Origin of the sequence: Haloquadratum walsbyi C23, from assembly GCF_000237865.1 — an archaeon.
Taxonomy (GTDB): domain Archaea; phylum Halobacteriota; class Halobacteria; order Halobacteriales; family Haloferacaceae; genus Haloquadratum; species Haloquadratum walsbyi.
The window spans coordinates 1,496,565-1,554,235 of sequence record NC_017459.1 but is presented as its reverse complement, the minus strand read 5'-3'; the positions used below and the strand labels follow the sequence as shown (position 1 = coordinate 1,554,235).

Below are 57,671 nucleotides of genomic sequence, written 5' to 3'. Positions count from 1 at the left end.
AAGATCGGGAGTGCATTCGCATCATTGTCTTCGAGTGCTCGCACTTGTGCATCAATGTATTGAGTGTTCTCATGCGTCCAATGAGATTCATAAAACCAGATTGCGACTGTGGGACGATCTGGATCAAATGTCGATCGAAGTTCATCATAGCTCGCTCCTGGATGATCAGGGTGATATACTCCTTCCGTGGGAAGCGTCACTGGGTCATCATATGGGTATGTATCAGATCCGAATGTCTCAGCCAGATATCGGAGTAGATTCGTGATATTGCTTGTTCCACCGCGGTCAAGATACTCATATGCCTGATCGCGGGTGGTGGCATCAACAGACGTGTCCTCCATTGCATATGCATCACCAGTTGATTTGACAATGAGTGGAACCCCTGCTTCCGCAAGCTTGTCAACAGCCTGTTCATACCCTGGAAGACTCTCTTCGCCGCCATGAAGCCAGAATATCGTTGCTATTGCGTCAGTATCGGTGTTTGTCACCTCTGAAAGAAACGCCTTCGTGTCGGTTGGGTCGTCAAGATCGCTTGCTGACCGAACGACAAGAGAAATATCATCAGCAAGACCAGCAGCAGCGCGCTGAACTGATCCGAGTTCGTTCTCAGTCGCCGTATAAAGACCGATTGTAGGCATAATGTTGTTAAACCTCTATTGTATTAGTGCAAAAAAGGTTGATATGGCGAACAGTAAAAAAACTTCGACGCCAGTCGCATTCGCCGACATTGTCGGACAGGATGAATTAAAGAATGCGCTCATATCGGTTGTCGTCAACGATTCACTTGATGGATTACTCATTCAGGGTGAGAAAGGAACAGCAAAATCAACAGCTGTGCGGGCACTACAGACGATATTACCCGAACAGCGTGTCGTTGCTGAGTGTTCATATGGATGTCCACCTGATGCGCCGTCGATGCAGTGTGCGGACTGTCAAGAGCGAATGAACCCATCCGTCGAGCTCCGTCCAGTTCCACTCATAACACTTCCACTCGGGGCAACTCGGGAGCGAGTTGTCGGGAGTCTCTCGGTTGAGGCTGCGCTTGAGGGTGAGTCTGAATTCGATCCAGGGTTACTTGCAGCTGCCAATCGTGGCTTATTGTATGTTGATGAGGTAAATCTTCTTGATGATCATCTTGTAGATATAATACTTGATGCTGCTGCAAGCGGTGAGAATCGGGTTGAACGTGATGGAGTCAGCGTTACTCATCCGGCTTCATTTACCCTTATCGGGACGATGAATCCCGAAGAGGGTGACCTCCGACCACAGTTGAAGGATCGATTCGCGTTACAAGCAACTGTCAGCGGACTTGAAGAGATTCCCGACCGGGTCGATGTAATCGAGCAGGTACTTGAGGATGATCAAGACGCTGATGATTCAACAGATCAAACTAACATACATCTATCTAATAGTTCTACAGAGACAAACAGTCACACCGCTGTTCATGAGCGAATCGTTCGTGCTCGCGAGTTGCTTCCATCAGTTACGCTTCCATCGTCGTTCACAACCGATATTGCAGAGCTCTGTCGTGACGCTGGTGTTGACGGTCATCGCGCTGATATCGCAACAGCTCGCGCTGCAATCACGTTTGCTGCACTTGCAGGACGGACGACAGTCATCGAGGGGGATGTCCGCCGAGCAGCTGAGCTTGCACTTCCACATCGACTACAGTCAACACCATTTGAAGATGCACCGGATCCAGAGGATGTTCTCGATGAACACTTCGACGACGAAGGAGATGGCACCGATAATACGGCAGATGATGCGGATGCAGATACACAAAAGAGTGATGATGACGATGGTGACGGTACTGACGGAAATAATTCTCAAGTTGATCGCTCACAATCAGAGCAGTCATCAAATGATGACAGCAACAGGAGTACTGAGCAGGGTGCAAATAATGATGACGCGAATATTCCTGAACATCGTGAGGATAGAGCAGATATCGATGAAACACAAGATGGGTCCAATAGACCGCCACCACAATCAGGTGATTCGGGATCGGATGAGAGCACATCTGCGGATAATGATGACATAGATGATGATGAATCCCATCCTAATGGTGAATCTGGGGATAATCAAAATGGTGGTGATAGTGATGATGAATCCGATACTGAACAGATAACGCCACGAGTTCCTGGACAGCCATCTACTGAGACGGCAGTAGATCCGGATCAATCGGTGACACGAGCTCCTGATATCAATATTGATTCGCAAAATGAACGACAGAATCAATCAAATGATGCGTCGAATGGTGGGTCGCAGTCGGGAAAAATGGATACAACAAACCGTGGTGCCCGTGTTCGGACCGAACGAGCAGCACCAACAGATTCTGATGTTGATGCTGGTGCCTCGATTCGAGCGGCTGCCTCACGGGGAGCAGATCAAGTAACGTCTCGGGACCTTCGACAGTCGGTTCGTGCAGGCGAAACATCAGCACTAGTGATTTTTGCTGTTGATGCGAGTGCTTCAATGCGTAAGCCGATGCGGACAGCAAAAGGCGTCGCAATTGAACTGCTGAAGGATGCATATCAACAACGTGATGAAGTAGCACTCGTTGCATTTGCAGGCGATAATGCTGACGTCATGCTTCCACCAACAGATAATGTAAGCTTAGCCGCACGCCATCTCAAAGAGTTGCCGACCGGTGATCAAACACCACTCACCGCGGGAATCGAGACAACAACAGAAGTGCTCTCACGTGCAGACCCTGATACCGGGATTGTCGTACTTGTCACTGATGGTCGTGCGAACGCTGTTGGAGAGCGACCGACAGCTGCAGTTCGTTCAGCCGCGAGGACTCTCGCAGCACATAATCCACACGTCGTTGTCGTTGATGCCGGGTCACGCTCGAGAGCCACAGTCACTGATACGATTGTTTCGGTAACGAATGGTGAGCGGATTCCACTGTCGGCACTAACAGCTGAACGCGTTGATGCAGCGGTTTCTACTGCACAGAGCAATAGATAATATACAGACGGAATAAATCGCATTGCTTGGGGATTGAACAGAACGCAATTCACGCGGTTCAACTGTATAGGAAGTAAATTATACGATGAGTATATCTGAGATAACTTATCATCTATTTATCGATAGAGTCATACTATCTATATTTTATTATTTTTGAGACTCGATTTTCGATTTTCGATTTTTGATTAATTTATTTCTCACGCGTTGAACACATAATATTCTCAGAGATCTATCTTATGCATAAAATTGATCACAAAATGGCGAATATAGACTTCGGAAAATTGGCTGATTATGACTATTCGTTATACGATGTTGGATTATATGTTATCTTTGTTCGCATATATACCCAATATAATACTACCCATATCAGAGTTACCAAAACATACAACCTACTCGCACCATTATATTGATCTGTCGATGAACGCAATTGCAATCGCTGAGGAAGCCGCAGAGTTGGAAGAAGAAGCTAAAGAGTCTGTTGAATCGATCCGAACAGACTCATTTAGTCTTGAGGTAATGCGATTTGAACCGGGCGATGAAGATCCAATGCATGCGCACGCTGAAGAAGAAATCTATCATGTCGACTCTGGTGCTGGAAAGATCAACGTCGAGGGGGATATTACCCCCGTCTCCTCAGGCGATGTGATTCATCTTGAACCAGGCACTGATCATCAGTTCCTCGAGTTTGAAGATGAATTAGTCATGTCTGTCCTATACGCGCCTGCGAAAGGAGCAAATCAATAACGCAATAGCAATCTATCAGCGCTCAGACGACACACGTCGATATACCAGAATATTACATTCGCTCACTATATTAGTATCATAATATTACCCAACGGGTGAAATCCTGGATTCATTCATATGAGGATGTCACGATCAATAATATCAGCATCTGCAGATCCACAGAGCAATTGAAATAAAATAGATCTCTAAGATAATTTCGACATATATACGTTAATTTCGGACTGTAAAGCGATTATTTGTTTCTTCCTCACGACACATCCGACTCGTTTTGTAATGATTGTTGAATGACTCAACGGTATCACCACAGGACGGACATTCGCCGGCAATTTTCTGTCGAAGTATCGATAATCCAATATCCAACTCACGTGATTCGGCGCTAATGATGTTTTTGCTCATATAGACCGTTGTACCATTGATACCCTGTCTATGCCCGCCCCCATCGATAGTTGCCATCATATCAAACGGAATGAAGAGTGATTCTGCCCTCCTAGTATCGATCATCATCCCACTCTTTTCAGCAGTCGTGATTTCGAGTGGTTGTTTGAGTGACTCCGCTTCGGTTGTATGCACAGTAATGTGTAATCACGAAACGTCAATAATGGATGGAGAGTGAGCAACGTATATCTCTGCAATATATTCAAATCGATTAGTTATCTCCTGAAATAGCGATTCAAGCACAATTCGCTCAGATTCTCGTACCATATTGATATCAAAGTCACAGATGGATTCAATCTTGACATCCTCCTCCGCGTTCACGCGGAGGAATCCCGAGCGTTGGGAGTGTCAGGTTTAACACTCCCACCGAACAACCAGCCAGTGAGAATCTGAAGGGTTGTTCGCGGTCTGAGGCGGGGGCGGGTGGGACTGCTGGCGGTGCCAAGCCGCCGGTACTCCTATTTTCGACCATGTACGGCGTCCAAGCGTTGTTTTTGCCGCAGGGACGCCGGCAGGTGTTAGCAAACTCGGAGTTACTTTCTGTGGTGTTTTCAAGCAGTCGGGCACAGCATCTGCATCTGTATCGGTTCATTAGAGGAACCGACCGTTCACCAGACTGGTTCCGATGATTGTCTGATTGCTTGGGGCGGACAGGCCGCCATCGTCGGACTGGCGGGAATCGCTCTGTTTCCAACCGATTCCTCTATTATTGTGTGATTGCCTGTCATTTAAATATGTGTATTTTGAAATTTGAATTGGGCGACGACAGTAGGATTTTGGAGGGCGTGACGGCGCGTATCCACGGCCTGAAGGCGGGTATTGCGCCTGCTCAGCATATAAAACTATCCACCGATTAGAATTGAGAATGTTGTCTTTTGATTGGAGTGGCTGCTTGACTCCGGCTATTGATTATCAAACTCGATACGCACAACAGGATGGATTCGATTTGGGTATGTATGAATGATGCCACATTGGATAGTCTATTTGTTAACGTGTGTACAAAAAGATACACCACAAGTGAACTGAAATGGAAGTTCATATGTTTACTCGGAAAAAATACTAATGTACATATTATATGGAGTCGCCTCAGAGTTATTACCAGCGCCTGAAATTTAGATGTCTGAAATAATACCATTGCTTGGATGTGTAAGTCCTACTGTACAGTCGACTCTTCTCAAAAAACAATGGGCGAATTTGTGCAGATCAAGATTATCAAACCGCGCACTGAGGTCGGTACACTGGCATCAATTGATAGATACCAACACCAGCAGGGCAAGTGGCATTATGTCGACACGAGATACATATAATAACATAACCCGAGGCGATGGCTGAACAGCGACGTTCGCTTTCGTTTTCTCGATGGTGGCTCATCGCAGGTGGTGCTCTTGCTATGGGAATGGCAGGAACCTTTCAGTTTGTTTGGTCATCTATTCGCGGACCACTTGGGACACAAATTGGCACAACAGAGGCAACACTGGGAACACTATTTACATTGGTGATTGCAGTTCAGACAGTTGTTCAATTCCCCGCAGGATGGGTCCGAGACCGGTATGGTCCGCGGATTCCGACACTTGCAGGGGCACTTCTTATGACAGGCGGGTATGTTGGACTCTCAATTGCTTCATCACCGGTTACTGCTGGTCTTGCAGTCGTTGCGGGTGGGGGTGGTGCTGGAGCAATATACACAGTTGCAGTGAATACACCGGTAAAATGGTTTGATGAGTATCGTGGTCTTGCAACCGGTATTATTACGATGTCATACGCAGTTTTGAGTTTTGGGCTCATCCCGCTCACACGAGGGAGCATTCTTGGGACTTTCCAGCGAACATTGCTCTTTTTCGCGGTTCTCGCCGCTCTTACTTGTCTGCTTGCCGCCATTATTCTCCGTGATCCTCAAATCGATACTACTCCGGGTGGAACAGCCGAAAAGACGGATCCAGTGACGGAGACAAAAGAATATGCTTGGACTGATGTGATTCAGACCTGGCAGTTTTGGATTCTCTATGGTGCTTTTGTAATTGTCAATGGCGTTGGTCTCATGCTCATTGGAAAGCTCATTGCATTCAGTGATGCAATGGAATTATCAGCTGGGGTTGCGACCGCTGCTGCATCGATTATTGCTATTGCGGATGGCTCCGGAGTCCTCATTGTGGGAGGGCTCTCAGATCGACTTGGGTCAATCCGGACAGTTGGAAGTTCTTTATTACTCAGCGCGATTGGGATTGCCGGCGCTGTCGTTAGTGGTTCGAGTGGTATCGCCCCAGTTTTTATTATTTGTGTCGCAGTCGCTGGATTCTTTAGAAGCCCAGTGTTTGCTATTTTTCCGACACTAATTGGGGAATACTATGGGCGCAAGTACTCATCAGAGAATTACGCCACCCTCTATACCGCTAAGCTCTGGGGAAGCCTGTTTGCCGGTTCTGTTGCAAGCATTCTTATCACGAGAGTTGGTTGGTCCATCTCATTTTTGATAGGTGCCATACTGATGGGATTAGCTGGACTCTCTGTGTTTACAATCCGACCGGTCAGTAATCTCAAACAATCTTGAATCCTCATGATAGAGTATCGAAACTGAACCGTCTCGAGGTCACATCTAAGCTCCGAGGCACTCTGGCTACTCTCTCTGTAGACATTACCGATAATAGACATATTACTGACCGTTTGCTATATAATTCAGTTTGGGTGGTATGTGTGCTCCAATGTAATACCAATGTGAAGTACCTCGGAGGGTCATATTCGATTCCTGAGATATTCGTATTGATATTCTGTCAATATGATGCAACTCACAGTTATCATGACCCTGATTACTTCTCACGCATCTGGCTTCGGATAACCCATCTCTTTTAATTCCTCTATGATTTCCTGCCGCTCAGATGGTGTCATCCCTGTCCAGATTGCGATTTGATCAAGTGTCCGACCGCAATTACTACATACCTCTTTTGATTCATCGATATTACATACTCCAATACATGGACTATTCATTTTTCCACTGTCTACCCCTCTGATATCTTCCTTCATTGAATCAGGAATCATATCCGCTTTTCTCACGGAGTAATCTCAACACTTGTTTGTCGTTCGTTACTACTGTCAGGATGCATACCATGGCTAGTATAATTATTTGATGTGTTCTTTTTCACTTCGTGTCCCAGATTGTATCTGAGCATTCTCCGCTCACTCTTTCTCAGCCTCGCCGATTTTGACTCCCCGTTACCAATTTATATTTGTGCTAATCAAATCCTTCAGATGATCTAGATCAACAGTAAAGAGGGTACCGGCATCCCGAATTATAGGATAAATCCAACGTATGTTTCATGATCACCCTGAATCATATTAATGTGGTCTTGTAATTGTATTAGTGTTTTTTACCAAATTAATTAGTGCCTAGAAAAACATAGTTTGGCTTGGTTGCGAGGGTATCTTTCCGGATTAACCGAGATGTAGCATATATACTCTGGATGAGTCAATCTCGGGCTCTTCTGAAAGGTCGGGATTATCGGTTAATTATCCCATACCCTCCAACCGTTTCTTATATAGCACAAACATATAAAATCCGGTGATTTTACTCTTCTCAGGGTAGCAACACTATTTTTTCGATATGAAACACCGTGTAATTATTCTGTTATCCATTGTCTCTGGGGGACAAGCGGTCGGATGTATGCTCAGTCATACCGGTCAAAAAACACCTAGTCTCTCACGCGGTGAGTGATTGTGGTACAGTAACGAACTCGGGAATATCCGCTGATCAGATTACTCTCGGTGTGACATTCTTATCGATATTTCACGCCGCGTTTGCGTTTCTATCCACCCCGAAGCCACAAGTCGATACTCCTGAGTGTAGCAGTTCAAGAGTTTGTGCAAGAAATCGGTAATAAATAGCTGATCAGGGTGGGTATTTCATTGATCATCGCGGTGGGCGGCGGTCTGCGCGGTATTGAGTCGTGATATCTCAGTCTGCGGCGACTGCACAGTTATTCGGTCCAATTTCAAGTTCAAACGCCTCTTGATCATTGATTTGCTCGCGACCCAGATTGATTCTGATAATACGCTCGTCGTTAGCCGGACGCGGTCCAAGATCTGAAACAGCCCGCTCGACGAAGGTGTCCGAATCGGAGGTAAATGGCCACAACTGCTCGCGGAGGTCACCGAGTCGGGCGGTGTAGCTCCCATCAGATGATTGCGGTGCGCCATCGTGGTAATGCCCCGGTGCGATGACGGTATCATCAGGTAGGTCAGCGAACCGCTCTGTTACCGTCCGATGAAGATCATATGCAAACGCTTGGGCGTTGTTGTCTGCCTCAAGATCGGGGCGTGCAACACCATCGAGGAATAGCGTATCGCCACAGACGAGATATCCGTCGATGGCGAGTGAGATACCACCTGTAGTGTGCCCTGGTGAGGCAAGCACATCAATCGCTGTGTCGCCAATAGTGAACGCGGTGCCGGGAGCTAGCGACTCCACATCAAAGGTCACCCCCCGATCGATAGCTTTCGATGACATATAGGGGGTCGCACCCCTGGCTGTAACCGTACGAAGACCACTGATATGATCAGCGTGAACATGCGTGTCGACGACCGCAACGAGTTCTGCACCCATTTCTTTGGCGTCCGCTCCGTAGCGGTCGGCGAACGCACGCAATGGATCAATCACGAGCGCTGATTCGCCTGTGACGAACAGATAGGCGAGACAACCCGAGGACGGCCGACGATATTGCTTGAGGATTCCACTCTCAGTTGCACAGTTTGTCGTACAGTAAACCTGTCCCCATCCCTCCATCCCACCAGCAAGATTGACCGCATCGATACCTGTCTCGCGAAGCATTGTGGCTACCTCATCGCTTGCCTCACCGCGTGCACAGACAGCGACTACCGGTTCAGTAGCGTCCGCAGGAAGCAGAGATGCAGGGTCACCGCTCGCTCCCGCAGCTAAGAATTTCATGTATGGGACCTCGACTCGTGTCGCCGAGGCGGCCTCGATGCGCCAGTTATCGATTTCTGAGCGATTGCGAATGTCAAGCAGCGTGATCGATTCATCATGATCAAGACGAGTTGCGAGCGTGTCCGGTGACAGCAATGTATCCATACACTGGAACGAATCGGCTCGGTCATAAGCGCACGGTCTAGTAGTACTGCTTTGACCAACTCTCAGATTATCATAATATCCAATCTATAGCGAAGTAAGTGTAGCATCATAGCCTTCACGCGGTGCAGATACACTGCAATTTGGAACGATACTCTCCCTTTTCATCTCACTGGTAGGGTGCTCTCAACTTGAATTTATGCTCATGTCGGATCCATAGATGCGCGAAATCAATCACAAACTGACGGATAGAACTATACACGCGGTCGGCACATGTCTACTATGGACGGAATGAGTGTGCTTGAGGCGACCCGCAAGGAGTGTGAGACAGAAATTGATCGACTCGGCTCTGAAAAATCACTCATTGCGAGCACAGATGCTCAGCTTAACCGGAATCGAGTGCTCGCTGAGGCAGCTATTGCCGAGATGCACGCACATAATACATTAATACTATGGGCAGATGATGAGGATGATCCGACTGCAGCACAAATATTTCGTGAGGTTGCCGCAACAGAGATTGACCACTATGAGCGGGTGATTGCGCTAGCTGATAGTGCCCCTGATGACCCAAACCAAAGCCCCAATTCGCTTCATAAACACCTCCGCAATCTCGAGGAAACGCCAGTTCGCATCGGTGCAGGACTCTTGGGTCGACCGCTTGTTAGCTTACGATCACTGCTGCAGGTCATCAACTTCTTTATTAACGAGGGCAACACTGCAGCTGCCGACCTCTTCCGCGATCTTCGAAGTGAGACTAATGCAACGCTTGAACGCGGGGTTGAGTTACTTGATGCGGTTTGTGAGTCTAATGACGAGTATGAGCAGGCACGTGATGCTGCTGTTATGACAGTTAACGTTGTCTATGAGGTATATACCACTGATCTTGAGGCGCTTGGCATCGATCCAAAACCAATCTGTTGAGTCAGTGATGTCATCCAAATTTTCAAATGAGGATCATAAGCGGAATAGAACGGAGAATAAAAAACAGGCTGTAGGGTGCAGCCCCATCATTTGAAATTCTTATATTATTTTATTAATTTTAAAATATCTATCGAACTCGTGACTACTAATCCAACTCCAAGGGGAATGCCGGTCGCTAGCGATAGATCGATTGGTATGTCCGTTAGTGAATAGACAATAATGTATATTAATCCAGAAACATGAAGTATATATAATATCTTATTCTGCGAAACTGCTTGCTCTGCCTGGGTTATGCTGTCTATTACTTTACCGTCGGTAGGTATATCTAATTTTTTATTCGAATGTATTTCTCGTTCGGCTTGTATACCTCGTTTAATTAGACATTCGGTCATATCAGTTATTGTGTTGTCCCTCTCATCAGCTATTTCCTGAATCTTCTTTTTCGTTTCATCTGATACTTCTACGGAAAATTCTTCTTCGTTCATTATATGATATGTTATACTACGTGCTAACTTATACCAAGTGGAGGAGAATACCTGCGTGTTTAATTGTCCCCAGAAATCTGTGATTTCTTGTGTGAACGAGGCTAATCTCGATAACGTAGGATGAATCCGACAACGTGGAATCAATTCACCTTCGACCGATTACTTTGAGTTTCTAAATAAAAAACAGCGCGAGTTCCCCGCCCTACCGAGGTCGGGGGTGAACCGCGTCACTCCGGCGCATGTTCCGTCTCTTCGATATACTCTTTAATCACCTCCTCCGACACTGCACCTGTCGTTCCCACGCACTACCCAACCGTCAGAACCGGTCACCGCAGAAATACGACTCCCGAATCTCGCGATACCGCTCCAATAACTGCTTACTACAGTACGACTTGAACTGCTGGGCGAAGTCGGCTTGACTGTGTTCTGCGTGGTTTGAAATGCTCAAAACATTATCTGATCATAAGCTTAGGTCGAAGCGGACTCCAAACGACCTTCGAAGCCAGTCCACCCGTCATTCAATAAGACAGTATCCGATACCCGGCGCGGTGAACGCGAATCATTGAGGGGTTCGTTACTATGCTTGCGGGTCAAGCGTCAAACGTGTTTGATACTTATGTCTCCTACAGCGCTGTATTGCCTCTGTACTTGTTTTTTCGGTCGCTTCTTGAGAAAAAGTCCTTAGCGCCTCAATTCAAATAGAATCATGGAATCATGGTTGCGATCTTGAATCTCCCACCACGGAAGTACAAAGAGAAAGCTCGCGCCTCAGGGAGAATGAATCCGACGATTGACGACGTAACCCACGGAGTTTGGAATCCTCAATATTATTTGAGCTTCGACCGTATTGTGTAACAATGATCTTTCCCACACCGGCACGACGGTTTCACCACCTACTGGTCTTCGACCAGCGACCGTGATGGATACTAAGATCAAAACCAAAACCAAAACCAAAACCAAAATTAGCCCGCCGCGTCCCTGTAATGAAGACGTGCGGTATCCAGTCGGCTGAATACCCAACCATGGAGGGATGTAGTATTCCCGTCGGAGCGTCTAGCGTGTCTGGATGGGAAAGCACCGTTGATAGGGCTGCACCCGTTTCAATACATGTCCTCGGTGATAATTGGATAGCCCCCATTGAACAGGTCACGCGAAAGCGTAATTGAATCCGGAGGAAACACGAAACCTCAAGCTCCCCTTTGGAGAACCCTCGCGCTTTCGTGCGGGCAGGATATTAATTGGACTTCATTTTCTGTGAATACGAAACGCAACCAGACGTGACTGTAGGGAACATCCAGTAGATTCGAACCGTCTGGGACGGTGACCACTGATGATTTTATTTTGTCTGCGGCAGATAGATTCTTATTAAACGGTGCATTGACAACAAGGTCGGCACATCGCCATCGATACTTTGAGTAAAATTCGCAAAAACGAGAACAGCGGCTCATGGAACCGGAGCAAGTGTGGTGATAAGAAACTCCACGGATGGGAGTTCGCTCGGATACAGCACCGCGAAAATGATATTCTCATAGTGTGGTCGGAAGCGTGACGCAAGTCGTGTGGTGAATATTCGTGGACGGATAACTCAATATCCTCCAAGCGAGAATATGGGTAACGGTCGTTTGGCACGGCTAGTGGCCTGCCTGTTTGTTCAAATCTCTGGACCATTCTGCCCGAAAGAACAGATGAGTGATGAGTGATGAGTTGTGAATCTTGACATCACAACGTCGGATATCCTCGCCTACGGCGGGAGGAATGTCAGTAACCCAGATCGCAGAATAATGTCACAAATGAATGAATATAGGCTAAGCTGTTCAACTGATTCATGGAGAGTTTGAATACAGATTTTGATTCGATTAAACACAGCTTATCTAGGTATAGAAATATTATTTAGCAGTTAGTAGAAGATTCACATGTGCCTCGTCTTGTGATCCGATACCCGACACAAATGTTACATTGGTCTGTGGAACCATCCGAAATAATAGCTGATATCGAGGTAACAGACGCCGTATGTAATACAGGAGATATAACAATTCACTAATGAGTCAAGAGCAAATTACCATTGAGTCGGATAAGTCGGGACCACTGGATACATTTCGACAGTTCTTTGCACTACAGCGAGATGTGCTAGTGCTTTCGTTATCGATGTTTGCATTCAGTCTTGGGTTTCAGATGACCAATCGATTCCTCCCCGAGTATATTATTGCACTCGGGGCGTCGGGATTTGTGGTCGGTCTGTTTGGAACTGTTGGTAACATCATATCAGCGGTGTTTCCGTATCCTGGCGGCGCGATTTCGGACCGCATTGGATCTCGATATGCACTAACTCTATTCGGATTAGTTTCGACATTTGGCTTTGGTGTTTGGCTAGTTGCACCGAATCTCGGCGTGATTACCGTTGCCGATATCACAATTCAGCCCTGGATCTGGATTTTCGTTGGTCTATTGCTCGCACAGGGCTGGAAGTCGTTTGGTCTCGGCGCGACATTCGCAGTTGTCAAGCAATCGACGGATCCCTCACGACTGGCTACTGGATTCGCGAGCACTGAAACATTTCGTCGGACTGCATTCCTCATCGGCCCGGTGCTTGCGGCCGTGCTCATTGGTTTCCATCCAGCCTTCTCGGTGAGTTTCCGATACGTTCTTTCGGTAGCGATTCTCTTTGGGATTGTTGGAACTGTCGCCCAGCATATTCTGTACGACGCTAGTGAGGACTCCATGGGTGACTCATTCAATGGAATCAAGCAGATTAGACGCGATCTACGTGAGATGCCCGACCCGCTTCGTCCACTCCTTGTGGGTGATACACTTGTCCGATTCGCGAATGGGATGGTGTATGTATTTTTTGTATTGGTAATTACGCAGTTCTACGAGGTCGGGTTTAATCCGACAGCTTCGCTGGCGGGTTTCTCATACGGAGTCAGTCTCTCGCCTGAAGCGTTCTTTGGGTATCTACTTGGCGTTGAGATGTTGATTGCGCTCATCGCGATGGCTCCAGCCGCAAAAATCGCCGAACGTGTTGGACTTAAGCCAATCGTTGCACTTGGATTTGCGGTGTATGCGCTTTTTCCTATTGTGCTTATCGGTGGACCGGAGCTCCTTGCCCCGGTGATGCCACTCTCATGGGCGATGATCCTCATCTTTGCGTTCTCTGGGCTTCGTTTCGCCGGCTTGCCATCACATAAGGCACTAATTGTCGGTCCCGCCAAGAAGGGTGCCGGAGGACGCGTGACTGGCACATACTATTTACTGCGTAACACGGTCGTCATTCCAAGTGCTGCACTCGGTGGCTATCTTTGGGAGTTCGTGAGCCCAGAAGTCGCATTCACCATTGCAGCAGTAATCGGCGTTGTTGGGACTAGCTACTTTCTTGTCTTTGGCAGAGAGTTTGAAGCATACCTTTGAAGAGATTTTCTTAGCGTCATGATGTCATGATTACATTCGACTGAGTGCTAATATTGATACGAAGAAGGCACTTAGCGGGATACAGAGCTACTTCACTGAAATGAATAACATCGAAATCACTGATATTTCATCGAGTTGTAGATCATATGAACCACTTGAGAGTCCCATTGTCGAAACAAGCACGCAAGCAGCCGGACATGTCGGTGATGAGCAGGTCTACCGGCGAAGCGCGACCGGTGATGGCAAGATTAAGCTGCTTCGATATAATGCGATTCCAATGATTAAGCTTGGCTTCGACACCCAGACAGCGCACAGAACTGATGAGTGTACAACGACTGAAAATTTGACTTGCAATGTTATCAGTTGCGGCACGCTTCCGGTTCCACATGAGCAACTCATGAGTGTCGATAAATGATCGTAGCACTTGAGGGACCGATAGTCGCAGCAATGGCGCTTGTTATGCTTGTTGCCGGAACGACAAATGGACTTGCTGGCTTTGGGTTTGCCCTTGTCGGGACGATGGCACTCGCAACGGTAATCGATCCAGCAACGGCAGTTGTCTTCATGATTATCCCGATTCTTGCTGTAAATCTCTCGCTGGTCCGTGAACTCTCCCGAGATGAGCTTCAAAATTGTAGTCGACGGTTTAGTCCACTCATTGCTGCAGCACTAGTCGGAACAGTTGTTGGGATGGCAGTCCTCGATAGCATCCCGACCGCTCCATTGCGCGTTGGTCTCGGGGCTCTGACACTTGGATTCGTTGTGACCGCTCAACAGCGTATTCCTCTTCCAAAATGGTCAATGGGTGGGAGCAGAAATATTACTCATACGCGAATTGGAATGGTTGGTGTGGGTGGGGTTTCCGGACTGCTGTTTGGCGGAACGAATGTTGGTGTGCAACTCATTGCGTATCTTCGAAGTTTTGAGCTTTCTCATGGACTCTTTGTTGGTGTCGTTGCACTCGTATTCCTGGGATTGAACGGGATTCGTATTGGTGTGGCGAGTCTCCTTGGACTATATCCGAATCAAGCGCTTCTACTCGTGTCCATTGCCGCTGCCGTCCCAGCCGCGATTGGAGTCACTATCGGGAAGCGTCTCCGAGTTACTGCTAGTGAGCGTTCTCGCAGACTTGTCGTCTTAGGACTTCTCACCGTGATCGGATTTCGTCTGGTCAGCGGTGGATTGGAACTAATATAAATGCCGATATCAATACAATAGCTGTTAGTATGTGTTTACTCCCAGAACGATTTCGCCACTCTCTAGTAAATTGCTCTTGACTCTGCGATAGAGCAATGCAGACGACAAGGTGTTTTCTGAGGGACGGTCTCCCTTAATGACCGCGACGCGATTTGCAAATTAATTCTCAATTCTGGAGGTAACCGGTCTCTATTCGTTATTCTCAGGGAGCGTGGTACGGTGAATTTGTGGTTTATACGTGAGCGGTGAAAATTACCGTATCAAGATTTCTCCCGGCTGGTTTTGGAGCCCGGTAACTCAGAAAAAGAAGATTCCTGTAGAGTAATAGTGATCCGAAAACGCTGTTAAATCGCTGTGCACTTGGTGCACAGCTGTCTTAGTCTGTTATTTTCTTGCTACGTCTTAGTTTTCAAAAGTTCTCTAAGCCATTACCGGAGACCGTCCTGTGTCGTCTGCACTGGTTGAGGTGTATTGTGATGGTCACTGATAAGAAGGTGGAGCAACTGCTTGAGCGGATCACTCATCTCGAAAATCGCATTGATGAACTTGAGCAGGAGAATAAAGAGCTCAAGCAAGCAAATCAGCAACTCCGGAAAGAGAACAAGCGTCTCAGAGCCAAGCTTCGGTGGTACGAGGGACCACATACACCACCGAGCAAAGACCAATCGGACCAGGAGGAGTCGTCCTCGTCCGGTGTGGACGAGGACGACGAACAACCACGTACTGACGGTGGCACCCCTGGTCGAAAGTCCGGACATGATCCGGAATGGCGCGACGCTCCTGACCCTGATCGAGAAATCGAGGTTACCTGTGACTGCTGTCCAGACTGTGGTGAAGTGTTCGACGAGTCGGCGGGCGTCAGCCCCCGACTCGTCGAGGAACTCCCGGATCCACAGCCGCCAGAGGTCACACAGTACAACCGCCACCACTACGAGTGTCACTCTTGTGGTGCCGAAACTGTCGCCTCACATCCCGACTGCCCCGATGAGGGGCAGTTCGGGGTGAATGTCATTGCACAGGCGGCGCTCTCTCGGTACGATCACCGCCTTCCCTACCGGAAGATCGGCGATCGCTTCGAACAACTCCACGGACTGGAACTGTCAGGCGCGTCCGCATGGCACTCGACCGAGCGCGCTGCGCGCGCCGGTCGCTGTGAATACGAACAGATTCGCCGTCAGATCCAGCAAGCCGGCGTTGTCCACGTTGACGAGACTGGAATCAAACGCGACGGCGAACAGGCATGGATCTGGACGTTCACCACCGAGGAACACACGCTGTACGCAGTCAGAGAGAGTCGAGGAAGTGATGTTCCCGCGGAAGTCCTCGGCGAGGACTTCGCGGGAACGGTCGTCTGTGATGGGTGGACGGCGTATCCGGCTTTCAGCAGCAACCTCCAGCGGTGTTGGGCGCATATTTTACGGGAGGCTGAAGATGCCGCCGACAAACAGGTGGAAGGCGAACCAATCTACCGTGCCCTCAAGCAGCTGTACGTCGCTCTCCAGACCCGGCTGGAGAGCGACTTGACAGTCCGTGAGCGAGCAGAACTCCAACTTGTGGCGCGGAGAGAGCTTGAATCGCTGATAGAACGGTCAGTCCCTGACGGACCAGTGGCAACACTACTCGGGAAGATCGAAGGGGGTCTCGACCACTGGCTCACCTTCATTGGTGAGCCAGCGGTCTCTCCAACGAATAATTCAGCTGAAAACGCCCTCCGTGAGCCCGTAGTTCTCCGGAAAATCATCGGAACTCTCCGCAATGACCGCGGGATGTTCGTTCACGAAACGTTGCTGTCCCTGCTGGCGCCATGTCGCCAGCAGGGACGCAATCCTTATGGCGAATTCAAGCGGGTCTCCCAAGATAATGAGATGATTCCACGGGCTCAAACCGTGCCGGCAGTTGAATCATCGGGGTAAAGACATACAGCTGTTAAATATAAGAAGTGGTGTTCTCATCCTGCTCAAGTTGCATGAGTGCATATTGAGTGAGTAGAAAACATGAGGTGGTAACATGAGTCTGTATTAGCGTATAAATCACCGAGATAGACTCTCATGAACTCACCTCGGGGCAGTCGGCGTAAACAACCTGTGCATCAACTATAGCACCTGAATATTAACCACCGTTTGCAACGAGTTTCTCTGCTACATAATTTATTTTTTTTGTCAGTTTGTTATCTCGGGTCAATCCAAACGTTGTAAAGTGAAAAGTCGTCAAATACATATAACATATTAAGAAATATTTGAGTATCAGATATCGATTTTTAGTCGATACGAGCCGGTGATAGTATAATGAGAGTACAGCTGTGATAATATGTACATAAGCTAATATCAATTAAAAATGTCTTTTTGATGTCCGCTGATAGTTTAGACGTATTTATCACTTTATGCTAGTATTCATTTTTATATACATGAATCATGCCATAACTTAGTGAATCGCCTCACAGAATTAATCGCCAAAGTTGGAAAACTCACTTATGATTCCTTACGACGGATACCAGACGCGCAGACGATTTCGATGATCCGAGACGGTCGTTGTGGGCAAGCGCTGACGCTCAACGGTCCTCATCACGCATTATATTGACGAGACCTCTGGGACATGCAAGCGCATAGAGTCGCCGGTCGTCCCCATACGTCGATATAATGACAGTTGGTGCCCCTGGACGGATTAGATCATATATACTCGAGTTAATAGCGATATTTTCGATTGTCTTCCGTTGGACTGTCCACTGTGGCGTCTCAAGCAGGGTATCGTAAGCGACGATCTGATGCGGGTACACCTGATACTCCAAATGCCCACGCTCTACGTCAACCCCGATGACCCGACCACCAGCGACCAAGGCGGTCGCAGCGCTGAGTGTCACGACCCCAGCCTGGGTACTGACGAACAACCCAATGACCCCCGCGAAAAGTGGGAGGATGGCATACGGTGGCGCTATCAGAATCAACGGAGTCAATCCCGGCGCTCTGATGAGGAGACTTCGACGGTCTGTTTCGAACACTGCAATCGGGTCGCCGTCTGGCACCTGCCGTTCAACTGATTCATCTGCCCAGTCGGCGGGACTCAGGCTACTACCTAACCCGAATCCGAGTGCACCTCGAGAGAGATCGACAAGGAGTTTGACTGTGGTCGCAACAATCAATATTCCCACCGGCGCAGTCTGCCCAATCGCGTCGAGCGCGTAGAGCCCACCAATCCCGAGGACAAATACACCAAGCACATAGCTTCCGGACATTGCTGACCGAACGGACCAATCGGCGTACTGTGTGGTCCAAAAATACTCGCCAATCCCGATGACATGGCTGGCGATTACACCGAACACTGCGAGCGCAAGACTCCCGACGGGGATTCCCCCAGAACTGGACTCGACAGCAACAACTACAATGGAACCAGCGATTGGCCAGAAAATAAGCATCGCAAAGAGTCCGCTGAGGACAACGTGGATATTGCGGGGATAGACCGGTGGAAATGGTCCAAACGAGACACCACCGCGTTTTTCATCCCACGACTGCCCAGGGAGAGATGTGAGTGCAGTATCCTCTGGTTGACGCTGTGCAAATAAGCCTTGAACTGCTCCTCGGACCGTAACGACGGCTGCCTCTACCCAATAGACAAATAATAATGCACCAACTGACCACTCAAGTACGACAACGCCGACAAAAACGACGAAATTGGCTAAGATAGCCTTCGCAACGCGTGTCGGAGCATCAGATTGAATCACACGCACATATCTCCATTCAGTCTCCAGGTTGAACTTCGCAGGAAAGTGATTTTCATGAGATGATATATCAGTTATCTGATAGTGACATCGTCGTCACGGTCTGAGGTTTCGAATTGTATCGACCGATGACCTGCTGCTAGCAGAACAATCAGCAGTCTTCTATCTCCTCGAATTTGCATCAATAATATAGCTGTGATAATCAAGAGCCATAGTATTGCTTTCGTATATAGTGCGTGAATTGCTCAGCCAGGCGTTGTATTGAAACAGGACTGCCATGTTTGAAACTATCACGAATACCGGTGATGACAACCCGGTCTATGCAAGTTCTTCGTATGGTTGGACAACGACGAAGCCATCAGAGCTGTCAAAGTCCATCTGTAACCGCTCACCCGACTCTTGACCAACCATATCAGATAGATTCTTATTCACCTCAATAGATGGGTCGGTGCCACCCCAGGCGACCGTCGCGCTTGGGTCGGTCGAAACGGGGCGATCTAACACAATTGGATCACCATGAGTGGTGATTGCGATATATCCGGGACCCTGGAGATATACATTGGTGAGACCACCAGCGAGTGAGCCTGCAAGGCTATCGATTGTGTCAATTTTGAAGGATACATCATTCTCGAATGCAAGAACATCTTCACCATTAACGGTGATTGCCTCATCAGCATCGAGTTTCAGCAATTGAACCTTTTTTTGCTGATCGGCAAGGTATAGCTGTCCATCTCCCTCAACCGTCATCACCGGTGTGCCCTCGCCGCTCGCAGCTTCCTTAAGAAATCCCGTGATCCCACCTTCAGCTGAGGACTGACCAGTGAATGAAAGGTTCCCCTTGTAAGCGACCATCGAGCCAGCTTTTGCCATGACAGTCCCAGTAATATCAATATCAAGCGTATACGAGTTCTCAAGTTCAAACATTTCGGCAGTCTCAGTTGAGCTATGCTCAGTAGTGAACTGATCAATATCCATACTTTGTATGAAACATGACTACAACATCAATGTGACTGCAGTCTTTCTGATGCTGCAACAAATGGCGAGTGAATAACGACGAGTCGGTATATTGAGAATGCTTGAAAATACATGTATACAATACCTGATGTGAAGTAGCGGTGATTTATACAGTTTCGAGGCGGAAACCACAGCCTTAGCCGTGTGGGAGGAAGCCGCCAACTGTGAATCAACTACAATACTGTAGCAGGTTGACTCCCTAATGTCAATAAATAAGTGTAAATAATATGTATTATACAGTAGAGGAATGTGCTGAGCGGGATCGGCGAGCCCGACTGAAATCCTCGGTATCTACAGTTTCAGGATCTCTTTGGAACAATTGTAGTGGAGTTGATTACCGGCGTTCTGTAACCCCTACAGCCGGTATCACTGTCTGAATCGCTTCTCGCCTCGATTTTTTTAGTTCAAAATACCTCTGAGAGCGTCTGAAACGTCCGGTTACGACTCCACGAACTCATGGGTAAGAGACAGCCCTTTAGCAGTGGGTACCTGACATGGGTATTTACTGGGTGAAAGAATCAGTCTATGTGCTTTGCCTGCTCGGTTGGAATAATCGTTGCGAACTCATCGCTGAGGTGTGCCAGAGCAGTGCGATGGACGACAGGCGCATCAAAATGTTCACTATTCAGTGTTCGGTCGAACGTTGCTGTTGCATCTGCAACGATATAGATCTCAAACCCACGGTTTTCAGCCATTCTAGCCGTTGTTGAAACACAATGGTCGGTCGTCAAGCCACAAATGACAAGCGTTTCATAATTCTGTTCATGCAGCCACTGCTGTAACCCGGTATCGATGAATGCACCATTAACTCGTTTAATGAATTCTGGTTCGTCTCCCGTCGGAGAAAGAGCAGCCTTGTAATCGAACCCTGGTTGACCCTTTTGAAGCGGGGAATCTGATTCAGTCGAGTTATGTCGAATGTGGACAATCGGACGATCACGTTCCCGCCAGAATGAGAGCAATCGTGCAGCGTTTGCTTCGGCGTCAGGATTATTGCGAGTTCCCCATTCGGAATGATCAAATCCTTGTTGAAAATCAACCAGTAATAACACTGGGGGTGTGGATAACATTGACTATGCCGGTGGACTCAGGAGATTTTCGTCATCTAACAGCCGGTTCGATTTCGGATACTCACGTGTAATGTTGATTGGGCACTCATCGGGTGCCTGCTTGTCGTCTGACGAGAACATATATTGAGGCCATTCTCGGTCCTCTTCGACTCCCCAGTCACCAAGATCCGCGTGCGGACAGACACCGTCATAATCCTCTAAGCGGTCTTGGATAGTTTCTCTGGCGCGTTCTCCCATATCAGTGTCAGCTGTTACTCCAAGATTCTCAAATAGTGCTCGTGGTTGGAATGTAATCTCAAGACCAATTGGGCAGTAGCGGCTTTTCCGAGTATCATAAAATGGTGCTCGACAGGTTGGGAACATCGGTTCACCGCCAAAGGAGAACTCCCAGTGTGGATCGTCTGGATCAGTCGGGATATCTTTGGGCCACGGTTTGGTATCATGCACATGCAGGAATTGGAGAATATGCCACAATGCCTCGTGATACTCGCCCTCTGAGAGTTCCTGATTAGGAGGCCTAAAAAATACAACCAGGGATGCACGGTCACTGTAGTCTTGGTATATTTCAAGATATGAAAGAAGCGTTCGACCCAGATTCAGTAGTGCATTCTTTTCAGTCATTGAAGAGACTGCAGTGTACAGCGGATCACCGTTAGCAACAGATTCAGCGCCGAAAAAACAGGGAAACGGCGCGTCATTGCGCTCGCCAAGCAGCCCATCGCGGAAGGTGTTCCAGTGGGCAGTAACCCAGTCAGGAGCGGCTCCCGACTCGACGCGTTCCTCAACAGTTGCTTGATCCTGAAGATTCCCAACGATACAGTTCGTCATGATAATATATATTTACTCAATATACTCGCCTATTTATATAGGTCGCGGACTCAATCTTGATTTCATGATCGCGTTCAACCGCAGCAAGGATCTCAAACTCAATCAATGTCAGCTCACTGCCTTTTTGCTCGGTAAACGTTCCCTCTTGCTGGAAATACCTTATCAAACTCTATATCCATCGTTGCAACGTGGTGCATCCGCTCCGTACGCTATGTCTCCGACAGTTTATCCGCTAAGATTTCTTGACGTGCAACTTCAATCCTGACCGCTAATTCTCTGACGTGCTCAGCACGACGCTAAAGACTCTCCTCAATCAATCGCGATTGCATCTCCTCAGGTGAAAGAGGTCCAGCAAACTCAAGATTGGTATAGAGATCTTCAGCAGCCTCAATCTGTCCCACATGAGGAAACGTCCCGCTCATATTAAATGGATTGGCTGGCGGTTCGATACTTTCGACGCCAAGTTCTACCGATGGTCGAGTGGGAGTGTCCGACTAAACCACGGGAAGCCTCGGGGCTTGACTCCGAGGCGGTTCACGAGGCGAAAGAGGAGCATTCTGTCAATATGAGTTATTTGCCCCTTGTACTGATCACGTTCATACTGAACCGTGCGATGAGGTCAAACCTACCACTATGTGCGCAACTTATCAGGTTCTTGATTATATAAAGAGGTTATTTCGTTGAGGTCCCTTTCAAAATTCAACCGCCGTCGTGTTCCAACTCAGGATCCGTGACTCGAAGTTTACCATCGACTTCGTAGAGCCATCCTGAATTCAATAATTGCTCAATTGCGTACTCTGCATCGGATAACTCATCGGTAAATTCTCTGTGAGCAATGAGTTCCCTACCGGCGCGATCGCGAGCGAGTTCCTCACTATCAGCGTCTGCAATCTCAACCGACAGGATCTGATATCCTTGTTCAACCCAGTCGGGCAACGACCGTGGCTCATTAGACCACATGCTTTCTCACTCTTTAGTCACCAATATACAACTATCTGTCTGCATTCAGTGTTAATCTTCCGCAATATGTCTGACGTATGTCTGATAATATCGTGTCTCACTCTTTGCTGTTTGATACCTCCGGTAAGGGGGCAGCTCCAGATATTTATGTGTTGGTGATCAGCTGTTGGCAATATAGCCAATGTTATTTGAACTGAGACATACACTGGCACGTGAACGCGTGCTGACACGTCAATGACCCGGACGTTCTGCCTCTCAGCAACGACATATGGGTAAATATCTCCATTTCAGGAACAGATGGAACTACGGTTATATGACAGTCACAAAATACACACAGGTCGCTGACACGTAGCGAGCGGAATCCCACCTCCTGAAGCGGTGGGAGGAGGTCAAACATGATTGACATTCTCCTCGGCGTAAACGCGGAGGAATCGTGAGCGTGAGCGTGAATGGTGGAGATTTCAGGTTTCCAGCCTCACCGAACTCCAGTGCGGTGAGAATCCGTGTGGGGTTCACGGACTGTGGCGAGGAGGGTGGGACTGCTGGGAGTGCCACATCTCAGCCCTCGGTACTCCCATTCTCCATCGTGTTCGGATTCCCGGAGTCGGTTGTGCCGGAGAATCCGGCAGACTTCTGTGGACTCGGAGTTAATTTCTGTGCTATGTTCAAGCAGTCGGGCACTGCATTTGCATCTGCGTCGATTCAGTATCAGAACCGACCGTTCACTTGACTGGTTCGGATTATTGTCTCATTGCTTGGGGCGGACAGGCCGCCATCGGCGGACTGGAGGGAATCGCTCGGTTCCCAGCCTGATTCCTACCGATATGTGGAACTGCCTGTCAGTTTAAGTTGCGGATTGTCAAGTCTCAGAGTGGCTTTCGTAGCATAGACTGACTCCGAGTTGTCGGATTAATCCTGCGGCTGTAGCGATTCAACAAACTTCTGGGTGAACTGATTCACTCATTCGATGCGAGAGAACTATTCTGACTGATGCATGTCTACTCAAGTATCTACTTCTTCTGTGAACTACTAAACCGGCAGGTATTCTCCTTGATTCTGTATGATAACGAACAAAGATTCCGCAGTATCCCAATCGGTCACACTGAATAAAGTACATAAAATCGCCACCAATTGTCATTAGTCGTCAGCGACGATAGATTTTGGATTCGTACCGACCCGACGGTCTAAGAAGTCCGCAAGTGCTTGAAATGTCCGGAGTTTCTGGTCTTGGTCTGAGGAAGCGTGACCCTCTTCACCCAATTCTTTATACTCATAGTCATCGGTTTCTTCGAGGTCACGGTCCTCAAGAGCCTCTTTGAAAATGCGAGCCTGTGAGATGGGGACGCGTCGGTCATTAACGCCGTGGATGAGGAAAATCGGAGCATCAAGGTTCGAAACATAGTTTACCGGAGACCGCTCTTCATAGATTTCAGGATTCTCCGTGGGCGTACCGAGGTATTTCTCCATCAGTTCGGTCCGGAAGTGCGGCATGGTGGTTTCGAACATATCCTCAAGATCTGTCAGTCCAATCCAAGCAATTCCAGCCTCATATAGATCTGGATACTGGACCATCTGCCAGTACGCGGAATACCCGCCGTAGGAGCCTCCAAAGACGACAACTTGGTCATCATTAAGCCAGTCATGCTCATCGAGAACGTGTTCAGTGATGGTGACGATATCGCCTTGCTCTGCACCACCCCAATCGTCGTACAGTTCTTCGACAAACTCTCGACCCCGACCAGTCGAGCCACGGTAATTTACCTGCAAAACAGAGAACCCAAGCGAGACTAACACCTGGCTATAAAGATTAAATCGCTTGGTGTCGCGTGCTCGCGGACCGCCGTGAGGGTTAATAATGAGTGGCGACGGACGCTGTCCCGAGTCGAATAATAGTGCGCCAATCTCAAACTCCTCATAGGGATCGTGCTCAACTGCCGCTTGATCAGTCTCAGGGACACCATCAGATTCGACAGTAATGTAGTCTGCATCAGCGAAGTCATCTGTACTGAAGGGACCATACTCCGCTTCGACCAGTGTCTTGTGCTCGTGTGTCTCAATATTATAGATCAGTAATTCCGGACGCTGGGTTGGAGTAGTGTGGGTCAGAAGAACTCGATTTTTATCCACAATCGCCTCCGTACCGAAACTTGCAACACCACCAGGGAGATCAAACTCGGTTGCCTCGCCGGTCTCACTATCGTAAATAATTGGGACAGATTCAGCTTCTCGGCTTCGATAGCCGAGGACACGTTTGCCGTCTGGCAGAAACGCCTTTGGACTCTCTTCAAATTCATCATTTTCAAACCACGTTAGTTCCTCAGAATTGACATCATAAACACCAAGTCGACCGAGATCTGTCGAGTTGTCTGAAATAAGAAGACGCTCTCCGTCTGGTCCCCAATCAGCAGGCGAGGCTTCTGCACCAGTATCTCCAATACCAAGATTTTGCGTCGTCGCCCCGTCTGTATCGGCAATGTAGATATCCTGATTATCGAAGTTGTCGCTTTCATTTGTCGCGTAAGCGATTTGATCACATTCCGGTGAAAGAATAGCACCGGCGGCGGCTCGTTCGTACTCGGTTATTTTTGCCGTCTCGCCGGATGAGAGATCATGATTATACAGATTCATCTGACCGTCGCGGCTGGAGCCAATAATCAGTGTATCGCCGTCCTCACCAATATCATTGATAGCGACCTGTCCGTCCATTTCGACAACAGCCTCAGCCTTGCCATCCTGAGAAATCCGGTAGATATCGTTTTGCTCGTTACCGTTATTATCGAGGTGAAAAAAGACGCTGTCTCCGTCGGCAGCCCAATTGATGGGCCATCGGGCATTCCGGGGAACATCACTCTCACTCCACTGAGTTACCTCACCACTCTCGACATTGAGGATGTGCAACTCGTTGCGTCCAGTGATATCATAATAGAACGCGACCTGATCCCCGTCTGGGGAGACCGTTGGGTGGGCGAGCGTCGGCAGTGTTGCAAGCTCCTCAAGCAATTCTTCTGTATCTTCAACATGACTCATATACTATATAACCCGGTCTCGATTGGGATAAAACTCTCTGGAGGACTCATCTGATAGTCAAGAGGACTTCGCCTGACCGATAATCGACGACTCGATCTGTGATGTGCTGAAATGCTTAATCGGTCATATCCTCGAAGATGCTGCGCTGAATACAGATCTTCAACACAGCAGCCAGCGCTACAAGCGTTATAATAGTCGGTTCTCGTCTCAAACGAGTAGATACGAGCAACAGCACGCTGTAGTGATCGTTTGGCTGGATTACTGACACTCTATCATGTAATAAACTCTGAAGTTTGTCACTCGCATGAGTAACTGCAGGTGTCGGTAAAGATGTTTGATACAGAGAAACAACCCGAGACATGGTTGATCGATATGGACGGCGTGTTGATACGTGACGATACTGCTCTTCCAGGATCCGAGGATTTTATTCATCAACTCAGAGAGCAAAAACGTCAGTTCCTTGTGCTAACTAACAACGCAATTTACACACGACGCGATTTAGCTGCTCATCTCTCAGAAGTTGGAATTAATATCCCAGAAGACCGGATTTGGACCTCAGCTGTGGCTACAGCACAATTTGTCTCGAATCAAATGCCGGACGCTTCAGCGTACGTAATTGGCGAGGCTGGGTTGAAAACGGCGCTTCACGACGTGGGCTACACGCTTACCAGTACTAACCCAGATTTTGTCGTTCTTGGAGAGAGTCGGACATATTCATTTCAGAACATCACCGAGGCTGTCCGGCTGATCAACCAGGGTGCGCGATTCATCGTGACAAACCCAGACGCGACGGCTCCTTCGGCTGAGGGTCCGCTTCCAGCCACTGGCTCCGTTGCCGCCCTCATCACGGAGGCCACTGGCAAGAACCCATACTTCGTTGGGAAACCCAATCCAATTATGATTCGTAGTGCGTTGAACCGACTTGGAGCCCACTCGAAATCTACGGCGATGGTCGGTGATCGAATGGATACGGATGTGGTAGCCGGCATTGAGGCTGGTCTAATTACGTATCTTGTATTAACGGGATCAACCAACCGCCAAGACGTATCGGAGTATGCATATCGACCGAATAAAATCGTTGAATCAATTGCTGATTTGATGGGTACCATCGAGTCTTCCTGAGACATGTGCGGTGGCTTGGCGTCCGAAAAGAACATCATAGACTCTGTTTATTTTATCTTATCATTTATTTAATATCAAAGCTATTTCCGTCTACTATTGTTACAATTCAATGATGGAACCGCTCGAGATTGGATTACGGATTTTCGGTGGTATCATTCTTATTTTGGTGAACGCCTACTTTGTCGCAATTGAGTTTGCATTAACCCGTGTCAGACAGTACCCCAAATCAGAGTTCGACACACCCGGACTTGAACTCGCTTGGGAGATGACCAATGATTTGGAGTTTTATCTGACTACCTGTCAGGTTTGGATCTCCGCAACGAGTATTGCGCTTGGGATTATTGCCGAGCCTGGATTAGCGGCTCTGATCGAACCCGTATTCGAGAACACTACGCTCGCATCGGTCGGGGCTGGTTCGCTGCTTGGATTCCTCATCATCAATTTGGTCCACCTGACACATGGAGAGCAGACGCCCACGTATCTCGGTGTCGAGCGCTCCAAACAGGTTGCGCAATATGGGGCACGGGTACTGTACTGGTTTGCAAAGATACTCGCTCCAGCCATCTGGGTTGGCGACTCGGTTGCGAAGGGAACACTCGGTCTGTTTGGGATCGAGATGACCCAAGCATGGACAGAAACCGAAAAAGAAGTCATCGAAACTCGTGCTGACCTCCGAACCCGGCTTGGATCAGTACTTGAACAGGGCGAACTACCTGCGGATCGTCGTGAGGAGATCATGAATGCGTTGACAATCGGCGAACAGTCGGTGAGAGAAATTATGATTTCCGCTGATGACATCATAAGCCTGTCAACTGAGGATTCCCCTGAATCGAACTTCCAGAAGCTCGAAGAGTATCCGCATACACGGTATCCACTAATCGGTGGGGAATTGAGCGACTTCCATGGTATTGTCTATAGCCCAGCTTTGTTTAGTCATCGTGAGCAACTGTCTAATGATAATGATGCATTAATTGAACTTGCAGCACCGACAATGACACTATCGCCCGATACCGATGTGAGCGATGCGATTGACCAATTCCAGACAGAACAACAAGAGATGGGGCTCGTCATTGAAGACGGTGAGGTCACCGGGTTGGTGACCGTCACCGATCTACTGGAAACAATCATCGGTGATATTGAAGACCCACTTGATCAAGACAACCCTAATGTACTTAGCTAAAATGAACACCAGACGACTGAGAAATATCGACTCTCCGTACTGAACGCTTGTGGAATGCTTGTGGAATTGTTCTCTCAGATTCGTATATGACGTTTGTCAGTCCGAGTAGCGTTATCGACCAATTCTGAGTCGTAAGATCATCAGTTGACATCCTCCCGCGCCTGAAGACCTGTCTCTTACCCACAACTCGAGTCAGGATTTTAGCGGAACGGGATCGGCGAGCACGACTGAAATTCTCGGTATCTACAGTTTCAACACCTCTTTGGAACAATTGTAGTGGAGTTGATTACCGGCGTTCCGTCACCCCCACAGCCGGTATCACTGTCTGAATCGCTTCTCGCCTCGATTTGCTGAGTTCAAAATATCTCTGACAGTGTCTGACACGTCCGGTTACGACTCCACGAACTTATGTGTAAAAGACAGGCCTGAAGACGCCCTCAGAAATCGGAGATTTCTGGTGTGCGAACGAGACCCTAGTGATTCAACAAACTTCTGGGTGAACTAATTCACTAAGTCGATGCGAGAGAACTATTGTGACTGATGCATGTCTACTCAAGCACCCACTTCTTCTGTGAGCTACTAGGTCTGATAATGTTCCGGAATTTCGATACACTTCACCCGTGCCTGTCGAGCATCTCAGCCACTTGGCTGTGATTAAGGATTTTCGCTCGGTGGGTTCGGTGGATGTGCATCACGGAATACATCTATAATAAATCATGTAGATTTTATACTAAATGTTCGATTGAGGCGTTATATATCCAGTCGTACAATCGAATGATGATTGATATAGGGTAGTGTCGGATTCATCCTGACCCTGTAGTACTCCGTGAAACATTTTGAACTATCGGTCCTACACAACAGTACCAGTAGCTACTCTATAACAAGATTTTGGATTGAATTCCTCAATAAGTTTTCAGGAGAATCAAAGAGTCAGGTATTCTCCTTGCTCTTTATATTTAATACGAACCAATCTCAGTACATATTTTATAGAGCACACTTTAATAACCGCATGAGACCGCTCAGAGTCAAACTCAATATCTCTGAGGAAGAGCATCACTCAGCAGCACGAGAGACATTTGAAACAATATCAACGATACATGATGATCAGGCGATTTTCCAAATCAATCAAACACAGTATATCAATCAAGACACCTGGGGATTCAAAATAACATATCGTACGAAAAGTGAGTTCATCCAAAGTGTCTGCTTGAATGATATTGAACAGGTAATGTGGCACGTTGCACCCAACTCGTTCGAGCGAAGAGTGACATCTGAGTAAACCGCTCGCGGTCAAGCCCGTGGTATCCGTCCTGTGACTCTGTGAATCTGTGAATCTGAGCGTGTGCTTTTCACTGTGATTAATTAATCTGGTATAGAACGCGTGATAGCTCACTTTGTATGGACCGAACGTACGGCAAGTGCTGCTTCGCATACACATGAGCTTCCACATTTCGGACAAGGTCCATCAGTATGTCCAGCGATGGAGTGGGTATGCAAGATATCATACTCATGCGTCGTGAGTAATTGTGCTGGGGAGTCAGGACCACCATGAAACCACGCGTCAGCAACGAAATGATCGACATCTCGTGAGTCACCGATATCGTGTAATCGCTCGATCAGAGAGCTTCCAATTCCTTCACCGGTCCGCTCAGGGTCGACATATCCTGCATGAATAAATCCATACTGAGATCCGGGTGGAATCGGTTCAACTGTATCGATGAGGTGCATAGCGTCTCGCAGTTGTTCTTTTGACGTATATATCGTGAGTGCCATCACACCAACTGGATCATTGTTCTTCTCTGCGACTCGAACAAAGGTCCCATCACTCTCGTTATTCACTGGGACATCGTACGACCAATCATCAGCGAAATGTGATGTAATAAGCGAAGTAACTTCACTCATCTTGCTGTTATTGTCGGTGAGCGGACGTATAACCAGCATCTAGTATTACTGGTCTGCGCGCATGTATGTGTATTTATTTCTGCCCCTATGCAGTTCATTTACTTGATCAGACACGCCGCGAGGAGTCAGTTGTCTATTGATGATCGGTCCTATCAATGTCAGTGTCAATATTCGATTTCATGATGGAAGCTGGGAGACTGGAACTATCGTCGGAAGTGATCTTTATATTGATCTTGCAGTTATCCACATCACGAGTAACCTGATTCACGCCCGTGGTAAACGGCGGGATTCTCTCACTGATTAAAGATAGTCCAGCAGACACAACTACAAATCGCTGAGTACGTGGCATATCCGCAACCACCTCAACCTGTTGCAGCACTTGGGAGCCCACTCGGTTTGGATGGGTCAGTCACGACCGGTGTCGTTTCAGGTGTCGATCGCTCTATGCCGACATCAGGGAAATTTGCAATTCCCGACATCGTTCAAATGGACGCCGTCATCAATCCCGGGAACAGCGGTGGTCCATTGATTACAGCAGTTCCCGAACCGCTGCCTCGGGTGAGGAATATCCAGTTGCTGAGGGAAATCGAGCGAAGTACGGCGATAATCTTAGATCTGCGGTCTCAGTAAAAGTCATCTCCGAGGTCGTGCCAAAGTTAACCAATACAGGTTGGTATCACCATTCGTATCTTCGCGTCCAAGCATTAGATGTGACGCCGCGTATCATAAAAGCAATATTCCTGACACCATACGTGGTGTCACCGTGGTTAATGTCCGACAGCAAACGAAATATCACTTTTACCAGCGGACGACATGATTAATATCAGAACTTGCAGAACACTCAACAGAGAGCTTCTCAAAATCATTAATAGTGACTGAGGAATCCTCATCACCCTCGTCGAAGACAAAAGCACGACAGGTGCTTACTGAAGCACAGACATGTACATTGGCGACAGCATCGCAGGATGGCGTTCCTGAAGCGGCAACAATTCGGTTTGTTTCTGATCAGAATCTTGATCTGTATATTACGACTGAATCAATGTATCGAAAATACGAAAATATGACAGTCAATCCACGGGTTGCGCTCGTCGTCGATGAGGCGCAATATAATCTGCAACTGGAGGGGGTGGCGACAGAAGTACACGGTGAGGCTGCTGAACAAATTAAAAGTAAGTACAGAGATAAATACGGTCCCAGTCAGTATCTCAGGAATAATGATAGTGTGTTCTTTGAAATCATCATCGACTGGGCAAGACTTCTTGTTGATGGTCAGTTTCCACCAGAATTTGAGATGGTGATCGGCAGTAGTGACGCGGATCCACACGGGATTACGGTGGATCAAGCTAAGGGCTAATATCCTTCTTCAAGAGAAAATCCGTTAGGCTAACTTGACGATCCTCATCGAACAACCATTTACCGCGTATGCGAACCTAAACAGATTGTTCACGGTCTGCAATAGGGACTGTCAAGAGTGTCAAGCTTCAGCTCCGGTTTCCTGCACCTTATTATATTCAGACTCCCGAAATTATCTATTCAGAAATTCTTTCAGTGCCTCAGTAATCTCATCTTCAGCATGTGTCCCGGTGAGAACTTCGTATAGTGCGTCAGCGAGCATCGTGACCGACTCATCGTCCACCTGTGTTTCAACAATCTGACGATCCCCATGGAGTCGTATTGTCTTAATCGTCGGCGTATCGTGAATCACCTCGGTTGTAGTAAGAAATCCAGCCTCAGAGGGATAATCATGGTCAAGACGATCTAATCCGGCAGGGGTAATTGAGTAGAGTCCACGATCAACTTCCGTGACAAGACCAGATGCGCACAGTTGCGCTAATACCTCCGGAACGACCTCATCATCAAGATTACTTTGCTGATAGATATGATGCGTGTTCGATCGGCCATGAGCAAGTACCTGTAGAATACGCTTTTTAGCATCATTCTGTGTCATCGATATATATTTTTCTTTCAAATATGTCGGTATTGGCATTTTATCATGGTCTAGGGCAAGACCTCTTGCTTAAGAAGTGAGGGAAAATGAACGAGTAGTGAGAAGATATGCCTGATAGTTATAATTTTAATATTGTAGTCCGACATTCATTAATCGCCTAGCGTGGGAGTCATTCAAACCGCTAATGCAGACAGCAACATAATCCGTTCTTGTCGTTTCGTCATACAGTTTGGACAGGTTGGCTCAATCTCTCAACTAAGATGTTTGAGAAAGAGAGTCTGGTGAGGACTATGTACCCCACCACGAATAAGTCTCTTCGACTTGGAAGATAACTGGAATTTGAATAATCTTCGCTGGAAGCCCCGTCATTAAGCAAGTCATCTGTGATAGCTGAGTAGGTCAGGAGAGTTCACCAGCCACTCCGGTATTTTATTTGATCAGTCCAACAGAGACGAGTAATAACTGTATCCTAAGCAATTACTCGCCACGGTGGTTTTTTGACTTGACCACGTTAGTGAATCCATGTCCAAAGAGGTCCTCCGGGAAACATCAGGACGTGATTCAATTGATACCGCTGAAGTTGATCTTGATTGGCTTACACTCGAAGATGGCGAGTCAATTGAGTGGGTCAACACACCACATAGGTATAGTATCATCCCTGCATTTGTGATTGGAATCCCTCTTTCGCTTCTCCTTATTGGGATTCCGATCGTTGTTAGTTCATATCTTCAATATACGAATACAAATTATGTTGTCACAAATCGTGGACTGTACAGTAAACGTGGGATTTTATCTATGAATGTCCAGCAGATTGGGTTTGAAAAGGTTCAAAACACATCGTATTCACAATCGGTTCTGGGCTCATCACTAGGATATGGATCCGTCGACATTAGCACGGCTGGTGGATCAGGCGTCGAACTTCAATTCCGTAATATCCCGAACCCAGCATCGGTCCAAGAATTAGTTGCAAAAGAAGTCGATAGTCGACAACACGGTGAACCGGATTCCGCATCTGATGCTAACGAAGTTCTTGATGAAATTCTCACAGAGCTCCGGACAATTCGCTCGGTAGTAACCGACGATGCGGGTGAGAGCGACACTGACGGTATTCACCTCGCTGGCAATCACACATCAACTGATCAAGTATCAACTACTGAGCATACTGAAGACTGATGAGTAACGAATGGCGATTTCAATTTGATAATGAAAGAACTGTCTGGCAGGGGAATCCTCGGCTTTCAGCGGCTACCGGTGGGATTGCAATTGGTATTGCGCTTTCGATTCTTGCGCTTTTGATGGCAGTGCTCGTGGACAGACGGCTGGGTATAGCGAGTATCCTTGGCATCGGTATCGTCATATGGGCTGTGCGCCGGGTGCAACAAACAGAGTATGTCATCACAACTCGATCAATTTGGGCGAAACATGGTGTAATGAGACAAACTGTTCGACGAGTTGAGTTGTCGAAAGTCCAGAATACGGCTTATAGCCAGTCAGTTACTGGATCGCTATTTGAGTATGGCACGGTCACAATTGAGACTGCTGGTGGGAGTGATTTACAATTCCAACGGATTGACAACCCCGAGATTGCACGTGAAGCAATCACCAGTCGCATCGGTGATATGAGCGAAGAAATTCCAGGCTCACCCAATCAGTGGTATTCAGTGCTGCAACTTGTTCGTGATATTCGAGTGACGATTGAGTGAGTCTTTCAATATGATAGGGATTTATTGGTTAAGCTCATTATGCAACTATGACATTCAAACGTAGAATTCGTTCATATTACGCTGCGCTCCGCGCGGGCGAGCCGCTTGGTGAATTTTTTGCAGATGAGGACTCAATTGTGAAGTTCGGTATTTCAGACCGACTTGCCGGTGGGGACACAATTAGGGAAGGACTCAGCACACAGACAAGCCGGACAACAAACTGGGTCGTTGATAGTAAAAATCTCACCGTATATACGGCGAGCACTTATGCATGTTTCAGTGATGATGTTCGAATTGAGTGGACAGACACGGTTGAGGATGAGCGATACGCATTCGATACACGATGGAGTGGAACGCTTGAGGTGAGGGATACTGATATTGAGGCAGGTGAGGCTAATCCGGTGTTTATTGGAATGCATGTGAGCACCCCCCGATTTTTCCGATAACACTTTGAAAATAAAATTTATTCGTTGCTTTATCGAGCGAGTCTTATTGGTTGGTATACACGTTAATTCGGAACTCAGATAATCTGTTCACGATCAATAAATTATCATTTACCATTATTCACGGGAACAGTAATGTGCACCAATCCCAATATTTTACTAACGGCAGCACTAATACATTATATGGAATCAACGCTTGGACAGGCGAAATCTGAGTCATCAACAGGAGCAGTCGGGTCGAGACTTGAGATGATAGTAATTGGTCTACTGACGATTACAGCAATCACACATGTATATGCTGGCCTCAATCAGGGAATAATTCCACCGCTTCTTCTTGCAGGACTTGGATTTCTGGGAGGAATCGGACTCTATATTCGCGGAAGTAATCAGCGTTTACTGACGATTGCTGCTATTCCGTACACGGCAGTGCAGATTCCACTCTGGTTCGTGGTTAAATCTGGAAACTTTACTCCGGTAGGCTATCTTGATAAGGTTGTACAAGTCCTCCTGATTATTGCACTTCTTATTCTACTCTTTCGCCAACGCCAATGATTATCTGAACTCATGTTGTGGTTTGGTCAATCTCAAAACTAGCACTGAGAGTGATTAGTTCGAATAGTTTCACCGGCGATGTCGAATGACGCGGGTTCAGCGGCTTCTATCACCGACACGGATAATCACGGCAATAAAGACTTGCACTAACCATTATGAGAGTGAACAGACGTTATATGCTGAACAGGCGCAATACCACGCCCGTTCACGACGTGGATACGCGCCGTCACGTTATGTCCAAATCAGTAAATCGATAACTCTAATTTATAACATAAGTACCTTTGTTAGCCGTCTACAGTTTGTGAAGATAGCGATGAGGCTATTGCGAGGGGCTCACATCATTTGTTTCGACCGTTCATAACAAACCAAAGATCAGGTGAACTGCCTCGGGGTCGAGCCCCGTCGCATTCAATTCGGGTTTTTATAAATTGAATCCAGATCGTGCGTCAAAAAGACAAATGATGCTATAGATATGAATGGATAATGCGTGCGATGAGAGATGATCATTGAGTATGACGATTGATAAATTTTCAATAGAGGAGGCAGGTTCACATATTGAGCGTATTATTGATGAGATAAGCAGTGCAGTCATTACTGATCGGTCGTTTCTAGAGACAATTATCACCGGATTACTCGCTCGTGGTCACGTATTAATTGAAGACGTGCCTGGGACTGGAAAAACACTTACCGCAATTGCGTTGGCAGACGCGTTCGGGCTTGAGTATAACCGAATTCAATTTACCCCTGATCTCCTCCCGAGTGATATCACTGGTACACATATCTTTGATGAGCAGACAGGTGAGTTCAGCTTTCAACAGGGACCTCTCTTTGCCAATGTTGTGTTGGCTGATGAGATCAACCGTGCCCCACCGAAGACGCAGTCTGCATTACTTGAGGCGATGGACGAACAACAAGTAACTGTCGGCGGTGATACATATCCACTGCCGGAGCCGTTTTTTGTGATTGCAACACAGAATCCGGTTGAGCAGGAAGGCACGTTCAGCCTTCCTGAGGCTCAACAGGATCGATTCATTCTTAAAACGTCAATCGGCTATCCAAGCCGCGAAGGGGAACTTGAGTTGATCAATCGCCGTAGTAATCGACAACTGACGACCCCCGAGGTTGATGCTGTGATCAATCCTGATCAAGTTGTGACGCTTCGACAAACACCTGAATATGTTTCAATGCGTCTCAACGTTCGTGAGTATCTTACTGATATCGCTCGTCAGACCCGCAAGGATGATCGCGTCGAGGTCGGCGTTTCACCGCGCGGTATCCAGCGATTCTACGAGGCTGCACGTGCATATGCGGTGATTGCTGGACGATCTTATGTGACACCAGATGACGTCAAAACGATTGCCTCAGCAGTTATTACACATCGACTCGTCTTAACCTCAGAGGCAACAATTCGAGATATCAAACCCAAAGCAGTCACTCACTCTGTACTCGATGCTGTTGATGTCCCTGCTGCGCAGGGCATGAAGTAGGATTTGTTGATACTGTTGGCTATAGTCACGCGAAGGATTTCGGCACCCCGGGGTGTCGGAAATCTCCACGTAGTTATAGCCAGCAGTATGAGCCACCCCCAGCAGAGAATTCCTCATCGTATTTATACTGATGATAAGTAAACGAAAGAGAGTCATACGGCTCATAGACACTCCAGCGAATACTCAGCGGTGGTTTGTTCGTGTCTATCCACGCAATATCGTCAGGAAAATCAACACCGCCGGCACAACAAGGAGTACCCCAGTGAGCGCACTCTCCTGGGAAACAGACAGACCCACCACGGTTGACTGAAGCCCCCATGCAATACCAACCCCAAGTAGTGCAACGGCGATTGTATTGAGACTGTGAAGTATCGTTACGCGAGTGCCACCGCGCGTTCCGAGTTCAGATTGGGCTGTGACTCCGTGGCTACTCGAATCCCATGCAATAATTGCGAGTGCAACACCGCTGAAGACGATTAATGGAGCCTGATCGAAGATTCCAATAAGCAGACTACTTCCAATGAGTCCCGTCCCAGCGATTGCTCCGCCGGTCGCATGAGATGGGAGATATCCAATCAGTCCTAAAATAGTACTTCCAAAGAGCACGGCTCCCAGTGCAAATAACGCAATCTCAACATAAATGAGTACTATCCCAACTGGTGAAATAAGCTGTATGTATTCCGCTATTTGTGGTTGAATCGCACTCGGCAGTGCTGAAAGGACAGATTGAATTTCTGCACTCAGTATCAACGCGACGGTGATCACCACACCGACGCCGATTGATACTGGGGCAATCGACTGTGCTATACTCATGATGTTTCCACTCAATTGTTGGATAATATATATCAGAATAATAATACTACTACAGATACAGATAATTGCAATCAAAAACACACGGAATCCAGGTGATACGGAAAGTTCAATTAACAGCGCGAGGGGTGGAATACGTCTGATGAGCGATGTTAACCAACCAGTCTGTGCCGCTACGATACTGAGAAGACTGAGCCCAATGCTGAAAACCGCAAATTGTGATAAAATCGTCTGAGATCGCGTCAGTATTGTCTGAAGCCGATCGCGTCGTGCTCGGGAGGCAACTTCGACTATCGGCACCGTTTGGGTGACCTCACCTATCAGAAATGCGGCGATTGTCGTTTCAAACCCGGTAATAAACAGACCAACAGAGAGTGAACTCGGGTCAATAAGAAGTTCACCAACTGCTCCAAGCGGCAGCATCAGTAGTGACGTCTCACTCAGTAGATTGAATCGCAACAGCAGAAGTACAGTCGTTACCGCACCCACAGAGAGCTCGATAACTGCTGTTTGCTTCCAGAGATTGAGCAAGACACCGTCAGTCGGTCCGTCACGAGGAGTTATAATCGCCCCATAGATACCAGTCCCAATACCAAGCGTCACACCAATATACATGATGAGACGCCCAAGAAGCCTCTCAACGGGTTGTTCGGTGCCTCCGAAAAAAAGCACTGGAAGGGTATCACTCTCAACTGCTGCCACGCCGAGACTCGCGACTCCACAGGCTGCGCTTACCGGGAGTAATACTGTAGTCACCCCCATCAATACTGTCGAATCAGGGTTCTGTTGTTGTGTGATGGTGGCAATCCCAAGTGTCCCACCAGAAAGTATGCTGAGTACGACACTGTTTCCTACACCAACCTGGTATATGAATAGAATCACCGCGATGAGGACTGCCGTTGCAGTGATAACACTCGCGACTCGGGTCGTTCCTGACCCATCATCTGTCATTGTGAGTTGATATCCCTCAACGCTCGTGAGAGGGCTATTGGAAGTGTCTCATTGCGTTTCCAGTCAACGATCGTCCCACCAAGTCTGCGTATCCTGAATAGCCGATTTGTGCGGTTGAGATGGGCAATACGTCCACCAATATCACTATTCGATATCTGTGGAGAGAGAACTGTCAATTCATGCCCATCGGCTCGGATCGATTGAGCGATTGAAACGGCTGCATCGTCTAGTGCAGGAGTACAGAATAACACCTGCTCATTGCTATCTAGACGTGATAGCAGCCGGTGCTGATCGACGATGCCACCATCTCCAGCAACCGCTGATGTGTCAGTGTCAGTATCAGTGTTTGTCATCATCTCGTCGCTTCCTGTTGCAGCCGCATTACAGATCATAGCCGCATGTGCTCCAAAGGCTGTTTCCTCATCAGTCGACGCGTGTGCCGGTGGTGGGTCTGACCGAACTGGGTCGGGAGTCCCAAGAGCTACAATTGTGAGAGTATGTCCCTCATCAAGAAGAACGCTTACGCTCAGTGTTGCAGCGTATGCACAAAGAGTTGCGCCCGTCGGAAGTGAGGGCTGTGAGCTTACATGGGCGGATACACGGCTATCAATGATAATCGCAATTCGGACTGCCCGTTGCTCGTGATACTCAATTGTCGAAAGCTGACCTGTCTTCGCGTACTGATTCCAATTAATGCGCCCGATTGGGTCGCCTGTTTGATACTCACGTGTTGCATAAAATTCAATCCCAGAGCCTCCGGTTTCCGTTGTAACTGGACCAGTGATGTTCATCGTTTGGTTGGAGAGTGGAATATCATCAACACTCACACGAGATTCAAGACTGCTCTGTCCACTTGGCGCAATTTTTGACTCAATCATAATGGTTCCACTTCTATTTCGCGCACGAACTTGGACTGGGTCGAACTCATATGTCCCTCGATTAGTGTTCACCGAGTAGTTTACTGTGAGTTTCTGTCCTGCTCGGAGGATTGCACTTGCACGTGGGTCCCCCCCGATAGTGCCCAACTCTGTTGGGACACCATCAGCAACCCGGAGATCAGGAATTGTCGAATCGCCCGTATTCATGATGGTGAGCGTCACCGATACCGGCTGCCCTGGAAGCGGAGCTTTCGGAGAGAGTTTTCGCTCAACAGAGAGTTGATTGGTGAGTGATGGTTTGGTCGCGAGTGCATCCTGTAACACAAACAGTAGTGGCACAACTGCTGTAACAAGAAGCGTCTGTGAGCCAGTCCCAATACCACAAGCGGTGAGAGCGGCTGTAACCGCGAGAAGACTTCGATACCGATGTCGATGGACCTGCTGGATCATAGTCATACTCATATTCACTATCACTCGCTTTCTGCTGACTGCGAATCAGCGATGTAAGAAGAGGCGTTCTCCGGGTGATGAGTGTGTGAGTTGGTGCGCGTCGGCGGGTCATATTGTATGTCATATGCCGCATATTTTGACTCAATTGCGCTGAGTGTCCGGCGGACGCGTATATTATACGCAGCCCCTGGATATAGCCACGCATAAAGCCGATGTCGAAGTGGATAATCAACCCTCGGTGAGTCCGTTACAAATGCGGCTGCATATTGATCACTTGTCCACTGACCAGCTTCAACATACCTACGCGCTGTCTCTCTTGTCTCAAGCTTATGGGTGTATAAATCGATAATTAACTCTTTGAGCTCAGGTCTGAGTGCCGTCGTGTTTGAGTCGGTCGCATCCGAGTTCTCATTCCGCTGTCGGTTGAATTTCGTGGTTAATTGCTTTCCTGCGATAGCGACATCTCGTGTCACCGTATGAGGGTCTGCTTCTGGGAATGGGTCATCGATGGTTGTTGCCCGCCGAATCCATAAACTCATAAACGCATATATGCCAATAATCATTCCAGTCACTGATAATAATGCGCGTGCGCTCAGTTGATTTGTCATTATTTGAAGTGACTGTCGGAGAGTCCCCGGCAGACGTTCGGGTGTATATGTCGCACCAAGCGCAGAGACGAGTATACATACTGCAACTACTGCGGCAATCCATCGGGTTATACGCTGACCTGAAAGTTTCATTTATTTGTCTTACCCAATGCACTCTGGATTGTCTGGAATGCATCACGGGCGCTTTCTAATTGTGATTCAGTTGTGCTTTCCACTCCGTACTCCACTTTTCGATAAATCTGTGTTAAAATGGTAACTGGTTTCGACGGAACTCCCTGCTCAATAGCGTATGTCGCTACTTCTTTCGGTGTTTTCGTACGCAGTCGGGATGGACCAACAGCACGTGTAAACACATACCAGAGTTTTCGGATGATTGACTGTGCGTCCGCTGTCTCCACATCGGATTCAGATGAGCTTGAGATCCCTTCCTCACTCTGTGACATTTGATCTTGATTCCGATTTCGTAGCGCTCTTATAAGTGATCGAAGCCACTGATAAACGATAGAGACAATCTGGCGTGGACTCAGCAGTCTCATATCAGTCAATCTATCCAAGGAAAGATGACCACGAGGTGCGAGTATGAATTTTCTGAGTTGCATCGAGAGCTGTCGGAACCAACTCCATACATGATCAATACCGAGAGTCAGTCTGACAAACATATCGGTCACGAGCATCGGAGTCTGTGTCAATGTCGTGTGAATGCGTATGATGATTATCCTGATTGTGTCTCGATTGCGGTAGAGGAACATGATTCCGGCTACAGCGAAAAGGAGTATACCAAGAATAATCCCTGCAGTGGTTCGATACAGTCCTGAGATTGTTTGCTGTGCCCTCGTGTTATCCGGTCCAACCACGGTTATTGATGCTGATTGCTGCAATGGGATTGTTGCATCGACTGTTCCGTTCGGACCAGTCTGTCCGACTGCTGACCCAGAAAGGGTTACGGTGGCATTCGACACCGGCGTGTTCGACTGCGTGATAATAATTCCTGCGTTGGTTAGTGGGACCAACACGCCAAACTGCGGTGTGACAGTGATATTTATTGAGGAGGTGTTATCTTGAGATGATGTGACCGGTGTTGATGCTGGCGTCGACGTCGACATTGACGTTGGGGGTAGTGTTGATGCTGAATCTTGTGTCTGTGTCGGCTTCGACACCGATGATGCATTCAGAACACGAATTGTCGCCGTTCCTGATGCTGCTTGTCGTGTCACGCTGATTGAGTGCGTTCCGGTGGTGACGTCATCAAGGACAAGGGTGAATTCTCCTGAGTTGTTGGTATATCCTCTGATATCTCCGTCCACTGCAACGGTCCCATTCTGAACTGGGACTCCACGAATCGATGTCGAAACCACTACAGACTTTCCACGGACTGTTGAGCCGGTCACATCAACCGAGACGTTTGTCTCACTCTGACATTTGAGGGCTGTTTCACTTTGGATCGAACACCCTGAGTCGTTAGTCGATCTGAGTGGTTCATTCGACACTGATAATTTATATTGCCGTGACGACCCCCTCAGTCGAGGGATCTCCCCGACTGCCGAGAGGGACATCTCCTCAACCGTTGCGACCGTCTGCTCGTTGAGATACTTACCCTGATTACCTGGTGGGCGTGCACTGACCGTGACAGTATTAGCGTATGGTAATTGTGTTGTGATAGTTCCAGTTGCGTCTGTCCATCCAACGCGTTCTGTGTTGACACGGACTGGAGCACCAGTTACTGGGTTGGTATTTTTTTCAACTGAAATATCGACAGTCGCACCTGCGACCACTGTTCGATTGAGCGTAATGTTGTATGGTGGCTGTGGATTCTGAATTGGGAGATCCCCGGGTGGAGTTGGATCAAACCGAATCCATCCAACATCGGGGAAATACACCTCAACCCATGCGTGACCAGTGTCGCTCGTGATTAGATAGCGATCTTCAGCAACCTGTGTGCCGCCTTTAAATCCTACCACATAGCGGGCAGGAATGTCTTGTGAGCGAAGCATGACAGTCATTGCTGTTGCAAAGTACTGACAATATCCTCGATTCATCTCGAAGAGAAATTCATCAACAATTGGTCTGCTACGTTCATGTGACGCATTCAATGAATACGCCTTTGAGTCTTCTAACCATCGCTCGATCACAGTCGCTGTCTCATAGGGCGTTTCAGCATCTGAGGTAATATTCTCAGTCAATGATGTAACCCGTGGTGGTGTGTCCTCAGGTATCTGTGTATACCGTCGAGACAACTCATTTGGATACCTGTTCCCAGCGTCGGTTAGTATGTCAGGATCACGAGGCGGTGCTGCACTTTGTGCTATATATGTTGTTCCCCTCGGTACTGATTGAGATGTCTGAAGCGTCCCTGCCGTTGAGATCTGCATCTCTGTTGAGCTATCCTGAATATTGACGCTCTCAAGTTGCCATAACACCGGCAACGACGAGGTTTCTTGCAGTGAGGTCACCTCATATTCTGTTCTTTGCTGTTCGATTGTCCGCTCATTGTTTGGTATCGATCCCGTATATGACTGTGACTCTGTTTCAGAAGCCCACGTTGAACCTGTATATGTCGCATATACTGACTGTCGCCAGTAGCCTGTCCGAGGAGATTCAACTGTGAATACTGGTATTTTTGAAATTTTTCCCGAACGAGGTTGTGTTGATCCAATAGTCATCGACGCAGGTGGCTGATCGAGTGTGCTCGCCTCTGGAGATCCATATCCTGACCGAGTTGATTGAGCTGTCTTTCGCGATGACTCTGATTGTGATTGGGGGTCTGCAGTCGGTGGGACTGTCTGTCCTGAATCGGATTCCCTCGAAGTGCTTTCGGGATTCCCAGGGGATGCAAGATCGTCTGGTGTTTTGATATCGAGACTATCCTCCAAATCTCCAGCGGAGCGAGGGTCTGAGAGTACCCCTCCATCGACCGGTGGAAGAATTATTGCAGTAATAATGAGTGTGCAGATACTAATGACAACTAACAATTCTTCAGGAATCACTCGATTGTCAGCATCACCAGCCCCATCATTATCATCAGTACCGCCGGAGTCCGCCGACACCATAGAATGTATTCTTACTTTTATTTTCGTGCATTTATGTCATTCCTTCAGCAGTATTCTGATTCTGTGAACACGCATGACTACATTATCTCTCTGAGGAATACATTGCTTCAAAGAAATTTCCTCTGTAACGATACGTAGGATGGGACAAACACCGCGATAGTCGGATTTAATCGCCGTTCCAACTGTCAAGATACTCTGAGTAGTAAGTCAATCTCTCAGCTTACTGTATAATAGTCAGATATATTATGTTATCAGTACAATTCACGAAATGCACTATTGGATTGCACATACTCATATGAGATCAACGCGGAGTATCATGCCAATAGAAATATTCGGTTAAACCACTGGCTAGGATTCCTCTGATTCTTCTTGTTTCCATTCCTGTCGGCGATGTTGATAGGTATCATCATCTCGAAGCTGATCGAGATATTGCTTGTATACTAATGCAATTTCACGTTTTTCATCATCATACCACTCTTGAGCTTCGCGTTCTTCACCATCTTCATATTTCTGTCCACCAGGGTATTTTGCATATCGCATCGCACGAGTCCATCCCATTTGGAGGTACTTACGAGCGAGGTCCATTCCTGGAAACTCGTTCGTATCGCGATACTCACAGAATTTCTTATAAATCGCTTCTGCTCCGTCCTCAGCTGAATCCAGTGTCTTTATTGACCAGAGTGGGAGTAACTCGCCTTTATATGGCTCACATTTGAATACATCTTGTTCCCCACGACCGATTTCATACTCACTCGGATTCGCACGGAAATCGATATCATATTCCGGACCATCCTCATCGGACATTATATGCGGTATGAGGGCTAGCGTGGTTAATACTACGCTTACCCCGACCCATGCGGTCTGTATCCATATCGCGAGGCGATGGTTTTGGCGAGTGATGAGAGAACTATATGCGGATAGCAAATGTGCCTCCCGATGCAATCGTATCAATAATAAAACAATATTAACAAGAAGGGTTATCGAAGATTATTACCGCCGCCATCTGTTCCCGAGAGGAGGCTTAGTCACGATAGATATGATTTTCTGATGTGCTCTCTGAGTATATATAAGATTGATATATCATGTCGCTTGATACAATAGTTGTCACGCACACTGCCGCGGAGAAGTCTGAGCGATATTTGACCTGCTCGCAACTCAAAAAAGTACTGAGAGAGGACACTGGCTATATCTGTCGACAGGCATCCCCGAATCACGATGGACTGTACGCTGATAATAAGTTCATCATGCGTGGTGAATTCTTTGGACAGTCACTTGATATCATTTTTGCTGTCGAAGACGATCACGTCGTTGTGATAACACAAATGTCACAACACTCAGATAGCCTTCGTGGGCGGTTCTACGAGTTTATTGGGTCCTCAGTAACAACCGCAATCGAATACGCACACTAACTTGTCGTAATAGTTTATGACTGCTTCATCCAATTGAAGTATCCTTGCATGCAGTTTCAATGCTCCATCTGTTTTCGAATCGTCTGACAGGACATCTTTTGAGACGCAGGGCTGTCGATGTCACACGATCTGATGATCATGAACTAACACATATCTCCAAGTTTAGTATTACCGTGGACGAGTGTCGTTGGGTGATGCGTCATTCGGTGTCATATGAGGTTGTGTCTGTGATGTTAATAACTCAGCATGATACTCTTGTTGCAACGTATCATAAAATAGCTCTTACATAGCAGTCGATTTAATAAGTATGTGGCAATTACTATATACCAATGAATACGCCTGACTCAGATCAGACCGGTGATACTGGTGAACCACCGGATCATGCTTCTGAGACTACTCAATACAACACACAACACACAGATGATGTCTCTCAGTCGACGACTGATACTGACGTCACACAGTTTTCAATCCCAGAGATGGACTGTCCGTCCTGCGCACAAAAGGTGATTACCAGCGTCGAACAATTGGATGCAATTCGAGATATTGACTCACAGGTAACAACAGGAGTGCTCACAGTATCATACGATACCGACCAAGTTACGCTCAATGAGATAGCCAATCAGATTCAAAAGGCAGGATACAGCGTCAAGAATGCAGGTGAGACGACATCAGAGTTCACAGTCCCAGGAATGGACTGTCCTTCGTGTGCAAGTAAAGTTGAGAATGCGCTTGATAATACTGACGACATTACTGGGTATGATACACAGCCGACAACTGGAACTGTTATCGTTAGTTACGATTCTTTCAATATCAGTGACGCTGATGTCATCGATGTAATCGAGGATGCTGGATACGAGACGACAGGTCACTCACACACCGAATCAGCACAGCAGGAAACACCCGATGAGCGTGAGCGTATCTGGACAAGCTCTCGGGCACTCAAAACATGGATCAGTGGTGGGTTCGTCGGCGTTGGGTTGCTGTTTGAATTTGTCGTAACTGGACAGAGCGCGGAGATTGCAACCATATTAGATACAGGAATAGCTTTCACTGACATACTCTTTCTTGCGGCTGTCATTTCTGGTGGTCAAGAAATCATTCGCAACGGATATTATTCGGCACGCAATCTGAGTCTTGATATTGATTTTTTGATGTCCATGGCTATCCTGGGAGCGGTCACCGCGAGTTTTGTATTTGATCAAGCACTCTATTTCGAGGCTGCCACTCTTGCGTTTCTCTTCAGTATTGCTGAACTATTAGAGCGATATTCAATCGATCGCACTCGAGATTCACTCCGAGAATTGATAAATCTCTCACCAGATGAGGCGATAATTAAACAAAACAATACGACCGAGACAGTTCCACTTGATGAAGTCACTGTTGGGGATATTGTCATCGTAAAGCCAGGTGAGAAGATCCCAATGGACGGGAAGATCATTGAGGGGAAAAGCGCAATCAATCAAGCACCGATTACAGGTGAAAGCGTTCCTGTCGATAAAACGATAGGAGATACCGTGTATGCCGGCACGATTAATGAAGAGGGATATATTGAACTTGAGGTTACCTCAAAGGCAAGTGATAATACGCTTTCGCGCATCGTCGAAATGGTCGAGGATGCACAATCGAATAAGACCGAGCGTGAACAGTTTGTCGAACGCTTTTCATCATATTATACACCGGTCGTTGTTGCTTTCGCCATCCTCACAACGATAGCAAGCCCATATATCCTCACGACGAGCTGGTCCACAGCCATCGTCTATGGATTAACATTACTAGTGTTAGCATGCCCTTGTGCATTCGTTATATCAACACCCGTGTCTGTTGTATCAGGAATTACCAGTGCTGCAAAAAACGGCGTTCTGATCAAAGGTGGGAATCATCTTGAAGCGATGGGAGCTGTCGACATCGTTGCCTTTGACAAGACAGGAACGCTTACCACAGGTGAACTGACAGTTACTGATATTATCCCGCTGAATCAAAACTCAACGGAAGATGTCCTCCGGTGTGCACGAGGACTTGAACAACGAAGTGAGCACCCCATCGGCGAGGCAATTGTCGCCAAGGCTGGGAGTGCACAGACAGTTACACGTGAGATTGAGGAGTTCGAGAATATCACCGGAAAAGGCGTACGGGCAAGCCTCGATGGAACTCCTCATTTTGCTGGCAAGCCAGGACTGTTTGAGGAACTAGGGTTTGATCTCTCACATGTTCATGCAACAACTGATGGAGGAGACATCACACAGACCGCTCATCAAATGTGCACCCGGAATGACTGCATCGATCTTCTCGAGGAGACTGTTCCCCAACTTCAGACAGAAGGAAAAACCGTTGTTCTCGTCGGAACTGAAACTGAACTTGAAGGTGTCATTGCCGTCGCTGATGGGATCCGCCCACGAGCAGAAGAAACAATCAAACAGCTCAAACAACTTGGAGTCTCTCAAACCGTGATGCTGACGGGAGATAACGAGCGGACTGCTCGCACAATCGCTCGTGAGATTGGTATTGATACATATCACGCTGAGTTGCTTCCTGAAGAGAAAGTGACTGCAATTGAGCGCTTTGTTGATGAGTATGATGATGTTGGGATGGTCGGTGATGGAATCAATGATGCACCAGCACTCGCCACTGCGACAGTTGGCATTGCAATGGGCGCTGCCGGAACTGATACCGCGTTAGAAACAGCTGATATTGCCTTGATGGGTGATGAGATTCAAAAGCTTCCATATGTCTATGCACTTGCGAATGATGCGAACAGTATCATTCGACAAAATATCTGGTCAAGTCTTATTATTAAACTCGGGCTCGCAGTCGCCGTGCCATTTGGATACGTTCCTATTTGGCTTGCCGTACTTGCTGGGGACGCTGGAATGACCACAGCCGTCACTGGAAATGCAATGAGACTCTCACGAGTCATGCCGAACACAGATACCGAAATGACTGCTCAAGAAACATAACATCACACAATCTATGAGCAGTCGTATTCAGACCAATGCAAATGGAGTCTTTCTTTTTATTGCCTGGTGCAAAGTAACAATAATGCCCTGGTAGACGGGTTAATACAAGAATATGCGATATAAGATTACGATTTGACATCCCCCTTCGTCTAAAGGCGGGAGGAATCCCACGGCACCGCGCCGCTTCGCTGGGTTGGGAGTGTCAGCTTTGGGTTTGAGTTTCAGGTTCAGGTTTGCAGACTCCCAATACCAAGCCAGGACACCGTTGGAATCGGTGTGTGACCGGTCACTGGGCAATCTCTAGGGAGTGGCAAGCCTCCAGTACTCCTCTCCTCACCCGAGGCGAAGTCTCTGTGTTGGTTGTGTCACAGGAGCTTCGATCACTGTCACTGTCACCGGACTCGGAGTTACTTGTATTGGTGACGAGAGCCCGATACTCGTTGTTTGATTCCCACGTAGGGCACACCCTGTTTCCAGCGTGGGCGGACACTCACACTCGAACCGCTACTTTTCGGGCACTCGGCTACATCGGCGTCAGAGCCAATGCGCCTGTTGTCCAGCAAAACCGGTTGAAAACTACAGTATGACGGCGCGTATCCACGCCGTGAACAGGCGTGGGATTGCGCCTGTACCATCTATAATACATACCAAATCGAGTATGCCGCCCCACCGTGGTCGGGGAACACTCAATAACATAGAGCGGAGGCAAACCAGTAGAAGAAATCCGACAACTGACTATACTGATTCGAGCGTTTTGTTCTGTATTTATTATCTTCGCCCCCGGTCAGGTCAGTTTGTATGCATCGTCGGCTGTTCATTGATTTTGTTGTTGTATCCACCACCCCCTCCCCCATCTTCATCCCCATCTTCACTTTCATCGCTATCGCCTCCAGTATCTCCATCATCTCCGCTATCTTCGCTTTCTCCAGGACCAGTACACCCTGCAAGACCTACACTGACTGCGATGATAATCATAGAAAGGAGTGTTCGACGATTGTGTGGCTTGTCAATTTGTTTCATACTCTACTCACTCACAGTCAGATCATCTTAATTATTCTGGATGGTATTCCTGATATGTGGCGAGGAAATAAACGAACGAGAGTTACTCACTTTGAGATAGAGTCAAGACGAATCAAATGTCGTCAGAGAGGCAAATAATATATAATCGATTGTATGTGCATTCCATTGAAACTATTTGCTCTCAGTCACCTTCCATGACACTCAGTGCTGGTCGGTCTCCCCGTGGGTCAAGATCAGTAATCGACTCAGTGAGCTCAAATTCTTCATACTCCTTCTCTACTACTTCTTGGGTGATATTCTCGTTCGGGGTAAACGCCGAGATTCTCTCGCTGATTAAAGATAGTTTGGTGATACACATCAACACCACCCGTATAGGGAATAAAGACAGTCGGTTTATTCGATATTCTCACTCATGTATCAAGAGTCAGCCGTTGGGTACAGTGTTTGTTCGGCGACCTCTATATTGTGTGTTGTACATGCTTCTTCCGCTTCTTTCCGCTTCTTTTCATTGGTCAACAGTATTAATATCACTATGATGAAATAACCGATAGCATTGAAAATCAGCTCGATGTTTGTCAATTTAATCAATTATCTGCAATCTTCGGATGATGGTGTATTCCTTTTCCGGATCATACGTAATTATATACCCTAATTAAACATAACGGTTATATTGATCATATGACTGTATCAGATAGTGCCAACGCTTTCACAAATCCTTACTTACCCGGTCAAAGCACTTGATCCGAGCACTCGTGATCGGGTATCAATAACCAATATTGGCGGACTATCCGGTGATCGGGCGTATGCGATGAAGGATGCTGATGGCAAGTATATACATGGCAAACGTACGCCGGCTGTCCACCGACTTCATACAACGTGTGACTTAGACTCACAGTGGTTCAAAATACGGGTTCATGGGACGGATCAGACGTATGAATTTCAGCTTGACACTGACCGGGAAGCACTTGAGTCATGGCTCTCAGAGTACTTTGGATTGAATGTGATACTCGCAGTCGAACCAGGAGGAGGTCAGACTGACAATGTTATATTTACGACGGATGGGAAGGCTGGTCCAACGGTTATCAGTGAAGCTACAATTCATGAAGTGGCATCATGGTATGATGGGATCTGTCCCGAGCAGATGCAACAACGTTTGCGTCCTAATCTTGTGGTCAGCGACGTTCCACCGTTTTGGGAGGATCGGTTGATAACAGACAGTGATTATCGGTTACAAATTGGAGATGTCAGATTAACCGGCGCTGAGCCAATCCCACGGTGTATTGTTCCTGCTCGTCATCCTCATACCGGTATGGAGTACGATGGATTCCGAGAGACATTTGTGCAAAAGCGAGCCGAAACTCTTCGGGCGTGGGTTGATCCAGACGATCTTGACGAAAATCTATTCAGTCTCATGATCGGAACCGAAATACCAGAATCTGAACGAGATGGCGAGCTTGCTGTTGGAGAGACAGTTCAAATCGTATCAAGGTGATATCTTTGCTTGCTCTGGCGCCAGGGGTCATGGATAGAAATCATATTATCAAGACAGGCAATCCGCCCCCGAAGCGGCGTCAGCCGTTGAGTCGAATAAATTGAGGTAGTTCACATGAACATAGAGGGAATCTTGAGCGTTCAAACAATAAGATCTGTATCCTCTCGGAGATCCTCAGCGAGTGCTGGGTAACTCAGATAGATAGACTGCAAATTGTGATGATCAACTGGGTGTAGACTCGAAGTCACGTTGCTGAGTATCAGGATTAATACTATTCAAGTAGATGTCTGTGAGGATATGTATCTCAAATCAAGCCTCCACAGCACATGATGCAGGTCTGTCGTCCGCAGATACGGTGAGATTACTCTAAGGTCAGATATTGTAGTATCATTATTATATATTGTATATATCGCTATACATCACAAATATAATAGATTACTGATATATAGCATATGTACTATTCAGTAACAATATTATAAATCCATTTTTAGATGATGTTCGGAAATACAATTGAATGAATCCAACACGGCGACGACTTCTAAGCGGTCTCGGCACAGCAGCTGCAGTTGGGCTTGCCGGGTGCTCCGGTGGTGGTGACTCGGGGTCAACTTCCAGTTCTGCGTCTGGGTCTGGATCTGGGTCTGGTGATGCTGAATCATTCGAAGTCGGGTATGGTGATTATCAGACCTCAGTTTCTGCGAGTGATTTCCCAGATAAACTGTTTGTTTATGCTGTCCAGACCGGGTGGTCAAACTGGGGCGCACTCATGCAGGAGTTCGAAAACAACTATCAAGTTGCTCTCAATGACGATCAGCGCTCCTCAGGTGAAGCACTCTCGCACGCTCGGCAGAATGCGCAGGATCCAAATCATTCTGCAATGAATGGTGGGTACACCTTTGGTGTGGTTGCGCGAAACGACGGATTGACACAACCATACAAGCCGGCTAATTATGATAAAGTGCCAGATACGCTCAAGACCGACGATGGTCATGTCACCGCGACTCGCCGGATGACTACAACGGTTACGTATCGAAAAGATCTCTACGAGGAGCAAGGTATTGAGCCTCCAGAGACTTGGGAGGATCTCAAACGACCCGAAATTGCGTCCAATCTTCAGATACAACCCCCGCAAGCAGCGGTTGGACTTGCTGGTGCGATCTCAATCAACAATGCATACGGTGGTTCACTGGACGATGTGCAACCTGTCATCGACTATTACAATGACGTGAAAAGCAAAGGAGCAGTGTTCGCCGGCAATGTCGAGCAGAAATTCACAAAGGGCGAAATACAGACTTTTGTTGAGTATGACTACACCGGTCTTGATCTGAAATATAACTCTGACTCTATCGCTGAAGATAACGTTGATGTCTCGTTGTTATCCGGTCCTAATGGCGAGAAGGGTGCGTTCAATCAGCCATATGGGTATGCGATGCTCAAAGGTGCACCAAATCCTGCGGCTTGTAAATTATTCATGGATTACACACTTTCACTCGAAGGGCAACGAAAGTTCCTGGATGCTTTCGTTCGACCAATCCGAGCACCTGAACTTGAATTGCCAGAGGAGTTCCCAGCACAAAGTCGATATGAGGAAACCCAATTCCAAGTTGATTATGGGCAACTCGTCGAGAATCAAGAAAGTATTATTCAAGAAATTGGAAAGGGTGTCGGACTGACTGGCTACTGAATTCAATGTCCACGCTTGATGAATCATCAGTACTTGGCCGCATTCGAGAAACCCGCCTTGGGCAGGTTATTTTTCCAACCACTGAACGCGGTCGGAAACGCCGCCGGATCGTTGCACTGGCGGTCCCATTTTTTATCCTCGCGACATTTGGTGCCTTCATCCCACTTGCGAAGATGTTCCGAATCAGTGTCTCTGAAGAATTTCTGTATGCTGCTCAAGGATGGACAATTGAGCCATATCGTCAGTTGTTTGCCTCGATTGCTGCATTTATTCCAATCATCGGGACTGAGCTCTCAAGCACAATCGCAGGTGGAACAGAAGCCGTTGATGATGTGTATGGGGCGACGATCTGGAACTCGCTGTGGTTTTCAGCAATTACCACCGTCTCAAGCGTTATACTCGGCATTGCACTTGCACATGGGCTCGAAAAGTATGAACTCCCAGGTAAAGACTTACTTATTACACTTATTTCGTTTCCAATCAGTCTCCCTGGGATTGTCGCTGCGTTTATGATGATCGTTCTTTTCGGGCAGACTGGATTTCTAACGAACTTCTTCGCCGTTTTGACTGGGGCAGAGCCGCTGAATATCCAACTCACCGGACAGCCCTCTGGCACGGTACTTGCTATTACTGGTCTCTTCTTTGGCTATCTTTATTCGATGATCCCTCGGGCAACGTTGTTGTTGCGTGGAACATACGCTGAGGTCAATACCGACGCTGAGGAAGCTGCCAGAGCACTTGGTGCAACTCCAATGCAAACATTCCGATATGTCACCCTTCCACAGATTCGTCCAGGCATTGTGGGTGCATGCATCCTGACGTTTCGGACGGCACTTGCCATCTTTGGCACTGTGTTAGTTCTGAAGTCACTCTCGGTTGTTACGTTCCGATTTGATCAACTTGTCAAAGTTGGATATGAATTAAATATTGCCTCAGCACTTGCTGGAGTCTTCTTTATATTCACCGTATTATTTACTTTCCTTAGTCTCCGCTACACGAGTGCGGAGGTAGCACAATGAGCACTCCAGATTCAGACTCAAATTCAAATAACACACAAGCAATCACCGGTACAGTGCCCGAGCGTGAGCCTGGACAACTCGGTCGACTTTCTGCAATCTATGGTCGAAAGCTGATTACGGTACTTATTTTTGTTACTGTTGGGTTTCTTATCGGTCCGGTATTGATCACTTTCGTTGCATCGTTCTTTCAGAACTGGACTGGCATCCTTCCAAGTGGTGGATTTACCGTACAAAACTGGGCACAAGCACTTGGAATCGGTGCTGAAAGCATTGGCGCTCAACGGGGACTTGGTGGGTTCTGGACATTTGTTGCCCCGGACATTTTATTTATTCTTCAACTCCCAGGGATTGCAGACATCACGGTCTCATTTCCCTTTGATATACGCATCCCGACACCAATCCCAGTCGCATTAGGATTCAGTGTATTACTTGCCCTACTCGGCGTTGTTATTAATTTACTTGTTGGTGTTCCGATTGCATATGCAGTCACCAGATATGACTTTCCTGGTCGACGGCTGATGAACACGTTTGCTGTATTACCTATTGTTCCCGGAATTATCCTTGGTATTGCCTTTCTGAAGACATATCCTGGCCTTCCAAGTGTTATTGCACTTGTGTTGGGGTATTCACTGTTGAAGATTCCATATATGGTACTTGCTGTTCAATCATCATTTGAGTCGATGGACCTGCGAAGCATGGAAGAAAGCGCCCGTTCGCTTGGAGCCTCCTGGACAACCACCTTTCTACGCGTCATCATTCCAGGAGCAAAACAAGGCATTATCTCAGGGTCAATCATTTGCTGGACGCTCGCGGCTGCGGAATTTAATTTCTCATATGTGGTATACTCTAGTGGTCCACGACCATTCTCATTATTCTTATTCGAGAATATTTCCAATAATCCATTCTTGCGGGCTGCAGCCGCGATCTCAATTTACTTTGTGATTGTCGCTGCGGTGACAGCACTGTTGAATTACGTTGGTGAAAACGGCTTCTCAGTTGGAGGTGTCAGATAAATGGCTGAACAAGTTACAATCGACAATATTACGAAACAATTCGATGAAACCGTCGCTGTGGATACTGTCTCATTAACTGTCGAACCAGGGGAGACAATTGGGCTCGTTGGTCCTTCTGGATGTGGAAAAACAACGACGCTTCGAACGGTTGCAGGATTTGAAACACCAAATGCAGGTCGCGTCTTATTCGACGGTGAAGAGGTGACACACGTCCCGCCCGAACAACGCAATGTCGGATTAGTATTTCAATCGTATGCGCTGTTCAATAATATGACCGTTCAAGAAAACGTTGAATTCGGATTAAAAATGCGAGATATGCCAAAAGAACAGCGTTCTGAACGGGCAGCAGAGCTACTCACGCTACTCGATATCGGTGAGATGGGGAATCGTGACCCAACAACACTCTCAGGTGGGCAACAACAGCGCGTTGGTCTCGCTCGAGCGCTAGCAATTGAACCCCGTGTTCTGTTACTTGATGAGCCAATGACTGGCTTAGACGCTAAACTTAAAACGCGATTACAGCAGGAGATTGGCTCATTACTCGATGAGATTGATGTCACCTCATTATATGTGACTCATGATCAAAGCGAAGCAATGGTGATGTGTGATCGGATTGCCGTAATGAATGACGGGCATATTGAGCAGGTCGGAACACCGGCTGAGATCTATGAAGCTCCAGCAAACAATTTTGTTGCAGACTTTGTTGGGACTTCAAATCGACTGGATGCAACAATTCGTAATGGAACGCTTGATTTGGGTCATGCAACCGTCACAGCACCAGCAAACGCTCCCAATGGAAGTGTGACTGTCGTTGCTCGCCCAGAGGCGTTTACGCTTGATGAAGGACCAATCGAGGCGACAATCGAGGATCGATTTTATCTCGGTGAGCACGTGCGGATGACAGCACGCACGCCGGATGGTCACGAACTAACACTTCGGTTTGACCCAACTCACGCCCCTGAGTCCCGACATGTGACGCTCTCGCTTGATCCTGACCGCGTGCACATACTCAGGAATTAACCGGCATGGACAGGGTTTTGTCTGATAGTGATTGCTTCGAATAGTTTCACCGGCGGTGTCGAATGACGCGGGTTCAGCGGCTCCTATCACCGACACGAATAACCACGGCGGTAAAGACTTGCACTAATCACTATGAATCGGACCGCACATGTGGTGAGTCGGTCCGGATAGTTTATCGACGAGATTGATATGTTGAATATAGTATCTCATCACTATCGACCGACACTGATTGTATCCTGCATATCTTATCTGTATGTATGTCGACGACCTGTGCACTCTGTCGTCGCATCGTCCCGGATGAGCGTCTACAGGATCCACAAGCTGTGCAAGAGCACCACCTTCGACCTGAAGAACGGGCGGAGAGTCCAACCGTGATGGTGTGTCGACCGTGTCATAAACAGATTCACGCACTGTTCACGAATGATGAGCTCAGATCAGAGTATGATACCATTAACGCACTCCGTTCAGCCTCGCGACTAACGGAATATCTCTCATGGATTCGTGGAACAAATCGGCTTGATATCAATGTTGAAACGAGTAATCATGTCCGCCAACAACAGAACAGGTGAAACTGAGAACAAGATAGTGCTATGACTGATAATAATTCCAGTCGTCGAATAATCAAAAGAGATGGAACGTTCAATTGTGGGTATGATTATTATTTATCAACAATATGACTAGTATCTCACAGTTCGACCGAGTTGGGCAGTGTGGTACCCGTGTCGGATAGCACCTCGTCCTCAGTGCTTTGGTTTCAATGTGTTTCTTTTGTTCTTACTGGAGATTTCAGGTAAGATTCTCTGAAACCGTGCTTTCACCCGAAGCCAGCATCAGACTTCACACAAAGAGATGACTATAGCACCGATGGGTATATTCAGCAGAGTTCGACAATGTCGAGTACACTATGAGTCTGAGACTATCGATAGCGCTGCCTGCCCGTCATCTCGATGGCGATTTCATTATTTTCGGGACGTCATCGTGTCATTCACGCCCGCCTCTATGTGATCGAGAGACTCGGTTGCTACTTTGATGTATACCGACGACTGCTCAAACAGATACTCGATGAGGTCATTGGGGACAACGCATCCAGAAACAGAGATGTGACACAGGTATCAAATGTCGGGTTCGTTGCGTTCCCGATAAAATATCAGAATGGGGATTAAATCCAGAATTATGATGATCCAGACAGAGAGTATGCCAACATGGTCATATAACGAAATCGTATATCACCGACTGATAGTGACAGTCGCACGCACGAAGGGATGATTAATCATAACACACACGAAGCTCAATACTATTCATCATTATCATAAGAATGAGTAATGACAAGAGACACTGAGCCGCGGGTTGGCATCGATATCGGCGGGACGTTCACTGATCTCGTCGTAATTAATAATGGGACGGTAACTGTCACAAAGACACCATCGACAAACGCTCAAGAACGTGGCGTACTGGGCGGACTGAATCAATTAACCGAGTCAATATCGCTTTCAATATCAGACATTGGATTTGTTGCACATGGGACGACTGTTGCGACGAATGCTGTCTTAGAGGAAGCGTGGGCTGACACTGCGCTTATCACGACTGATGGATTCCGAGATGCACTTGCGATTGGTCGACAGGCACGTCCAGATATCTATGACTTCCAGACCGAGAAGCCAACTCCAATCGTTCCTCGACAACGTCGTTTCACTGTCCCAGAGCGAGTAACAGCCCAAGGCACAATCGATACGCCACTTGATGAGGATGCGGTTGAAACACTCGCAGCGAAACTCAAAAATGCAGATATCGATAGCGTTGCGATTAGTCTCTTATTCGCGTATGAAAACCAAGTCCATGAAACCCGTATCAAGGAGATATTAACCGAGCATAATGTTGATGTGAGCTATTCATTATCAAGTGATGTTCTCCCAGAAATCCGCGAATACGAGCGCACATTGACAACAGCGCTGAATGCAGCATTAAAACCGGTTATGGACCGCTATATCGGTAATCTTGAAACAGAGCTAACGCGTGCTGGTGTCACAACAGATCTCAATATCATGCAGTCAAACGGAGGCATTATCACTGCGACCGTGGCGCGAGATGCCCCAGTAAATACACTTCTATCCGGACCAGCAGCGGGCGTCCAGGGAGCGACATACATCGCTGAATTATGTGATATCTCAGATGTTATTACAATGGATATGGGGGGAACATCGTGTGATGTCTCATTAGTCCACAATGGCACACCAACGATTTCGCGAGATGTGACTGTCGGTGAGTACCCCGTGCATACACAGATGATTGATATTCATACCGTCGGGGCTGGCGGTGGGTCGATTGCATGGGTTGATGAAGGCAATGCACTTCGTGTCGGACCGCAGTCAGCAGGCTCGGATCCTGGTCCAATCAGTTACGGCAAAGGGGGCAATCGCCCAACAATCACCGATGCACATCTTCTACTGGGTCGACTTGACCCGTCTTCGTTCCTCAGTGATAATGTTGCTGTTGATATTGCACAGATTCGTGAGATATTTGAAACGAAACTCGCAGCGCCGCTTGGGATATCGATTGAAACCGCTGCACAGGGTGTCATTGATGTCGCAAATGCAAGCATGCAACGGGCACTTCGGGTTGTCTCTGTTGAGCGTGGATATGATCCCCGCGAATTTGGACTTGTTGCCTTTGGTGGTGCAGGACCACTCCATGCGACTGCAATCGCCTCAACGCTTGACATTCCGCGAGTCATTATTCCACAGACTGCAGGCGTCTTATCAGCACTTGGATTACTCATCAGTGATACTATATATGATTTCAGTAACTCACACGTTCGACCATGGGATGTGGTTTCTTCAACGACGCTATCAACAATGTTCACAGAGTTCATTTCAGACGGGCGTGCACAATTGGATGCCGAAGGAATCTCACCCGACCAGATGTGCTTTGAACGGTCAGTTGACCTCCGATATGCCGGGCAATCATTTGAGTTATCTATTTCAGTCCCACCTGGGGAGATTGATACCGAGACACTATCAGTCATCGAATCGAGATTTCACAGCGCTCATGAGCGACGATATGGTCACGCTGATAAAACAAAACCGCTTGAACTCGTCACCGTTCGAACACGCGCTCGCGGAAGTACTACTGAGCCA

Annotated in this window: 51 protein-coding genes and 1 pseudogene (2 of these 52 cut by a window edge); 29 read left to right on the top strand and 23 right to left on the bottom strand. The window is 47.5% G+C overall.

Going from position 1 to position 57,671, the window contains the following annotated elements; all coding sequences use genetic code 11:
• Positions 1-638, bottom strand: partial view of a cobaltochelatase subunit CobN gene (gene cobN, locus HQRW_RS06860; protein WP_014556016.1) — the start only. Its footprint begins 3,295 nt before the window's first position; the window shows 638 of its 3,933 coding nt (coding positions 1-638); its start codon is at positions 636-638; its stop codon lies beyond the left edge, outside the window.
• Between the two features lie 43 nt (positions 639-681).
• Between cobN and HQRW_RS06855 the strand changes: the two genes are divergently transcribed.
• Together HQRW_RS06855 and HQRW_RS06850 are read left to right on the top strand one after the other, a co-directional pair.
• Positions 682-2,970, top strand: coding sequence for a VWA domain-containing protein (locus HQRW_RS06855; RefSeq protein WP_014556015.1), 2,289 nt, complete (start codon positions 682-684; stop codon positions 2,968-2,970).
• Positions 2,971-3,387: 417 nt separating this feature from the next.
• Entirely contained in the window at positions 3,388-3,714 is a 327-nt protein-coding gene (locus HQRW_RS06850; RefSeq protein WP_011571546.1) for a cupin domain-containing protein, read from the top strand.
• A gap of 210 nt (positions 3,715-3,924) precedes the next feature.
• Here the strand turns inward: HQRW_RS06850 and HQRW_RS06845 are convergent, their stop codons facing one another.
• Together HQRW_RS06845 and HQRW_RS16470 are read right to left on the bottom strand one after the other, a co-directional pair.
• A complete protein-coding gene (locus tag HQRW_RS06845) occupies positions 3,925-4,284 on the bottom strand; it encodes a hypothetical protein (protein ID WP_049891804.1) in 360 nt (119 codons plus the stop codon).
• A gap of 12 nt (positions 4,285-4,296) precedes the next feature.
• Positions 4,297-4,470, bottom strand: a complete 174-nt coding sequence (locus HQRW_RS16470; RefSeq protein ID WP_231852466.1) for a hypothetical protein — start codon at positions 4,468-4,470, stop codon at positions 4,297-4,299.
• A 1,003-nt stretch (positions 4,471-5,473) separates the two neighbouring features.
• Here HQRW_RS16470 and HQRW_RS06840 point away from each other — a divergent pair.
• Complete coding sequence (locus HQRW_RS06840; protein ID WP_014556013.1) at positions 5,474-6,697, top strand: MFS transporter; 1,224 nt, start codon at positions 5,474-5,476, stop codon at positions 6,695-6,697.
• Positions 6,698-6,960: 263 nt separating this feature from the next.
• Here HQRW_RS06840 and HQRW_RS16465 read toward each other — a convergent pair whose 3' ends face one another.
• Positions 6,961-7,182 carry a DUF1289 domain-containing protein gene (locus HQRW_RS16465; RefSeq protein WP_049891801.1) on the bottom strand — a complete coding sequence of 74 codons (222 nt, stop codon included), beginning with the start codon at positions 7,180-7,182 and terminating at the stop codon, positions 6,961-6,963.
• A 913-nt stretch (positions 7,183-8,095) separates the two neighbouring features.
• On the bottom strand, positions 8,096-9,229 hold the full coding sequence (locus HQRW_RS06830; RefSeq protein WP_014556011.1) for an MBL fold metallo-hydrolase: 1,134 nt from the start codon (positions 9,227-9,229) through the stop codon (positions 8,096-8,098).
• A 270-nt stretch (positions 9,230-9,499) separates the two neighbouring features.
• Between HQRW_RS06830 and HQRW_RS06825 the strand changes: the two genes are divergently transcribed.
• Positions 9,500-10,147, top strand: coding sequence for a hypothetical protein (locus HQRW_RS06825; protein ID WP_231852465.1), 648 nt, complete (start codon positions 9,500-9,502; stop codon positions 10,145-10,147).
• A 104-nt stretch (positions 10,148-10,251) separates the two neighbouring features.
• Here HQRW_RS06825 and HQRW_RS06820 read toward each other — a convergent pair whose 3' ends face one another.
• Together HQRW_RS06820 and HQRW_RS16460 are read right to left on the bottom strand one after the other, a co-directional pair.
• Positions 10,252-10,632 (bottom strand): hypothetical protein, encoded by a 381-nt coding sequence (locus HQRW_RS06820; protein WP_014556009.1) that lies wholly within the window; start codon positions 10,630-10,632, stop codon positions 10,252-10,254.
• Between the two features lie 227 nt (positions 10,633-10,859).
• Positions 10,860-11,059, bottom strand: a pseudogene (locus tag HQRW_RS16460) (transposase); the annotation flags it as partial.
• Positions 11,060-12,672: 1,613 nt separating this feature from the next.
• Here HQRW_RS16460 and HQRW_RS06815 point away from each other — a divergent pair.
• The 4 genes from HQRW_RS06815 (at position 12,673) to HQRW_RS06800 (ending at position 17,147) form a co-directional block, all read left to right on the top strand.
• Positions 12,673-14,037: an MFS transporter gene (locus tag HQRW_RS06815; protein ID WP_014556008.1), complete on the top strand. Its 1,365-nt coding sequence runs from the start codon at positions 12,673-12,675 to the stop codon at positions 14,035-14,037.
• Positions 14,038-14,137: 100 nt separating this feature from the next.
• Complete coding sequence (locus HQRW_RS06810) at positions 14,138-14,452, top strand: hypothetical protein (protein WP_014556007.1); 315 nt, start codon at positions 14,138-14,140, stop codon at positions 14,450-14,452.
• On the top strand, positions 14,449-15,234 hold the full coding sequence (locus HQRW_RS06805) for a sulfite exporter TauE/SafE family protein (protein WP_014556006.1): 786 nt from the start codon (positions 14,449-14,451) through the stop codon (positions 15,232-15,234). The genes HQRW_RS06810 and HQRW_RS06805 overlap by 4 nt, the downstream gene beginning before the upstream one ends.
• 476 nt (positions 15,235-15,710) lie before the next feature.
• Positions 15,711-17,147, top strand: a complete 1,437-nt coding sequence (locus tag HQRW_RS06800; protein WP_014556005.1) for an IS66-like element ISHwa10 family transposase — start codon at positions 15,711-15,713, stop codon at positions 17,145-17,147.
• Between the two features lie 635 nt (positions 17,148-17,782).
• Here HQRW_RS06800 and HQRW_RS06795 read toward each other — a convergent pair.
• The 6 genes from HQRW_RS06795 to HQRW_RS06765 form a co-directional block, all read right to left on the bottom strand.
• Positions 17,783-18,949 (bottom strand): DUF6498-containing protein, encoded by a 1,167-nt coding sequence (locus HQRW_RS06795; RefSeq protein ID WP_231852464.1) that lies wholly within the window; start codon positions 18,947-18,949, stop codon positions 17,783-17,785.
• A 315-nt stretch (positions 18,950-19,264) separates the two neighbouring features.
• Entirely contained in the window at positions 19,265-19,921 is a 657-nt protein-coding gene (locus HQRW_RS06790; RefSeq protein ID WP_011571535.1) for an AIM24 family protein, read from the bottom strand.
• 557 nt (positions 19,922-20,478) lie between these two features.
• Positions 20,479-21,030: a cysteine hydrolase family protein gene (locus HQRW_RS06785; RefSeq protein ID WP_014556003.1), complete on the bottom strand. Its 552-nt coding sequence runs from the start codon at positions 21,028-21,030 to the stop codon at positions 20,479-20,481.
• Positions 21,031-21,033: 3 nt separating this feature from the next.
• Positions 21,034-21,858 carry a YqcI/YcgG family protein gene (locus HQRW_RS06780; RefSeq protein WP_014556002.1) on the bottom strand — a complete coding sequence of 275 codons (825 nt, stop codon included), beginning with the start codon at positions 21,856-21,858 and terminating at the stop codon, positions 21,034-21,036.
• Positions 21,859-22,154: 296 nt separating this feature from the next.
• Entirely contained in the window at positions 22,155-22,280 is a 126-nt protein-coding gene (locus tag HQRW_RS16700) for a hypothetical protein (protein ID WP_269448589.1), read from the bottom strand.
• Between the two features lie 277 nt (positions 22,281-22,557).
• A complete protein-coding gene (locus tag HQRW_RS06765) occupies positions 22,558-22,818 on the bottom strand; it encodes a hypothetical protein (protein WP_014556001.1) in 261 nt (86 codons plus the stop codon).
• 505 nt (positions 22,819-23,323) lie between these two features.
• On the opposite strand from HQRW_RS06765, the gene HQRW_RS06760 reads away from it, so the two are divergent.
• Complete coding sequence (locus HQRW_RS06760) at positions 23,324-23,548, top strand: hypothetical protein (RefSeq protein WP_049891796.1); 225 nt, start codon at positions 23,324-23,326, stop codon at positions 23,546-23,548.
• 407 nt (positions 23,549-23,955) lie between these two features.
• Here HQRW_RS06760 and HQRW_RS06755 read toward each other — a convergent pair whose 3' ends face one another.
• Entirely contained in the window at positions 23,956-25,845 is a 1,890-nt protein-coding gene (locus HQRW_RS06755; protein WP_014556000.1) for a S9 family peptidase, read from the bottom strand.
• Positions 25,846-26,175: 330 nt separating this feature from the next.
• Between HQRW_RS06755 and HQRW_RS06750 the strand changes: the two genes are divergently transcribed.
• From HQRW_RS06750 to HQRW_RS06740, 3 genes are all read left to right on the top strand, one after another.
• Positions 26,176-26,967 carry an HAD-IIA family hydrolase gene (locus HQRW_RS06750; RefSeq protein ID WP_014555999.1) on the top strand — a complete coding sequence of 264 codons (792 nt, stop codon included), beginning with the start codon at positions 26,176-26,178 and terminating at the stop codon, positions 26,965-26,967.
• Positions 26,968-27,079: 112 nt separating this feature from the next.
• Entirely contained in the window at positions 27,080-28,147 is a 1,068-nt protein-coding gene (locus HQRW_RS06745) for a CNNM domain-containing protein (protein WP_173252949.1), read from the top strand.
• A 1,009-nt stretch (positions 28,148-29,156) separates the two neighbouring features.
• Positions 29,157-29,426: a hypothetical protein gene (locus tag HQRW_RS06740; RefSeq protein WP_048066751.1), complete on the top strand. Its 270-nt coding sequence runs from the start codon at positions 29,157-29,159 to the stop codon at positions 29,424-29,426.
• A gap of 110 nt (positions 29,427-29,536) precedes the next feature.
• On the opposite strand, the gene HQRW_RS06735 is transcribed toward HQRW_RS06740, so the two are convergent.
• A complete protein-coding gene (locus HQRW_RS06735; RefSeq protein ID WP_014555998.1) occupies positions 29,537-30,088 on the bottom strand; it encodes a GNAT family N-acetyltransferase in 552 nt (183 codons plus the stop codon).
• A gap of 97 nt (positions 30,089-30,185) precedes the next feature.
• Here HQRW_RS06735 and HQRW_RS15830 point away from each other — a divergent pair, with 97 nt between their 5' ends.
• The 3 genes from HQRW_RS15830 to HQRW_RS06730 all read left to right on the top strand — a co-directional run bounded on the left by HQRW_RS15830 (position 30,186) and on the right by HQRW_RS06730 (position 31,403).
• Entirely contained in the window at positions 30,186-30,353 is a 168-nt protein-coding gene (locus tag HQRW_RS15830) for a hypothetical protein (RefSeq protein ID WP_158298126.1), read from the top strand.
• A gap of 38 nt (positions 30,354-30,391) precedes the next feature.
• Positions 30,392-30,679: a trypsin-like peptidase domain-containing protein gene (locus tag HQRW_RS16945; protein ID WP_394324572.1), complete on the top strand. Its 288-nt coding sequence runs from the start codon at positions 30,392-30,394 to the stop codon at positions 30,677-30,679.
• A 241-nt stretch (positions 30,680-30,920) separates the two neighbouring features.
• Positions 30,921-31,403, top strand: a complete 483-nt coding sequence (locus tag HQRW_RS06730; RefSeq protein WP_014555997.1) for a pyridoxamine 5'-phosphate oxidase family protein — start codon at positions 30,921-30,923, stop codon at positions 31,401-31,403.
• A 171-nt stretch (positions 31,404-31,574) separates the two neighbouring features.
• Here HQRW_RS06730 and HQRW_RS06725 read toward each other — a convergent pair whose 3' ends face one another.
• Positions 31,575-31,997: a hypothetical protein gene (locus tag HQRW_RS06725; RefSeq protein WP_231852463.1), complete on the bottom strand. Its 423-nt coding sequence runs from the start codon at positions 31,995-31,997 to the stop codon at positions 31,575-31,577.
• Positions 31,998-32,519: 522 nt separating this feature from the next.
• On the opposite strand from HQRW_RS06725, the gene HQRW_RS06720 reads away from it, so the two are divergent.
• The 5 genes from HQRW_RS06720 (at position 32,520) to HQRW_RS06700 (ending at position 36,182) form a co-directional block, all read left to right on the top strand.
• Positions 32,520-33,170 carry a PH domain-containing protein gene (locus HQRW_RS06720; protein ID WP_014555995.1) on the top strand — a complete coding sequence of 217 codons (651 nt, stop codon included), beginning with the start codon at positions 32,520-32,522 and terminating at the stop codon, positions 33,168-33,170.
• Positions 33,170-33,700, top strand: a complete 531-nt coding sequence (locus HQRW_RS06715; RefSeq protein WP_014555994.1) for a PH domain-containing protein — start codon at positions 33,170-33,172, stop codon at positions 33,698-33,700. The genes HQRW_RS06720 and HQRW_RS06715 overlap by 1 nt, the downstream gene beginning before the upstream one ends.
• 47 nt (positions 33,701-33,747) lie before the next feature.
• A complete protein-coding gene (locus tag HQRW_RS06710; RefSeq protein ID WP_014555993.1) occupies positions 33,748-34,146 on the top strand; it encodes a hypothetical protein in 399 nt (132 codons plus the stop codon).
• A gap of 180 nt (positions 34,147-34,326) precedes the next feature.
• Positions 34,327-34,695 (top strand): DUF7475 family protein, encoded by a 369-nt coding sequence (locus HQRW_RS06705; RefSeq protein ID WP_014555992.1) that lies wholly within the window; start codon positions 34,327-34,329, stop codon positions 34,693-34,695.
• A 512-nt stretch (positions 34,696-35,207) separates the two neighbouring features.
• The gene (locus HQRW_RS06700; protein ID WP_014555991.1) at positions 35,208-36,182 is read left to right on the top strand and encodes an AAA family ATPase; all 975 of its coding nucleotides are present in this window, start codon (positions 35,208-35,210) and stop codon (positions 36,180-36,182) included.
• Positions 36,183-36,386: 204 nt separating this feature from the next.
• On the opposite strand, the gene HQRW_RS06695 is transcribed toward HQRW_RS06700, so the two are convergent.
• The 5 genes from HQRW_RS06695 to HQRW_RS06675 form a co-directional block, all read right to left on the bottom strand.
• Positions 36,387-37,943, bottom strand: coding sequence for a hypothetical protein (locus HQRW_RS06695; protein ID WP_014555990.1), 1,557 nt, complete (start codon positions 37,941-37,943; stop codon positions 36,387-36,389).
• Positions 37,940-39,283: a DUF58 domain-containing protein gene (locus HQRW_RS06690; protein WP_014555989.1), complete on the bottom strand. Its 1,344-nt coding sequence runs from the start codon at positions 39,281-39,283 to the stop codon at positions 37,940-37,942. The genes HQRW_RS06695 and HQRW_RS06690 overlap by 4 nt, the downstream gene beginning before the upstream one ends.
• Positions 39,284-39,291: 8 nt before the next feature.
• Positions 39,292-40,011 (bottom strand): DUF7269 family protein, encoded by a 720-nt coding sequence (locus HQRW_RS06685; RefSeq protein WP_014555988.1) that lies wholly within the window; start codon positions 40,009-40,011, stop codon positions 39,292-39,294.
• On the bottom strand, positions 40,008-42,926 hold the full coding sequence (locus HQRW_RS06680) for a transglutaminase TgpA family protein (protein ID WP_014555987.1): 2,919 nt from the start codon (positions 42,924-42,926) through the stop codon (positions 40,008-40,010). The genes HQRW_RS06685 and HQRW_RS06680 overlap by 4 nt, the downstream gene beginning before the upstream one ends.
• Positions 42,927-43,274: 348 nt before the next feature.
• A complete protein-coding gene (locus HQRW_RS06675) occupies positions 43,275-43,730 on the bottom strand; it encodes a DUF4385 domain-containing protein (RefSeq protein ID WP_011571511.1) in 456 nt (151 codons plus the stop codon).
• Positions 43,731-44,008: 278 nt separating this feature from the next.
• Here HQRW_RS06675 and HQRW_RS06670 point away from each other — a divergent pair, with 278 nt between their 5' ends.
• Together HQRW_RS06670 and HQRW_RS06665 are read left to right on the top strand one after the other, a co-directional pair.
• Positions 44,009-44,335 carry a hypothetical protein gene (locus tag HQRW_RS06670; protein ID WP_014555986.1) on the top strand — a complete coding sequence of 109 codons (327 nt, stop codon included), beginning with the start codon at positions 44,009-44,011 and terminating at the stop codon, positions 44,333-44,335.
• 329 nt (positions 44,336-44,664) lie between these two features.
• Positions 44,665-47,289 carry a heavy metal translocating P-type ATPase gene (locus HQRW_RS06665; RefSeq protein ID WP_014555985.1) on the top strand — a complete coding sequence of 875 codons (2,625 nt, stop codon included), beginning with the start codon at positions 44,665-44,667 and terminating at the stop codon, positions 47,287-47,289.
• 789 nt (positions 47,290-48,078) lie between these two features.
• On the opposite strand, the gene HQRW_RS06660 is transcribed toward HQRW_RS06665, so the two are convergent.
• Together HQRW_RS06660 and HQRW_RS16100 are read right to left on the bottom strand one after the other, a co-directional pair.
• Positions 48,079-48,309: a hypothetical protein gene (locus HQRW_RS06660; RefSeq protein ID WP_011571508.1), complete on the bottom strand. Its 231-nt coding sequence runs from the start codon at positions 48,307-48,309 to the stop codon at positions 48,079-48,081.
• Positions 48,310-48,490: 181 nt separating this feature from the next.
• Entirely contained in the window at positions 48,491-48,667 is a 177-nt protein-coding gene (locus HQRW_RS16100; RefSeq protein WP_011571507.1) for a hypothetical protein, read from the bottom strand.
• Between the two features lie 336 nt (positions 48,668-49,003).
• Between HQRW_RS16100 and HQRW_RS06655 the strand changes: the two genes are divergently transcribed.
• The 7 genes from HQRW_RS06655 to HQRW_RS06620 form a co-directional block, all read left to right on the top strand.
• Positions 49,004-49,801 (top strand): MOSC domain-containing protein, encoded by a 798-nt coding sequence (locus HQRW_RS06655; protein WP_014555984.1) that lies wholly within the window; start codon positions 49,004-49,006, stop codon positions 49,799-49,801.
• A 514-nt stretch (positions 49,802-50,315) separates the two neighbouring features.
• The gene (locus tag HQRW_RS06650; protein WP_011571505.1) at positions 50,316-51,485 is read left to right on the top strand and encodes an extracellular solute-binding protein; all 1,170 of its coding nucleotides are present in this window, start codon (positions 50,316-50,318) and stop codon (positions 51,483-51,485) included.
• A gap of 5 nt (positions 51,486-51,490) precedes the next feature.
• Positions 51,491-52,504 (top strand): ABC transporter permease, encoded by a 1,014-nt coding sequence (locus tag HQRW_RS06645; protein WP_014555983.1) that lies wholly within the window; start codon positions 51,491-51,493, stop codon positions 52,502-52,504.
• Positions 52,501-53,517: an ABC transporter permease gene (locus tag HQRW_RS06640; RefSeq protein WP_014555982.1), complete on the top strand. Its 1,017-nt coding sequence runs from the start codon at positions 52,501-52,503 to the stop codon at positions 53,515-53,517. Before HQRW_RS06645 ends, HQRW_RS06640 begins: the two co-directional genes overlap by 4 nt.
• Complete coding sequence (locus HQRW_RS06635; RefSeq protein ID WP_011571502.1) at positions 53,518-54,537, top strand: ABC transporter ATP-binding protein; 1,020 nt, start codon at positions 53,518-53,520, stop codon at positions 54,535-54,537.
• Positions 54,538-54,794: 257 nt separating this feature from the next.
• Positions 54,795-55,106 (top strand): hypothetical protein, encoded by a 312-nt coding sequence (locus HQRW_RS06630; protein ID WP_014555981.1) that lies wholly within the window; start codon positions 54,795-54,797, stop codon positions 55,104-55,106.
• A 753-nt stretch (positions 55,107-55,859) separates the two neighbouring features.
• On the top strand, positions 55,860-57,671 hold the 5' portion of the coding sequence (locus HQRW_RS06620) for a hydantoinase/oxoprolinase family protein (protein WP_014555980.1). It continues 246 nt past the right edge of the window; the window shows 1,812 of its 2,058 coding nt (coding positions 1-1,812); the start codon lies at positions 55,860-55,862; its stop codon lies beyond the right edge, outside the window.

Coding starts and splice junctions, on each gene's coding strand:
- HQRW_RS06745 (WP_173252949.1), top strand. CDS start 27,080: ATGGAACCGCTCGAGATTGGATTACGGATTTTCGGTGGTATCATTCTT.
- HQRW_RS06725 (WP_231852463.1), bottom strand. CDS start 31,997: ATGACACAGAATGATGCTAAAAAGCGTATTCTACAGGTACTTGCTCAT.
- HQRW_RS06805 (WP_014556006.1), top strand. CDS start 14,449: ATGATCGTAGCACTTGAGGGACCGATAGTCGCAGCAATGGCGCTTGTT.
- HQRW_RS06715 (WP_014555994.1), top strand. CDS start 33,170: ATGAGTAACGAATGGCGATTTCAATTTGATAATGAAAGAACTGTCTGG.
- HQRW_RS06650 (WP_011571505.1), top strand. CDS start 50,316: ATGAATCCAACACGGCGACGACTTCTAAGCGGTCTCGGCACAGCAGCT.
- HQRW_RS16100 (WP_011571507.1), bottom strand. CDS start 48,667: ATGTGTATCACCAAACTATCTTTAATCAGCGAGAGAATCTCGGCGTTT.
- HQRW_RS06645 (WP_014555983.1), top strand. CDS start 51,491: ATGTCCACGCTTGATGAATCATCAGTACTTGGCCGCATTCGAGAAACC.
- HQRW_RS06850 (WP_011571546.1), top strand. CDS start 3,388: ATGAACGCAATTGCAATCGCTGAGGAAGCCGCAGAGTTGGAAGAAGAA.
- HQRW_RS06630 (WP_014555981.1), top strand. CDS start 54,795: ATGTCGACGACCTGTGCACTCTGTCGTCGCATCGTCCCGGATGAGCGT.
- HQRW_RS06675 (WP_011571511.1), bottom strand. CDS start 43,730: ATGTCCGATGAGGATGGTCCGGAATATGATATCGATTTCCGTGCGAAT.
- HQRW_RS06840 (WP_014556013.1), top strand. CDS start 5,474: ATGGCTGAACAGCGACGTTCGCTTTCGTTTTCTCGATGGTGGCTCATC.
- HQRW_RS06695 (WP_014555990.1), bottom strand. CDS start 37,943: ATGACAGATGATGGGTCAGGAACGACCCGAGTCGCGAGTGTTATCACT.
- HQRW_RS06810 (WP_014556007.1), top strand. CDS start 14,138: ATGAATAACATCGAAATCACTGATATTTCATCGAGTTGTAGATCATAT.
- HQRW_RS06815 (WP_014556008.1), top strand. CDS start 12,673: ATGAGTCAAGAGCAAATTACCATTGAGTCGGATAAGTCGGGACCACTG.
- HQRW_RS06755 (WP_014556000.1), bottom strand. CDS start 25,845: ATGAGTCATGTTGAAGATACAGAAGAATTGCTTGAGGAGCTTGCAACA.
- HQRW_RS06635 (WP_011571502.1), top strand. CDS start 53,518: ATGGCTGAACAAGTTACAATCGACAATATTACGAAACAATTCGATGAA.
- HQRW_RS16465 (WP_049891801.1), bottom strand. CDS start 7,182: ATGATTCCTGATTCAATGAAGGAAGATATCAGAGGGGTAGACAGTGGA.
- HQRW_RS06785 (WP_014556003.1), bottom strand. CDS start 21,030: ATGTTATCCACACCCCCAGTGTTATTACTGGTTGATTTTCAACAAGGA.
- HQRW_RS06685 (WP_014555988.1), bottom strand. CDS start 40,011: ATGAAACTTTCAGGTCAGCGTATAACCCGATGGATTGCCGCAGTAGTT.
- HQRW_RS06825 (WP_231852465.1), top strand. CDS start 9,500: ATGTCTACTATGGACGGAATGAGTGTGCTTGAGGCGACCCGCAAGGAG.
- HQRW_RS06640 (WP_014555982.1), top strand. CDS start 52,501: ATGAGCACTCCAGATTCAGACTCAAATTCAAATAACACACAAGCAATC.
- HQRW_RS06690 (WP_014555989.1), bottom strand. CDS start 39,283: ATGAGTATGACTATGATCCAGCAGGTCCATCGACATCGGTATCGAAGT.
- HQRW_RS06765 (WP_014556001.1), bottom strand. CDS start 22,818: ATGTGGTCTAATGAGCCACGGTCGTTGCCCGACTGGGTTGAACAAGGA.
- HQRW_RS06780 (WP_014556002.1), bottom strand. CDS start 21,858: ATGACGAACTGTATCGTTGGGAATCTTCAGGATCAAGCAACTGTTGAG.
- HQRW_RS06735 (WP_014555998.1), bottom strand. CDS start 30,088: ATGCTGGTTATACGTCCGCTCACCGACAATAACAGCAAGATGAGTGAA.
- HQRW_RS06740 (WP_048066751.1), top strand. CDS start 29,157: ATGAGACCGCTCAGAGTCAAACTCAATATCTCTGAGGAAGAGCATCAC.
- HQRW_RS06670 (WP_014555986.1), top strand. CDS start 44,009: ATGTCGCTTGATACAATAGTTGTCACGCACACTGCCGCGGAGAAGTCT.
- HQRW_RS06680 (WP_014555987.1), bottom strand. CDS start 42,926: ATGGTGTCGGCGGACTCCGGCGGTACTGATGATAATGATGGGGCTGGT.
- HQRW_RS06750 (WP_014555999.1), top strand. CDS start 26,176: ATGTTTGATACAGAGAAACAACCCGAGACATGGTTGATCGATATGGAC.
- HQRW_RS06720 (WP_014555995.1), top strand. CDS start 32,520: ATGTCCAAAGAGGTCCTCCGGGAAACATCAGGACGTGATTCAATTGAT.
- HQRW_RS16700 (WP_269448589.1), bottom strand. CDS start 22,280: ATGAGCGGGACGTTTCCTCATGTGGGACAGATTGAGGCTGCTGAAGAT.
- HQRW_RS06710 (WP_014555993.1), top strand. CDS start 33,748: ATGACATTCAAACGTAGAATTCGTTCATATTACGCTGCGCTCCGCGCG.
- HQRW_RS06700 (WP_014555991.1), top strand. CDS start 35,208: ATGACGATTGATAAATTTTCAATAGAGGAGGCAGGTTCACATATTGAG.
- HQRW_RS06790 (WP_011571535.1), bottom strand. CDS start 19,921: ATGGATATTGATCAGTTCACTACTGAGCATAGCTCAACTGAGACTGCC.
- HQRW_RS06705 (WP_014555992.1), top strand. CDS start 34,327: ATGGAATCAACGCTTGGACAGGCGAAATCTGAGTCATCAACAGGAGCA.
- HQRW_RS06855 (WP_014556015.1), top strand. CDS start 682: ATGGCGAACAGTAAAAAAACTTCGACGCCAGTCGCATTCGCCGACATT.
- HQRW_RS06830 (WP_014556011.1), bottom strand. CDS start 9,229: ATGGATACATTGCTGTCACCGGACACGCTCGCAACTCGTCTTGATCAT.
- HQRW_RS06660 (WP_011571508.1), bottom strand. CDS start 48,309: ATGAAACAAATTGACAAGCCACACAATCGTCGAACACTCCTTTCTATG.
- HQRW_RS06820 (WP_014556009.1), bottom strand. CDS start 10,632: ATGAACGAAGAAGAATTTTCCGTAGAAGTATCAGATGAAACGAAAAAG.
- HQRW_RS06665 (WP_014555985.1), top strand. CDS start 44,665: ATGAATACGCCTGACTCAGATCAGACCGGTGATACTGGTGAACCACCG.
- HQRW_RS06800 (WP_014556005.1), top strand. CDS start 15,711: ATGGTCACTGATAAGAAGGTGGAGCAACTGCTTGAGCGGATCACTCAT.